Consider the following 57,671-nt stretch of genomic DNA (forward strand, 5'->3'; position numbering starts at 1 on the left):
ATGCCGGTTGCCAGGAAGTCCAGACCGGTTGCCATAGTGGCACTTGTGGCTGCTGCCATATCATGCGTGTTGTATTACGTTCCGATATTCAAGTTTATATCAACTGGAATTGCCATAATCATAAGCACGGTGGCAGCCTCTGTGATAGGGGCTATATTCTTCCCAGTGGGAACTGCTGAGAAAAAGGAGGTGCAGTGATGAATATATACATATATATAATAACCATGGCGGTCGTCACCTACCTCATAAGAATGGTGCCGCTGGTGGCGTTCCGCAAGAAGATAGAGAACAGATTTGTCAATTCATTTCTATATTATGTGCCGTATTCATGTCTCACGGCGCTGACACTTCCGTCCATTTTATACAGTACGGAGAGTATCATAAGCGCTGTGTGTGGATTTGTGGTAGCACTCATACTTGGAATCAAGCAGAAGGGGCTTATAGTTGTGGCTGCTGCGGCGTGTGTGACGGTGTTCGTGGTTGAGTGGATATTAAAACTGATGTAGAAATCTATGATGTCTGGGGATTTGGACCGGATGGCTGAATATGATAAAACGATAAGAAGGAGGTAAGCAGGAAATACCTGTGTATGATATATGAGATTTCCGAAATTTATAAAAAAGGGCGATGCGATAGGTTTCGTTGCGCCATCATTTGGCTGTGATACAGAGCCGTATAAGACTGCATTTGGCAGAGCGCAGGAGAACTTCAGGAATATGGGTTTTGGTATACAGATCGGACCAAATTGTTATACCGGTGAGGGCATAGGAATCAGCAACAAGCCGGAGCTGTGCGGTCAGGAGATAAATGACTATTACACATCGGAGAAGAACGATGCACTCATATCCTGCGGCGGCGGAGAGCTCATGTGCGAGATACTTAACTATGTTGATTTTGACAGACTGAGGGCAGCAGATCCGAAGTGGTTTATGGGATATTCGGACAACACAAATCTCACATTCCTGCTCACGACATTGTGCGATACGGCGTCCATATATGGTCCGTGTGCGGCGGCATTTGGACAAGAGCCGTGGCACCGATCAGTTGCGGATGCTATGGCGGTCCTTCAGGGACAGAAACTGTCATTTGCCGGATATGACGGATGGGAGAAGGAATCCCTCAGGGATGAGGAACATCCATTCTTGCCATACAACATCACAGAGCCAAGAGTGATAAAGGGCTATCCTGAGAAGTTCCAGGTGAGCGGGCGAATGATAGGCGGCTGCATGGACTGTCTGGTGAACCTTATAGGAACAAAGTTTGACCATGTTGGCGAATTCCTTGAGAGATATAAGGATGATGGATTTATCTGGTTCCTCGAGTCCTGTGATCTGAACGTCATGTCCATAAGACGAGCCATGTGGCAGATGGACAACGGCGGATGGTTCAGATACTGTAAGGGCTTTATGATCGGCAGACCGCTGCAGTTCGGACAGGAGATGATGGGCCTTGACCAGTATCAGGCTGTGCTGGGGATCATAGGAAAATACAATGTGCCTGTCGTGATGGATGTGGATCTCGGACATCTGTCACCGATGATGCCTGTGGTATGCGGCAGCATGGGAACTCTTATGGTGGACGGCCAGGATATGAGTCTTTCCATGGAAATGAGGTAGAGAGAAGTCTGTTGGCTGTTTGATTGGCTGAAAAAGGCTGAAAATGGTTGAAAAAATAAAGGCAAAAAAATAAAAAATACTATTGTGAAAAAAAATATATCGTGCTACACTAGGTGGCAGATAAGACAAAGGCATAGACGGAAAGAGTAGTGTGGTGGATGCATCCAGAGAGAGCTGCATATGTGAATCGGACTCAGATATGAATCAGACGTGAGCCAGAACATATGGTGGGAGCAGCTTATGATATATCACATGAAGACCACTCCCGAGCCGTGCGCGATATAAGCGTCACCGCGTAGCTGCGTTAAAGGCATAATTGAGTTAAAAGTTAAGGTGGAAACGTGCATACGCACCCTTAGATAGATTATATCTAAGGGTGCTTTTTTAGTTGTTACATGCAATTTATTTTCACTTTATAAGAAGTAAGAAGGAGAACTGACATGGTTAATTTCAAAGAAGACGAACAGCTTAAGACACTGAATCATTCCTGTGCACATCTTATGGCACAGGCTATCAAGCATCTGTACCCACAGGCAAAGTTCTGGGTAGGACCGGTAGTTGCAGAAGGATTCTACTACGATGTAGATCTCGGCGATGACGTTATCAGAGGCGAGGAAGATCTCGCAGCCATCGAGAAAGAGATGAAGAAGGTTGCCAAGAGCGGCAAGAAGATCATCCGCAAGGAGATATCCAAGGAAGAAGCTCTTGAGATGTTCAAGGATGACGAGTACAAGCTCGATCTTATAAATGGACTTGAGGATGGAACAATCACATGCTATGAGCAGGGTGATTTCACAGACCTCTGCCGTGGACCTCACGTAGACAATGTAAAGCTTTGCCGTAACTTTAAGCTCATCAGACATTCAGGAGCTTACTGGAAGGGCGACAGCAAGAACAAGGTTCTTCAGAGAATATATGGTGTGTGCTTCCCTACAAAGGAGGAGCTTGAGGAGCATCTTCAGTTACTTGAGGAGGCAAAGGAGAGAGACCACAGAAAGATCGGCAAGGACATGCAGCTCTTCATGGTCGATGACCTTGTAGGACGTGGACTTCCAATGTTCCTTCCAAAGGGATATACAGTATGGCAGGAGCTTGAGAACTACATCAAGCGCAAGGAGAGAAAGCTTGGCTACCTCCACGTTATGACACCTTGTGTAGGTACAGTAAACCTCTACAAGACATCAGGTCACTGGGATCACTACAAGGACAACATGTTCCCGGCAATGGAGATGGAGGGAGAGTCATTTGTACTTCGTCCAATGAACTGCCCGCACCACATGATGATATATGCAAACAAGATGCACTCATATAAGGATCTTCCTATCAGGATCGCTGAGATCGCACACGACTTCAGATTTGAGGCAAGTGGTACACTCAAGGGTATTGAGAGAGGAAGACACTTCTGTCAGAACGATTCACATATATTTGTGACACCAGACCAGATCGAGGAAGAGTTTGCAGGAGTTGTTAAGCTCATATTTGACACATACAAGGATTTCGGAATCACAGATTACAGATGCGTACTGTCACTCCGTGACCCAGAGGACAAGGTAAAGTATCACGATGACGATGAGATGTGGAACAAAGCAGAGAATGCACTTAGAAAAGTTCTTGATGATATAGGAATCGATTACACAGAGGAGATCGGTGAGGCTGCATTCTACGGACCAAAGCTTGATGTAAATGTTAAGCCGGCCGTAGGAAATGAGTATACACTCTCGACATGTCAGCTCGACTTCTGTCTGCCAGCTAAGTTCGATCTGAAGTATATCGACAAGGACGGCGAGAAGAAGACACCTGTAGTTCTCCACAGAGCTATCCTTGGATCTCTCGACAGATTCATGGCTTACATCCTTGAGGAGACAAAGGGCAATCTTCCAACATGGCTTGCACCTGTACAGGTAAGAGTTATGCCTGTAAAGACAGACAACGAGGATCTTATGGCTTATGCTCACAAGGTTGTTGATGCCCTTGATGCCATCGACGTTCGTGTAGAGCTTGATGACAGAGCAGAGAAGCTTGGTTATCGTATGCGTGAGGGTCAGGTTCAGAAGGTTCCATACCTTCTCGTAATCGGATTCAACGAGGCTGAGAACGGAACAGTATCATACAGACTCCACGGTGAGGCTGACACAACAGTTCTTCCACTTGACGAGTTCGTACAGAAGATCGACACAGAGATCAAGACAATGGCTCACAAGTAAGAGCGAAAATTTTACACCACAGGTTCACTTACCCTGTCCGCAAGGACAGGGTATTATTTTTGTAAATAAATGCATAATTTGAGGGAGGTATATGATCTCTGTGAAAAATATGGTGAATAAATAGATAACAGGTATTATATGTACCGTGAGGAACACGGATTTGAGATGCCGGAAGATGTGTTCCCTGGGGATGGTGTAAGGCTGTATGTTGAGAAAGTTGTACGGATTTTGAAGTCAAAATATAAAAATATAACAAAAGCATGTATATATGAATCCCAACTGCCCTGCTGGAAATCATATATACATGCTTTTATGCTTTGATATGGTAAATGTGCTTTAAATGCAATAGTTATCTGCCGCCTCAGGTCTTTCTGCCACAAGGTCAGCGATGGTGGTGGTGTCTACCACGTCCCGGATCGCTTTGTCCAGTCTGCGCCAGAGACCTATGGTGGAGCATCTTGCCTCGCGTTCGCACTGGAATTCATCTGCATCAAGGCACGCAACAGGAGATATGCCGCCCTCAGTGAGCCTTAAAACCATTCCAACAGTTATGTCCTCCGGTGCTTTCCTTAGAAGATAGCCTCCCTGCGGTCCTCTGGTGCTCTTCACCAGCCCGCCGGAGTTCAGCACAGAAGTGATCTGCTCAAGGTATTTCTCGGATATTTCCTCCTGTGCGGCAACATCCTTGATGCTCACTGGCTTGCCGTCTGTCCTCGATGCTATATTTATAAGAAAACGCAGAGCGTAACGCCCTTTTGTGGATACTTTCATAATATAAACCTCCCAAATGCCTGTATTTACTGATGATTTCACATCATTTACACGTCTATTATAACATCTGAAAAAAAACAATCAAGATAATTCATAAAAAACCTATTGACAAAGTGGGAATTAGGCTGTAATATACAGCTATGCTTAATTCATAGTTTCCGAGTAGGAATTATGTGAAAAGTAAAAATAATCACAGAAATGATACGATCAAGTCAAATTCCAAAGACGAAAATCGAGAAAGAGGTGTTGATATGCTGGGAAGTACATTTAAACCACAGTACCTTAACGAAGACAGACGAATGTGTTTCATAGAAGTCATGTGTTGCTGCTGTTAAAGCGAACACAGAACAAATAATCATGACACAGATATAAATAACAGATCATACATAATAGACAGAGAATAATAAAGAAGAGTATAATGCCACATGAGCTCATATACATGACAAGATGAATGGGCAGGTGCGCATGACAGATAAAATATTTGAATTTAAGGAGAATAAGATCATGGCAAAGAAGACAAGAGCAGAGAGAAATTTAAAGTTTGAGACATTACAGTTACACGTAGGACAGGAGACAGCAGACCCGGTTACAGATGCAAGAGCGGTACCAATCTACCAGACATCATCATTCGTATTCCACAACTCACAGCATGCAGCTGACAGATTTGCACTCAAGGATGCCGGCAACATCTACGGAAGACTTACAAATCCAACAGAGGATGTATTTGAGAGAAGAATCGCAGCCCTCGAGGGTGGCGTTGCAGCATTGGCAGTTGGTTCAGGTGCAGCGGCAGTTACATATACAATTCAGAACCTTGCACTTGCAGGAGATCACATCGTAGCAGCAAAGAATATCTACGGCGGAACATACAATCTCCTTGCACATACACTCAAGGATTACAATGTAGATACAACATTTGTTGATCCACTTGATCCACAGGCATTTGAGGATGCTATCCAGGAGAACACAAAGGCTCTCTACATCGAGGTCCTTGGAAATCCTAACTCAGAGGTTTCAGATATCGAGACAATAGCAAATATCGCTCACGCACACAAGATTCCACTTGTGATCGACAGCACATTTGCAACACCATATCTCGTAAGACCTATCGAGTACGGCGCTGACATCGTAGTTCACTCAGCAACAAAGTTTATCGGTGGACACGGAACAACTATCGGTGGCGTCATCATCGACAGCGGTAACTTCGACTGGAAGGCATCAGGCAAGTTCCCACAGCTCACTGAGCCAAATGAGAGCTACCACGGTGTAAGCTTTGTAGACGCAGCAGGTCCTGCAGCATTTGTCACAAGGATCAGAGCTATCCTCCTCCGTGACACAGGTGCTACGATCTCACCAATACACTCATGGATATTCCTTCAGGGACTTGAGACACTGTCACTCCGTGTTGAGAGACATGTATCAAATGCACTCAAGGTAGTTGAGTACCTGAACAACCATCCGCTTGTTGAGAAGGTAAATCACCCTTCAGTATCCACAGATCCTGAGCAGCAGAGACTGTACAAGAAGTACTTCCCTAACGGCGGTGGTTCGATATTCACATTTGAGATCAAGGGTGACGCAGAGACAGCCAAGAAGTTCATCGACAACCTGGAGATATTCTCACTTCTTGCAAATGTCGCTGATGTTAAGTCGCTGGCTATCCACCCGGCATCAACAACTCACTCAGAGCTGAACGAGGCTGAGCTTATCGATCAGGGAATCAAGCAGAACACGATCAGACTTTCAATAGGTACTGAGAACATAGACGATATCATCGAGGATCTTGACGAGGCATTCAAGGCAATTCAGGAGTAATATATTTGCGGTGCGGCTTGCGACAGATATACTTGGTTTTCGCACCGCAAATCATATATTAAAATTTTGCAGTTAGAAAGAGAGGTTTTATACAATGAGCAATATTTATAAGAGCGCAGCAGAGCTTATAGGTAAGACTCCACTTCTGGAGCTTTCAAACATAGAGAAGAAGAATAATCTCAAGGCAAATATCCTTGCGAAGCTGGAGTACTTTAACCCAGCAGGAAGTGTTAAGGACAGGATCGCATTCCAGATGATCGAGGATGCGGAGAAGGACGGCACACTTAAGCCGGGCGCAACCATCATCGAACCTACATCAGGCAACACAGGTATCGGTCTTGCATCCATAGCAACAGCAAAGGGTTACAAGGCGATCATCGTTATGCCTGAGACCATGAGCGTTGAGAGACGTAACATTATCAAGGCGTACGGTGCTGAGATAGTTCTCACAGACGGAACAAAGGGAATGAAGGGAGCCATCGCAAAGGCTGATGAGCTTTCAAAGGAGATCCCTGGCAGCTTTGTAGCTGGACAGTTCGTAAATCCATCCAATCCAAAGGCACACAGACTTACAACTGGTCCTGAGATCTGGGAGGACACAGACGGCAAGGTAGATGTATTTGTAGCCGGTATCGGAACAGGTGGAACTATCACAGGCGTTGGCGAGTACCTGAAGGAGAAGAATCCAGATGTAAAGGTCATCGCTGTTGAGCCTGCCACATCACCAGTCCTCTCAAAGGGCGTTTCAGGAGCACACAAGATACAGGGAATCGGTGCAGGATTTGTTCCTGACACTCTGAATACAAAGGTATATGACGAGATCATCGCCGTTGAGAATGATGACGCATTTGTAGCAGCAAAGGAGATCGCATCAGCAGAGGGAATCCTCGTAGGAATCTCATCAGGTGCAGCTTACTTTGCAGCAAAGCAGATCGCAGAGCGCCCTGAGTATGCAGGCAAGAACATCGTAGTTCTTCTTCCAGACAGTGGAGACAGATATTACTCAACTCCGTTATTCGGCTAAATGGATAGATAGTAATTGCTGTGATATAGAATTTATATGAAAAAGCCACCACATCGTGTTTTGATGTGATGGCTTTTTTGAAAGTACCCTTAATTAGCTGCATAAATAGTATACAATTGGATAACCTTAAAACTGATAGAACTTTGAGGGGAAATGCCCTTAATCGGGTTGACTTTCCCTTAAAATGTGCTAATATTTAAGGGAAAAGGAGTAAATTAAGGGAATGAGAACTTTTAATTACAGTAAAATAAAAGAAGAAAAATGGGATTCTGAAGTGCTTGGACTCATAGCTGCAATATATAGATATGCAGGTAAACAGGAACTGTATTTAAGACAGCGTCCAGATGAACTGGATAAGCTTGTGGAGATAGCAAAGATCCAGAGCACGGAGGCGTCCAATGCTATAGAGGGTATAGTCACAACAAATACAAGAATAAAGCAGTTGGTTGAGGAGAAGACCACACCGAAGAACAGAGCCGAGGAAGAGATAGCAGGTTACAGGGATGTGCTGGGGGTTATACATGAAAGCTTTGATGCAATACCTATAACTCAGAATTATATACTTCAGCTGCATAAGATGTTGTACAGTCATATGAATAACCCATTTGCAGGAAGAACAAAGACGGTGCAGAATTATATCAGCGCAACTTATCCTGATGGGCAAACGGAAGTCCTGTTCACGCCGATGGCTCCATTTGAGACACCGGAAGCGCTGGACAGGATATGTGGGGAATACAACAGGGTGATCGGTAATTTCGAGGTGGAGCCGCTGATCGTCATTCCTGTTTTCATACATGATTTTCTGTGCATACACCCGTTTAATGATGGCAATGGCAGAATGAGCAGACTGCTCACAACGCTTCTGCTATATAGAAGTGGATTCTATGTTGGAAAGTATATTTCTCTTGAGGCAAAGATAGCGGGGAATAAGGAGTTATATTATGAGTCGCTTGGGAAAGCCCAGGCAGGCTGGCACGAGGGCACAGAGGACGTGATCCCGTTTATAAAATATCTCCTTGGGACAATACTGGCTGCTTATAAGGATTTTGATGAGCGCTTTGAAATCGTAGAGGAAAAGTTGCCGGCGATTGAGATGGTGCGAAAAGCAATACTGCTGAAAATAGGAAAGTTTACAAAGCAGGATATAATGGAACTTTGTCCGTCTCTCAGCATCAGTTCGGTAGAGGGAGCACTCAGAAAACTCGTAAAAGAGGGCGATATAGGCAGAGGCGGTACAGGCAAGTCTACCTATTATGTCAGAATGAAATAACAAATGCTTGTTTTTTTCACCTTAGCTTGTTAATCTATTGTACGAAACATGAGATCAGCCGCTAATTGCCGGTGCATTTGAGATGGTGGGCAGATTGGGATAAGACTGATCTGAATGAATTGATATTAGGGGAAAAGGGATATAAGACTATGAAAAAACTATCAGATAGACAGAAAACACTTATAAAATGGTTGTGTGTGCTGGTGCTGGTCGGACTTATCATATATGTGTTCCGTGACATGGCAGGCCCTATAATGTCGCAACTTGTAAAGACAAGTCCTGTGGTCGTGGCAGCTATTCTAGGAGCGACACTTTTATACGGAGTGATAGAGAGCTGCATAACGTTTATCCTCATGCGACAGGTGGAGAATAATATGACATTTTTCGATGCAAATATTATGACGTATTTTGTGTCATTTTACAGGGTGTCAACGCTTGGGAGCGGTACCATAGTGGCATCCACATTGTTCATGAAACACTGCAGAATACAGCCGTCGAAAGCGCTTGGTCTGTACTCTATTGATTATGCGATACACAAGATGACCATATGTGTTATGGCGGTGGCATTGTTTCTTGCGAACAGAGAATATATGCTTGGAGTATTTGGCAAATACAGTTCATATGTTGTCCTCGGCGTTATAGCGACCATACTCATAACGATGGCGATAGTGCTCTTTGCGTGCTGGCCGCCGTTTCACAGATTCCTCAGATGGCTTCTTGAAAAAGCTGATGCTTTGTTTAAAGGACGATTTGCAAAGCAGATTGACAGTTTAAGTGGGCAGACAGCTATGATGGAGGATGCCACCAGGGTTGTACTTAAGAAACCGTGGCTTATAGTGGTAGTCATGCTGCTTGATATATGCAAGTTCGCGTGCTGGTTTGCCATACCTTATATAGTGTGTCACAACTTGTGTGATATGAATATTGTCACGTCAATAGGTATAACAGCCATGAGTGTCATGCTGGCGGCAGTCATTCCTATGCCGGGAGGAATCGGATCAAGTGAGCTTGTTATGACAGCGATCTATTCGGGACTTGTTGGTTCTGCTGCAGCCGGAGCCATGGCACTTCTCTACAGATTTGCCACATTCATGTTCCCTTTTATCATAGGTGCATTTACAGCCATATTCTTCAAGAGGTTCAAGCGATATAAGGCGGCGCAGAATGAAAAACAGGGAATCTAGTATGGCGATAGTATGGCGGATACAGACTCATAGCTGAACCGTTAAATGAGTTTATAAAGAACCGATATATATCAATGGTTAGCAAGATGCGTGGCAGGTGATATATATCGGCAGGTGAAGGGAAAAGATACATATGAAGAACATAGTCGCGGGCATATTGGCCCACGTTGATTCAGGCAAGACCACACTCTCCGAGGCGATGCTATACCAGACTGGACGTATTAGAAAGCTTGGACGTGTGGATCATCAGGATACATACCTTGATACAGACAGTCAGGAAAAGGACAGGGGAATCACGATATTTTCCAAGCAGGCGGAGCTTAACTTTGGTGATATGCATATAGCACTGCTTGACACTCCAGGACATGTGGATTTCGGAACGGAGATGGAGAGGACTCTTCAGGTCCTCGATTATGCAGTTCTGGTCATCAATGGCATGGACGGTGTTCAGAGCCACACGGAGACTCTGTGGAAACTGCTTGAGAGATATGAGATTCCTGTATTTATATTTGTAAATAAGATGGACATGACGGGGTATGACAGGGAGTATCTCATGGACAATATCAGACACAGACTGAGTGATGGCTGTGTCGATTTTTTATGTGAAGATGCTGGTGAACACATAGCCATGTGCGATGAGAACATGCTGGAAAGATTCCTCGAGACCGGGGAAAACCGGGAAGATGACATAGCTAAGGCTGTGGCATACAGAAAGCTCTTTCCTTGTTATTTTGGTTCGGCACTTAAAAATGATGGTGTGGCTGAGCTGCTGGATGGAATGAACAGATATGTGACAGAGCCTCGGCGAAGGGATGAATTTGGCGCGAGGGTATTTAAGATCGGCCGTGATGACAAAGGAGAGAGGCTGACCTATATGAAGATCACAGGGGGAATCCTGAGACTAAAGGATGTACTCACGCTTACAAGCAGACAAGGCGAGGAAACACTTGAAAAGGTAAATCAGATAAGGGTATACTCCGGTGCAAAGTATGACATGGTGGATCATGTCACTGCGGGCTGTGTATGTGCTGTTCCGGGACTGGTGAATACCTACGGCAGACAGGGAATCGGTGCCTGCCCGGATGGAGAGCTTCCAAGTCTGGAGCCGGTTCTCAGCTATAAGGTCATGTACCCGACTGATGTGGATGCGGTCACGATGGTGTCAAAGCTCAGACAGCTTGAGGAAGAGGATCCATTGCTGCAGGTGCAGTGGAATGAGGCAGCCGGTGAGATATACATCAAGGTCATGGGCCAGGTGCAGCTGGAGGTCGTGGCGCAGATGGTCAGAGACAGATTTGGCATAGCCATCACGTACGGTCAGGGCAGGATATCATATAAGGAGACGATTGCAGCTCCGGTCATGGGAGTGGGACACTTTGAACCGCTCAGACATTACGCTGAAGTACATCTGCTGCTTGAACCTATGGAAAATGGCAGCGGTATGTGCTTTGACAGCATTTGCAGCGAGGATGTACTGGATAAGAACTGGCAGAGACTGATACTCACCCATCTTCAGGAGCGTGAGTTCAGGGGAGTGCTTACGGGATCGCCAATCACGGATATGAAGATAAGCATCACTGCGGGGCGCGCACATCAGAAGCACACTGAGGGTGGAGATTTCAGACAGGCGACATACAGGGCGGTGAGACAGGGCCTTATGATGGCGGAAAGTGTCTTGCTGGAACCTGTGTATGCATTTAAAATAGAGGTACCACAGGAGTATGCCGGAAGGGTTCTTGCAGACATAGTGAAGATGAGCGGAACTATGGACGGTCAGGAGATATCCGGTGAGACGACAGTCATCATGGGACATGCCCCGGTATATACCATGAGAGAGTATTACAGTGAACTCACAGCATTTTCCAGAGGTACAGGCAGGCTTCAGGTGGATATAGACGGATATCAGCCGTGCCACAACACCGAAGAGGTTCTGGCTGAGAGACATTATGATCCTGAGCTTGACAGGTTTAATCCATCATCATCGGTATTCTGTGCCCATGGTGCAGGTTATCTGGTTGATTGGTACGATGTGTATGAGAACATGCATGTGAAGGAGGATCCGGGATTTGAGATCTCAGGTCAGCAGGGATATACAAAGGATGGTGATGTTACGGATATTCCGGTGAACAGACCGGGAAAGAGCGTGTCGGATATGTCCATCACGGACGAGGAACTCAGCGAGATATTTGCAAGGACATTTGGCGGAGATTACAAGGATAAGGATGTGGCACTGAACGGAAGATTCAGGAGAACTACATCTGAGTATAAGGTAAACGGAACTTCCGGCAGAGGAAGTGATGGCATAGCCGGAAACGGTATGTCTGCTGGTGCCGCAGGGACCTCGGTCCAGTCTGAATATCGAGGCGGTGCACGGTACAATAGAAGTCAGTCGAGAGACAGGCAGCCCGGAAATGGACCGTTTGTGGGCAGCAGACCCGCTGATAGAGGTATAGCCACGCCTGGAGCATTCAAGCGCAAAAAGAGTGGCGAGGACTATGTCATAGTGGATGGCTACAACGTCATATTTGCGTGGGATACACTTCGGGAACTGTCGGAGCACAACATAGACTCCGCCAGAGGTAAGCTCATGGACATACTGTCAAACTATCAGGGATATATGAACTGTAAGTTAATAGTGGTATTTGACGGCTACAAGGTGAAGGACAACAAGGGCGAGAGATTCCCTTATGATGATATAGAGGTGGTGTACACCAAGGAGGGTGAGACCGCGGATGCGCATATAGAAAAGCTCACACATGAGCTTGCGAGAAAGCACAAGGTCACTGTGGTCACATCGGACGGACTGGAGCAGATAGTCACCATGGGCCAGGGTGCAATCCGCATGTCCTCAAGAGACTTCAAACTAGAGGTCGAGAGAGTGAACGAACATTTGAGAGAGAATTATTTGAAAAACGATTGAGAAAATTTGATCAAAACAATTAAGCTGAACTATTTGATTCTGGCTTATTTGATAGATACTTAAAAGGAAGAAGGAAAAAAGGTTTGGCAGATTATATAATGGCGCTGGATCAGGGAACGACCAGCTCAAGGGCGATAATATTTGATAAGGAAGGCAGGATATGCTCAGTGAAACAGAAGGAGTTCACCCAGCATTTCCCGAATAACGGATGGGTGGAGCATGACCCTATGGAGATATGGGCAACCCAGATGTCGGTGATGATGGAGGCGAGGGAGACCATGGGAATCCGCACCGAGGACATAGCCGCAATAGGAATTACCAACCAGAGAGAGACAACCATAGTGTGGGATCGAAAGACCGGCAATCCGGTGTACCATGCCATAGTGTGGCAGTGCAGGAGAACTGCGGACAGGATAGAGCAGCTTAAGGCTGAAGAATATGACAAGGTGATAAGAGAGAAAACGGGACTGATAGTTGATCCGTATTTCTCTGCAACGAAGATAGAGTGGATACTTGATAATGTGCCGGGAGCCAGGGAACGCGCAGAGGCAGGGGAGCTGATGTTCGGAACTGTTGACACATGGCTTATATACAAGCTCACAGGCGGAAGAGTCCATGCAACGGACTACACAAACGCATCGCGTACCATGCTATTCAACATTCATACACTGGAGTGGGACAGGGAATTGCTTGCAAAGTTCAACATACCGGAGAGCATGCTTCCGGCAGTGAGAAATTCCAGTGAGATATACGGATACACGGACAGAGAGATATTTGGCGGTGAGGTGCCTATAGCGGGAGTTGCCGGAGATCAGCAGGCCGCGCTGTTCGGACAGTGCTGCTTTGAGGCCGGTGATGTGAAGAACACCTACGGAACAGGTTGTTTCCTCCTCATGAATACGGGGGATAAGGCAGTTGACTCGCAGCAGGGACTTCTCACCACCATAGCCATAGGACTTGACGGAAAAGTCAGCTATGCGCTTGAGGGAAGTGTGTTTGTGGCTGGAGCAGCCATCAAGTGGCTCAGGGATGAGATGAAGCTCATAGACAGTGCGGCGGATACTGAGCGCATTGCTCTGTCGGTGCCGGACAGTAATGGTGTATATGTGGTACCTGCGTTTACTGGCCTTGGCGCTCCTTACTGGGATGCGTACGCCAGAGGGGCAGTGTTCGGCCTCACAAGGGGAACAAATAAGGCGCACTTTGTCAGGGCGACAGTTGAATCACTGGCATATGAGACATCGGATGTTCTTGCGGCTATGGAGATGGATGCAGGACTTTCAATCACAAGCCTTCGAGTGGACGGTGGTGCAAGTGCCAACAACTTCCTGATGCAGTTCCAGGCAGATATAGAGAATGCCGAGATAGTGCGGCCTGTGATCACGGAGACAACAGCTCTGGGAGCTGCATATCTGGCTGGACTTGCGGTTGGCTACTATGACAGTCTGGATGAGATCAAGGGCTACTGGAAGGCCGACAGAAGATTTAAGCCGGGGATAACTGAGGATAAGAGGGAGAAGCTCCTTGCAGGCTGGAAGGATGCTGTGGAGAGAACGAGAGTGACAAGGTGAATATAAAAATATATATAGAAAGAAAAAAACAATGGGTAATGAGAAAAGTAGGAGGGACTTATGTATTTAGTATTTGATGTAGGGGCAACATTTATAAAGTATGCGTTAATGGACGATGAGGGCAATATATCGGGAAAGGGTAAGACTCCAACCGACAGATATGCCGAGGCTGGAACTCCGGCATTTGTGGCGCAGATCAAGAAGGTGTATGACGAGAAAGTACTGGACTGTGACATAACAGGAATTGCCATGGGGCTTCCTGGACAGATAGATGTCGAACGCGGCATAGTGTACGGCGGTGGCGGGATCAAGTATCTTGATGGTGCACATCTTGGTGATCTCATATCAGAGGCATGCGGCGGTGTGCCTGTAGCCCTTGAGAACGATGGCAAATGTGCGGCCCTCGCAGAGTTGTGGCTGGGCAATGCCAGCACGGCTACAAATGCAGCAGTCGTTGTCGTGGGTACAGGAATCGGCGGTGGAATAATCATTGACAGAAAGATCCACAGAGGCAAGAGACTTCTGGCAGGTGAATTGTCATATGCCCTCATGAACATGACAAGGGAAGAAGCTGATAATGTCAGATGCTGTGAAGAGCTGACTGTTGAGGAGACATTTGAATATAACCCGTTCATGGTAACCTCAACATGTACTGCAAGCTCCATTACATACAAGGCATCCAAGATAATGCATATGAAGCCAGAAGAGGTGACCGGTGAGATGGTATATCAATGGATAGATGAGGGCAATCAGGAGATCATAGATATGGTTGAGGACTCATACTTCTCCATAGCAAAGCTCTGCTGTAACCTGTACATGACGATAGATCCGGATGTCATACTTATCGGAGGTGGAATGAGTGCCAATCCGAACTTTGTTCCGGGGGTTAAGAAGTATGTGGACAAGATAAGAAAGATTACAAAGACCTACGATGGCATGGTTATCGACACATGCAAGTTCCGCAATGATTCGAATCTTCTTGGCGCGTTGTACAATTATAAGCAGAAGTATGAGGGCGTGAAATAAAATCGCAATAAAACAAACGTAAGATGGAGATGAACTGGAACAGATGGTTCATCTCTTTTATAAATACTATTGAAAATGTAAATCCATGGAGGGAAAATTATGATAATCACAAAGAAACATGGACTCCCGGAGAATTTTCTCTGGGGAGCATCGACAAGCGCATATCAGGTTGAGGGTGCCAATCTGTCACACGGCAAGGGTCCAAGTGTGCAGGATATCAAGACAGTTCCAGCGGGAACAAGTGAGCTGGATGTGTGTGCTGATTTTTATCACAGATATGCAGAGGACATAGCCCTCATGGCTGAGATGGGATTCAAGACATTCAGATTCTCCATCGCGTGGAGCAGAGTCCTCCCAGAGGGAACCGGCAGAGTCAACCAGGAGGGAATTGACTTCTACAACAATGTGATAAATGAGTGCCTCAGGTACGGAATCGAGCCGCTTGTCACAATGTTCCATTTTGATCTTCCTGCGGCTCTTGAGAAAAAAGGTGGCTGGTCGAGAAGAGAGAGTGTTGACGAGTTTGTTGAATTTGCAAAGCTTCTCTACACAAATTATGGCGACAGAGTAAAGTACTGGCTGACTATCAATGAGCAGAACATGCTCACACTTGTGGGTGACGTGATCGGAACCTGCAACATGGAGGGCGTGACAAATAAATACAAGAAGCTTTATCAGGAGAATCACCACATGCTCCTTGCTCAGGCAAAGGCCATGAAACTTCTCCACGAGATGTGCCCTGGAGCAAAGATTGGTCCTGCCCCGAACATCTCTCTGGTATATCCTGCCACATGTAAGCCGAAGGATGTCCTGGCAGCACAGAACTTCAACGCGATAAGAAACTGGCTTTACCTTGATATGGCAGTGTATGGAAGATACAACGACCTGGTGTGGAAGTTCCTTGAAGAGCATGACGCTATCCCTGTTATTGAGGCTGGAGATATGGATATCATGGCGCAGGCAAAGCCTGATTTTATAGGTTTCAATTATTATAACACTGCAACGGTTGAGTGGGATGACAGCCCGGTTGCTGTGACGGACTCAGAAAAAAGGGATCAGCAATCAGCCGGTATTGAGCCGGGGGTATACAAGGCGTATCCAAATCCAAATCTTCTCCGCACAGAGTTTGGCTGGGAGATAGACCCTGACGGCTTCAGGGCAACTATAAGAGAGATGTACAGCAGATATCACCTTCCTATGATTGTGACAGAAAATGGTCTTGGCGCATATGACAAGCTTACAGAGGACGGCAAGGTACACGACGACTATCGTATAGAGTACTTAAGAAAGCATATAGAGCAGATTAAGCTGGCAGCAGACGAGGGCGCAGAGATGATGGGTTACTGCCCATGGTCAGCGATCGACCTCGTGTCAACTCACGAAGGAATCACCAAGAGATACGGATTTATATATGTCAACAGAGATGAATTCGACATGAAGGATCTTGCGAGATACAGAAAGGATTCCTTCTACTGGTACAAGAAGGTCATCGAGACCAACGGCGAGGATCTGAGCTAAAAATTATCCAGAAATCAACAATTTAGGCCTAAAAGATACAAAGTTCCAGAAAATTGTATCTTTTAGGCTGTTTTATAATTTTTTGCGAGAAAATTATTTTGGGATCTTGATTTTCATTGTATTTTTTGAATAAAGTCCTTGCATTAATTTTTTTATGTGCTATACTGAACAAAGTCACCAACATACACCAACGCGTTAAAGTGACGCAAGTTTAAATTGAGAAAACATCGGCCGTTATCAAAAATCCCATTGAAAGGTTGATGTAAAAAAGAAGAAGGAGGACACTATTATGATAGGCGGAGATTTGATCACCTACAGACCTGACATTCAGGTACTTGACGCAACAATAAGAGATGGAGGACTTGTCAATGACTTCTATTTTACTGACGAGTTTATAAGAGCCCTCTATGAAGCGAACATCAAGGCAGGGGTTGATTATATGGAATTCGGCTATAAGGCCTCCAAGGAAATGTTTGATGTGAACAAATTCGGCAAATGGAAGTTCTGCAACGAGGAGGATATAAGAGCCATCGTTGGAGAGAACAATACAGATCTGAAAATTTCAGTTATGGCTGATGTCGGAAGATGCGACTACAAGAAGGATATCATCGACAGAGCCGACAGTGTTATCGATCTGGTGAGGGTGGCGACATACATCAACACCATGCCTGCAGCCATCGAGATGATTGAGGATGCACATGCAAAGGGATACGAGACCACATGCAATATCATGGCAGTTTCAAAGGATCAGGAGTCGGATATCGATCTTGCCCTTGAGTTGCTTGGTAAGAGCAATGTAGATGGAATATACATTGTTGACAGCTACGGCTCACTGTACCCTGAGCAGATCAAGAAACTCGCGGAGAAATATGTCGCAGTTGGAGAGAAGTATGGCAAGAAGATAGGAATACATGCACACGACAACTTAAAGCTTGCCTATGCCAACACTGTTGAGGCAATGAGGAGTGGTGCGAGCATGCTCGATGGAACTGTAAGCTGTATGGGCAGGGGCGCAGGAAATTGTGCGCTTGAGCTTCTTCTTGGATTCCTCAGAAATCCAAAGTACAACCTGTACCACATCTTGAAGTTTATAGAGCAGTACATGGTTCCGCTCAAGGCAAAGGGAGATGCAGTATGGGGCTATGATGTGCCATACATGCTGACCGGAATGCTGAATCAGCATCCAAGGGAAGCCATCGATTTCATCAAGAATGAGAGACATGATTATGCAGATATGTACAGCTACCTTATGTACAGAGAGTAACATGCGGATTGTGGAACAACATATTTTACACTGTAGAATATGTGTAGCCGATAGAGATGCATAGAACAACATATATAGTGGGTTGGGTGCTTATTATGGTGCTCAAGATAAAGGGGAGGACTCCTGGTGTCAGTTATCGCTGGCATCAGGAGTTTTTCTTCTATTTTCCCGTCTGTGTGTTATAATCTGATATGTAGTGTCAAAATATGTCGAAAACAAAAAGAGATGTACTTTTGAAGATATATATGCAGTGTCAGCGCTGGAAAACAGATAGAAAAAACAGGAGGATGACAGCATATGAACATAGGAATATTAGGCGCAGGCAAGATTGCCGGCGTTATGGCGGACACGATAAACAGGATGACTGATGTGAAGCTGTATGCTGTAGGTTCGAGAAGATGGGAAAAGGCAAATGCATTTGCCAACGAGTTTGCAATAGATAAAGCTTACGGAAGTTATGAGGAACTGGTCAGTGACGATGCGATAGATCTGGTATACATTGCAACGCCGCATTCGCATCACTATGAGCAAATGAAGCTCTGCATAGAACATGGAAGAAATGTGCTATGCGAGAAGGCATTTACCTACAATGCTGCACAGGCTGAGGAGATCGCAGATCTGGCAGCAAAGAAGAATGTGTACGTGGCAGAGGCAATATGGACGCGGTATATGCCGTCCAGACAGATGATAAATGAAATTCTGGAATTTGGCGTAATAGGTGATGTCAGGACTATGACATGTAATCTGTCCTACCCGATATCAAATATAGAGCGGCTTACCAACCCGGAGTTGGCAGGCGGAGCACTTCTGGATGTGGGAGTTTACGGATTGAACTTCATTGTCATGCATATGGGAAAGGATATCTCGGATATTGAGTCCTCTGTTATGATGCACGAGACTGGAGTAGACGGACAGGAGAGTATAACCGTCAAATACAGAGACGGCAGGATGGCAGTGACAACCCACAGCATGTACGGAAGATCAGACAGAAAAGGCATCTTTTACGGTGAGAAGGGATACATGATAGTCCAGAATATAAATAATCCACAGTGGATAGATGTATTTGACTGCGAGGACAGGCTTATCAGACACGTGGATGTGCCGGAACAGATAAGTGGTTATGAGTATGAGATCATGGAAAGCCTTGATATGATCAGACAGGGACAGTTCCAGAGTAAATCGATGCCTTTGTCAGAGTCTATATATATGATGAAGCTTATGGATGATATTAGAAAAGGGTGGAATAAAAAGTGATAATTATATATATACTTGGCGGAATCATAGCCATATTTCTGATGTACATACTTTTTCTCTTCGTGTGCAGTCTGTTCGTGAGAACTGACAGGCAGTATACGGAGGACAGCAGGTTCTACAGGCATCTGCTGTATGGTGTCACCGGATTTGCCATGTGGTTTCTAAGAGTGAAAATGCATGTGACTGGCATGGAGAAGATTCCAGTGGATGTCAAACCACTCTTTGTGGGAAATCATCTGTCAAATTATGATCCGCTGATAGAATGGCAGGTATTTAAGAAGTGGGATGTGGCATTTATATCCAAGCCGGAGAATTTTAAGATACCGATATTCGGCAGGATCATCAGAAGATGCTGCTTTATGCCGATAGACAGATCAGATCCGGGTAAGGCATTGTCTACGATCAAGATGGCTACCGAGATTCTCCAGAAGGGAGATATGGCAGTTGGAGTATACCCGGAGGGAACGAGAAACAGACAGGGCGGACTTCTGCCATTTCACACGGGTGTTTTCAGAATAGCCCAGAAAGCGCATGCGCCGATAGTCGTCATGGCGATACATGGAACGGAGAACATCTACAGGAATGTGCTGAGGCGCAGATCTGACGTCTATATAGATGCGGCGGATGTGATACCTGCCGATGAGGTAAAAGCAATGAAGAAGAATGAGATCAGCGACAGGGTGAGACTTGTTCTTGAGAAAGATGAAAAGGGTAAAAACTATGGGAAGGAAGTACATTTTATATAATTCACTGGCGGGCAACGGCAAATGTATGTATGACGTGCAGGCACTTGCAGATACATATCCTGATGCGATACTCAAGAAGATGACAGAGATCGCTTCATATGCGGAGTTCATGGGATCGCTTGCAGAGGATGACGAGGTTATCCTGTGCGGCGGTGACGGAACGCTGAACATATTTGTGAATGACATAAATGACATGGATGTGAAGAATACCATCTACTATTATGCCTCCGGAAGCGGCAATGACTTTGCAAAGGACATAGGACATAACAGTCATGACACTCCGGATTACCAGATAAATCAGTACATACAGCATCTCCCGGAGGTGACGATCAACGGCAAAAAGTGGCTGTTCATCAACAATGTTGGATTCGGAATAGACGGTTACTGCTGTGAGGAGGGCGACCGCCAGAGGACAAAGAATGAGAAAACTCATAAGAACAAGCCTGTGAACTATACGGCTATAGCTATCAAAGGCCTGCTCTACGCATTCAAACCGAGAAATGCTGTGGTGAAAGTGGATGGAGTCCGTCATGAATATAAAAATGCCTGGCTCGTGCCAACCATGAATGGCAGATATTATGGCGGCGGAATGATGGCTGCCCCCGGGCAGGACAGACTGAATCCGGAGCATACAGTTTCGGTTATGGTGTTCCGCGGCAAGGGCAAGCTTGGAACCCTTATGATCTTTCCTTCTATATTCAAGGGAGAGCATGTCAAGTACGAAAAGTATGTTGATATATTCAACGCAAAAGAGGTTGAGGTTGAATTTGATCGTCCGACACCACTTCAGATAGACGGCGAGACGATACTTGGAGTTACATCATATAAAGTTAAAGCGTGGAGCCTGGATCAGAAATAAAAAAGTTTTGAAAATCCGAATAATATAAAGTTCAAAAAACTTGCAAATATGCTGACGTCATTTATACTATTTTAATAGATTGTACGCTGAAAAAGGAGGTATTGTATGCGGGAGATGCGGAGAAGTGACAGGATGATAACAGATCGTGAAGAGATAGTGGATGTACTTGATTCGTGTAAGGTGTTCCGGATGGCGGTTCACGATGAAGAGGGAATGTACATAGTTCCGCTGAATTTCGGTTATACCTACGAGGAGGATGTTCTGAAGCTTTATTTCCACTCTGCCGGTGAGGGCAGGAAGGTGGATGCTCTGGCAGCGGATCCGAAGGTGGCCATAGAGATGGATACAGATCACTATCTGGTTGAGGGACCAAATGCCTGCAGCTTTGGTTATCTCTACAGCAGTATCATGGGAAATGGCACAGCCAGAAAGCTGACAGATCCTGAGGAAAAGTGCGAGGCACTCAACTGCCTTATGAATCATCAGCTTGCGAGAAATACCGAGAATATGAGATCGTTTGACAAGGTAGAAAAGAAGAAGTATAACTACTCAGACCAGATGCTGGCAGCGGTAAATGTGTATGAGATAGTTGTGGAAAATTTTACGTGTAAGTCAAGGCGATAAGTATATGGAATCTATGCAATTGCCATTGTGGTTTAAGGAATTGACGTAAAACATAATACAAATTATAATCAGACAGGATATAATGAAGCGATCATCAAGCAGACTCTTGATGATAAGTGATATAGCAGAAAGGTGAAAACAGGAGATGGATTACAACAAATTAGCGGATTTGATATTTGCAGATATAACAGATACAGTGGATGACCTTGAGAAGAGATTTCCGGAGAGAGAGCTTCCAGAGGGGGCAAGGGTAACAAGATTTGCGCCAAGCCCTACAGGATACATGCACATCGGTGGACTGTATGCAGCCATGATCTCAAGAAAGCTTGCAAAGCAGAGTGGCGGCGTGTTCTACCTCAGAATAGAGGACACTGACAGAAAGAGAGAGCTTGAGGATGGTGTAAATGAGATCATCAATTCGCTGAAGAAGTTTGACCTTGGATTTGACGAGGGACCATTTGAGGGTGGCGAGACTATATATGGCCCATATAAGCAGAGCGAGAGAAAAGAGATATATCAGACCTGTGTCAAGAAGCTTATGCAGGAGGGATATGCATATCCTGACTTTACAACAGCCGAGGAGCTTGATGAGATCAGGGCAAAGCAGGAGGCTGCAAAGGTTGACATAGGATATTACGGCGAGTATGCAGTAGGAAGAAATCTGACATACGAGCAGATAGAGGAGAAGCTTGCAGCGGGCGAGCCATATGTTGTTAGACTCAAGAGTCCGGGCGAGGCAGGAAAGACTGTTATCTACAGCGATCCTATCAGGGGCAAGATCGAGATGCCTGAGAATATCATGGATGTGGTACTTCTGAAGTCAGACGGAATACCTACATACCATTTTGCACATGCAGTTGACGATCATTTCATGAGGACAAATCTTGTCATCAGAGGTGACGAGTGGCTTGCATCATATCCACTTCACAAGCAGCTCTTTGATCTGTGTGGATTTGCGCTTCCAAAGTATGCGCACATCGCACCTATCATGAAGCTTGAGGTTACAGTGGACGAGGAGGGCGAGCACCAGAGAAAGAGAAAGCTCAGCAAGAGAAAGGACCCGGAGGCTGCGGTTGGCTTCTATGCAGAGCAGGGATTCCCATCAGTCAGCGTGCTTGAGTACCTTATGACAATAGCAAACTCCAACTACGAAGAGTGGCATGCAGCACATGCAGACAAGACAATAGACGACTTTACATTATCACTCAAGAAGATGCCTGTCAGCGGCGCACTTTTTGACATGGTGAAGCTCAATGATGTCAGCAAGGAGATGATCTCAAAGCTCACAGCCGAGGAGTGTTACGACCTCATCATGGAGTGGGCAAAGGAGCATGACGAGAACATATACACATTTGGCACACAGGATAAGGACGGCTTCATGAAGACCATCAATCTGTGGAAGATGTCAGGCAAGAAGGTCCGCAAGGATGTCGGCAAATGGTCAGATCTGCGCGCTATGTTCGGCTATCTGTACACACCAGAAGATGAGCTGGATCTCCAGTATGAGATAGACGAGAAGTACACACCGGAGATGATCACAGAGGTCATCGAGGAGTACAAGAATGATCTCTTCCTTGACTCAGAGGACTGGTTCTCAAGCATGAAGGTCATGGGCGAGAAGATCGGCTACTGTCCAAATGTCAAGGAGTACAAGCAGAATCCTGACGGATACAAGGGCAGCATCACAGATGTATGTACCATAGTAAGAGTTGCCATAACAGGCAAGCAGAACTCACCTGACCTGTTCACGATCATGAACGTGATAGGAAAAGACAAGACCGTGGGCAGACTGGACAAGTTCCTTGCGTGGGTGAATAGATAGGATGTATCAATTGGCTGCGAACATTAAGTTGGCATCCAATTGATGAAGATTGGTTAAAATACATTTTAGAAGGGATTGGATTACTATGAACAAGAAGATATATGACGGTTATACATATGTAGGCGGTGGCGTGTGCGCGGCCAAGGGTTTCACGGCAAATGGACTTAACTGTGGACTGAACCCTGACAAGAACAAGAATGATCTTGGAATGGTATTTTCAGAGGTGCCATGTGTGGCAGCAGGCGTGTATACACAGAACAAGGTGAAGGGCGCACCGGTCACAGTTACCAAGGAACACCTGAAGAAATCTGGCAACAAGGCACAGGCAGTCATTGTGAACTCCAAGAATGCCAACACATGCAACGCAGATGGAATAGAGAAGGCTGAGAAGATATCCCAGCTTGCAGCGGATGCCCTGGGTATAGATGTGAACCTTGTCATCAATGCTTCAACAGGCGTCATCGGACAGATCATCCCTATCGAGCCATTTGAGGAGCATATGAAAGAACTTGCAGACGGTCTCTCGGCAGACGGCAACGACAAGGCGGCAAATGCTATCATGACCACAGACACAGTTGATAAGCAGGTTGCTGTCCAGTTTGACATAGACGGAGTGACATGCACCCTCGGAGGTATGGCAAAGGGAAGCGGAATGATCCATCCAAACATGGCGACAACGCTTAACTTCATCACATCAGATATAGCGATCACATCAGAGCTGATCCAGAAGGCTCTTTCAGAGATCGTAAAGGTGACATATAACTGCCTCTCCGTAGACGGAGATCAGTCCACAAATGACACCCTTACAGTCATGGCAAATGGCCTTGCAGGCAACAAGCTCATCGACACAGAGAATGATGCATATGAGAAGTTCAAGAAGGCCCTCTATATAGTTATGGAGTGTATGACTATGATGCTCGCATCAGACGGTGAGGGAGCAACCAAGATGATCGAGTGTACAGTTGCAGGGGCACCTGACCTTGACACAGCCATCATCGTGGCAAAGAGCGTAATCCGTTCCCCACTTACAAAGTGTGCTATGTTCGGCGAGGATGCCAACTGGGGACGTATCCTCTGTGCTATCGGATATGCGGAGGCAGACTTTGATATAGATAAGGTTGCAGTAGATCTTGAGTCAGAATTTGGCGTAGTTCCTGTATGCCGCAACGGCGCAGGCGTACCATTCTCAGAGGAGAAGGCAGCCAAGGTATTGAGCTCAGATGAGATACACATCAACATAGATCTTGGAATCGGTGACGTGACAGCCAAGGCATGGGGCTGTGACCTGACATATGATTACGTGAAGATCAATGGGGATTATCGTTCATAGGTTTTACTCGTAAATAAAAATAAGACACTGATCAAAATGATGTTGGTCAGTGTCTTATTTTTTTATGGGAAATGGCTGTTTGCAGCCGGAAACACCAGTTATGTAATTCATATCAACATTGTAATACCTGGCAAGTTCGATAAGACATTCAATCGGCATGCGAACTTTGCCTTTCTCGTAGTCAGAATATGTTGTCTGTGCAACATGTATTATATTTGCAACCTGAGTCTGGTTAAGGTCATTGTCTTCGCGAAGAGATTTGATTATTTCATAATAATGCATTAGGTACTCCTGAGTCACTGAAAAAATATACTTTTATAAAATATATTACAAATGTTCATTGAAATTGACTTTTAACGGGCATTCCGTTAAAATGAAAAGCAATAGGATATTAGCAAAAGAAAAATGGAGGGATGCACTTGGCAAATAATGAAGATTGTGTTTTTCTTGAGTAGTTTGTAGGAAGAGGAGGAAAATTTATGAGTATGAATGAAAAGTGGAATAAAGGTATTTCGCTACGGAAAAAAAGATGGATTAGCCTGATAATGGCAGCCGTGATGATTGTTACGTTAGTACCATTTATGCCAGGAAAGAAAGCTGATAAAGTAGAGGCTGCTGGATATAACGCTGAAGCAGCGTTACAATATGCAGCAAGTCATTGGAATGATGGTGTAGGATTATGCGCTGAATTTGTTTCTCGGTGTGTACAGGCTGGTGGTATATCAATAAATACTGAGACAATAACGACAAATTGTTATAATGCAGTATCAAATGCAACTGGAGTACAAGGACAGATTTTAAAGCTTGATTCATCTGGACAGGCGACAAAAAGTCTGGATGGAGATATTCTTGCGGCTGGAGATATTGTAATAGAGTGGTGTAATACGCATACATACAGACCACATATAATGATTTGTGGAGGATATAATAGTAGTGGTTATGCAACCTATTACGCACATAACGGAGCTAGAAATAATACTCCTAGAGCGTTTGGAAAATGGTGTGATCCACACACATGGAGTAATGGGTGTGATGTTGGTGCAAGAGTATTACACATAAGTGCTTTGAGTGGGGCTTCAGGAGAAATGACAACTCCAACGATTACAACAAACAGAGAGTGTTACATAGTTGGAGATAAAATAAATATTACGTGGAATAAAACGAGCAGTCAGAGTGATTTCTTACATTATTGGTTAATCATCACCAATACTGATACTGGGGAAGAGTGCTTCGGTGGAGCAACAGGTTCAAACGGAGATGTAAATGCAAATAGTTATCAATTTACAATTCCGGAAGAAGGACATTATAGAATTGATATATATGCAATACCTTATAATGATAAAGAGCATCGTCAGAAGGAAGCAGTGAAGACAGTAAGTACATATGGATATGATAGTTCGATAGTTAACTTAGGAGATGACTTTTACGCAAATATAATCAATACAGGAAATGGTAAGTATTTGACAGCCGATAGCGATGACAATGTGACAATAAGAACCGCCTCGGGACAGAAAAATCAGCTTTGGCATTTTAGAAAGAGAGAAAGCGGATCATATGAAATAATAAACAATGCTTCTGATAAAGCTCTTGATGATACTAATTGGGGACAGGAAAATGAAACGAATGTAGGAGTATATACAAGAAATAATACGACTGCGCAAAAGTGGTTTGTGAGAGGAGCAGAAGGTGCTTATTTTATAAACGCATCATGTGGAGATGCGGTACTTGATATAGATAGTAATGGCTCGGCAGATGGTACAAATGTGTGGTTGTATGAAAAAAATGAGAGTTCAGCTCAGAAATTCACAATAAAGAAGGTGGCAACAAGCCTTGATACATGTAATGCTCTCGGTCTGACAACAATACAGGGCGGTTTCCGGTTATCATGGGATACCGTGTCAGGTGCAACAAAATACGAAGTGTATCGTAAGAAGGCAACGGACAGTGACTATTCTAGAATAGCAGTTGTTTCAGGAGAAGACATAGATACATACGAAGATAAAAATTGTATATCAGGAATAACATATGAGTACAGGGTTAATGCAGCAAATGATTATTGTTTAGGTGCATCAGGTGCCGAATGTCATGGCTTGTATCTTGATTCTACAAATGCATCACTTGTAAAGTATTCTGCTGATAGTGTAAACATATCATGGGATTCAGTAAGAGGAGCAGATGGATATAATATTTATTTGTATAATCAGAATGATGATACATATTCAAAGGTGAAGGATATAGCAAATGGTTCAACAACCTCTTGTGTTATATCTGGTTTAAAACAGAATACTACATATACTTATTTGGTAGAAGCATATGGTATATGTACATATGAAAATAAGAACGAAATTTATACTGGATGTAGAAGTAATATCTTGACCATTGCGACAAAAAGAATATTAAGTAATCTTGCAGTTAAAATGTCTGATTGGGATTTGAGCGGAACGGCATCACAGCCAGTATTACTTGGAAATGATGGTAATGGTGCGGTAACATATACATATGCACCAGAGGGAAGCGATGTTTTCACAGCAGAATTTCCGACAAAAGCAGGAACATATACTGTAAAGGCAGAGGTAGCAGAGACTGATAGATATTGCGCTAGAGTGGCAACATGTACGTTCACAATAACGGATAACAATAGTAAGCCAGCTCCGGTAGTCAAAAAATCATTGGATAACTTAGTATTAATACTTGACGATTGGGATATAAGCGAAAATGCATCAACACCAATTTTGACAGGCAATTTGGGCAATGGCGCAGTAACATATAGCTATGCGGCAGTTGGAAGTACAGAGTACACAAGTGCTATACCAACAAAGGCGGGAACATATATAATAAAAGCTGTTGTTGCAGAGACTGATGAATATTATGGTGGGGTGGCAACATGTAAGTTCTCAATTACAGATAAATATAAGCCGACACCAATAGTTAAAAAAACATTAGATAATTTAGTGTTAATACTTGATGGTTGGGATATAAGTGAAGGAGCGCCAACACCTATTTTATTAGGCAATTTAGGTAATGGCGCAGCAACATACAGCTATGCAGCAGTTGGAAGTACAGAGTATACAAATACAATGCCAACAAAGGCGGGAACATATATAGCAAAGGTTGTTGTTGCAGAGACGAATGAATATTATGGTGGAGTTGCAACCTGTAAGTTTACAATTACAGATAAATATAGTAGTTCACAGCCTGTAACGAAAAAGTCACTCAATAATCTTGTTTTGATGATGGCGGGCTGGCATGTTGGTGATCGCCCATCTTCTCCAGTTCTTACAGGAAATGATGGAAAGGGTAAAGTTACATATACATATTCTAAAGTAGGAAGTAACAAGTATTCAAATACTGTGCCATCTAATGAAGGAAAGTATATAATTAAGGCATATGTTGCAGAGACAGAGGATTATTATGCAGGTACAGCAACATGTGTTTTTGAGATAACCAAAAAGCCTGTAGTTAAAAAGACACAGACAATAACAACTACTGCTGCAAATTATACTTTGGTATATGGCGGAAAGCCTGGTACCATAAAGGCAAAGACAAATGGAAATGGAAAAATATCATACAAGTCTTCCAACAATAATATAGTTTCGATTGATAAGACTGGAAAAATGATTGTTAAAAATACAGGTAAGGTTACTGTTTTCATTTATGCAGCAGAGACAACCACATATAAAGCCGCAACAAAGAAGATAACAGTGGTTGTAAAACCTAAAATACAGGTAATTAAGGGAATCAAATCACAGAAAAAATCAAGCATATATGTTAAGTATGTTAAAGATACAAAGGCAAGTGGTTATGAGATGCAAACAGCTCTTGATAGTAAATTTAAGAAGTCTGTAAATACATATACAATAAAGAAAAACTCTAAGTATAGTGTGACATTAACTAAGAAACGGACTGGAAAAATCTGTTATGTAAGGGTGAGAAGTTATAAGATTGTAGGATCACAGAAAATATATGGAAGTTATAGTGGTATAAAGAAGATAAAAGTTAAATAAATTTTATGCCATATAAAAAATAGGGGAAAGTCTAGAAAATTTAGTCTCAGACTGTAGACAAACTACTCTGCAAAGCAATGTTTTGTAGAGTAGTTTTTTTATTTGTTGGTTCTTGGCGTCACATGTGTTGAATCTGCAAATTTCTGCGAAGGAATCCGGTGGTATGTGTATATAAATCTCATTGAAAATTCCACAATAAATTGGTAAGATAGTAAGCAAGATAATAAGCAAGATGGAGGTGAGCTGATGAGCGGTTATGTACCACCATATACGGTATCGAATAAAATGCTTGAACTTGTTTCAGAGATATCTGAAAAAGTTGGAAGTATTACCAGTCATAAAGAGCTGGAGTCAAAACCACATTTGCGTAGAAACAACAGAATAAGATCAATTCATTCTTCGCTAAAGATAGAGGCAAATTCACTGTCATTAAGTGATGTCAGAGATGTAATAAATGGACATCTTGTTCTTGGAGATCAAACAGAAATACAGGAAGTGAAAAATGCTTACGCAGCATATGAGGAGATCCCTGAAATAGACCCTACAAGTATATCAGACCTGAAAAGGATTCATGGAATATTGACGTACAGGACCGTCCACGAGTCCGGTGTATTCAGAAAAGGCAATGAGGGAGTTTTTTCAGGCAGCGAGTGTATATTTGTAGCTCCTCCACCACATATGATAAATGAACTTATGCGGGATCTTATGCAGTGGGTTAAAGAAAATGAGGGAGTTATTCCCCCACTTATCTTATCTGCAATATTTCATTATGAGTTTGTGTTTATTCATCCATTTGCAGATGGAAATGGAAGAATGGCAAGATTGTGGCATACGGTTCTTCTGTATAGGTGGAGAAGCGTATTTGAATATATACCACTGGAGAGCCAGATTGAACGGTTTCAGAATGAATATTATGATGCGATAGCGGTATGCCATACAAAAGGTAACTCGGACATATTTATAGAATTCATGCTCGATATGATAAATCAGATTCTGGATGAAGTTGTATTGCAGGTAAACAGATCAAATTCTGAGGTTTCAGAGTATGTGAAGCGGATGCTGGCGGTCATGGAATATGATGTGCCGTATACGTCAAATTTCATAATGGAGGCGTTGGGGCTTAAGTCCAAAGAGACCCTTAGAAAAAATTATATAAATCCGGCGATGGAGCTTGGACTGATAAAGATGACATTGCCTGATAAACCTAACAGCAGAAATCAGAGATATGTAAAGCAGTAGAAAAGTTATGTTATCAGGTAATGCAATAAAACAACTTTTCCATATCAAATAAACGAAACTGACTGTAAAATATAAATTGCAAGAAACACACAAAAAGTTTGAAATACCCAACGGAGGTTAAATACATGGAAGATAGAGTACTTGACTGGGAGGTCTATGAGAAGACAGCCCGTGAGATGGCTGCAGAGGGCCTGGTTCTGTTAAAGAACGACAACAAAGCTCTGCCACTTAAGCAGGGAGAGACGGTTTCTGTATTTGGACGTATGCAGAACCATTATTATAAGAGTGGAACCGGTTCAGGCGGCATGGTGAATGTTGCCAGAGTGGTGGGAATCCTTGATGCACTTAATGAGTGCAAGGATGTAAATGTCAATCAGAAACTGGCAGAGACTTATGCCGCATGGGATGAGGAACATCCTGTGGAGCTGGGACTTGGCTGGGGACAGGAGCCGTGGTCACAGGCAGAGATGCCGGTTACAGAGGAGCTCGTGCAGGAGGCTGCCGGCGAGTCGGATTCGGCCATAGTGATAATCGCTAGGACGGCAGGCGAGGACAAGGACAATACACTTGAAAAAGGAGCATTTATGCTCACTGATATAGAGACTGATATGCTTAGACTTGTCAGAGAGAATTTCCAGAAGATGGTCGTTCTCTTGAATGTCGGCGGTCTTATAGATATGTCATTTCTTGACACGATTTCCCCGGATGCCTGTATGTATGTATGGCAGGGTGGAATGGTCGGAGGATATGGAGTGGCTGATGTCCTCGTAGGAGATGTCAGCCCTTCAGGAAAACTCACAGACACGATAGCCTACGATATCAAGGATTATCCTGCGTATGACAATTTCGGCGGCGAAGAGAGAAACTTCTACGCTGAGGATATCTATGTGGGATACCGTTACTTTGAGACATTTGCAAAGGATAAGGTCAGATATCCGTTTGGATACGGATTGTCATACACAGACTTCAAGATCGGCGTAAAGCATGCAAGCCTGGATTTTGAAAAAGGCGTGGCGAATATCTGTGTCAAAGTCACAAATACAGGAAAGAGACTTGGCAAGGAGGTTGTCCAGGTGTACGGTGAGATGCCACAGGGCAGGCTTGGCAAGCCATCCAGAGTGCTCATTGATTTTGCGAAGACAAAGGAGCTTGTTCCGGGACTCAGCGATGAGCTGAAGTTTGAGATACCACTTGACCGCATGGCATCATTTGACGATTCAGGGGCGACAGGCCATAGAAACTGTTATGTGCTTGAAGCTGGAGACTACACTATCCATGTAGGAAACAGCATAAGAAATACAACAGAGTGTCTGTTCTTTGAGCTCGCTGAGACAGTGGAGCTTCAGAAACTTCAGGAGGCACTTGCACCATATGAGAAGTTTGACCGCATGAAACCATTCTGTGATGAGAACGGCAGGATGCTTATAGAGTATGAGGAGACACCTCTAGTCACTGTTGATATGTATGACAGGAGAGAGCAGGAACTGCCGGAGGAGATACCGGTTACTGGTGACAAGGGAATTACGCTTCTTGATGTAAGGGAAGGCAAGGCTTCCATGGATGAGTTCATAGCGCAGTTTGATGATGAGGATCTGGCATGCTTTGTTCGCGGCGAGGGAATGGGAAGTTCTCTTGTGACGGCGGGAACAGCGTCAGCATTTGCTGGGGTATCGCCAAATTTGATCGCACATAAGATTCCGTCGGTGTGCTGTGATGACGGACCATCGGGAATGAGACTCGACTCAGGTATGAAGGCATTCTCACTTCCAAATGGCACTCTGTGCGGATGTTCATTTAACAAAGAATTGAACACCAGACTGTATGCACTTCTCGGACTTGAGATGACAGCAAATAAGGTTGAGGTTCTTCTCGGACCGGGAATGAATATCCACCGTCACCCGCTTAATGGACGAAACTTTGAGTATTTCTCCGAGGATCCATACCTTACGGGTTCCATTGCAACTGCACAGTTAGAGGGACTTAAGTCCAGCGGCGTGTCCGGAACGATCAAGCATTTCTGCGGAAATAATCAGGAGTATCACCGCCATACGACGGACTCGGTCATCTCCCAGAGGGCACTCAGGGAGATATACCTGAAGGGATTTGAGATAGCTGCCAAGTCGGGATATGCCGACTCTGTTATGACAACATATGGTCTGGTAAATGGTCTCTACACCGCAGGAAGTTATGATCTGAATACCACGATACTCAGAAATGAGTGGGGATTTACAGGCGTGGTCATGACAGATTGGTGGGCATCCATCAACCGCAGGGGTATGGAGCCGGATGCAAATGACTTTGCGACTATGATACAGGCACAGAATGACATGTATATGTGCTGCCCGGACGGCTCGAAGAACATGGGCGGAGATAATGTCATAGAGGCACTTCAGGACGGACGTATATTGAGAGCTGAGCTTCAGAGAATTGCAAAGAATGTGTGTAACTTTGCCATGAATACGAATGCATTTAAGCGTCTTGTGGGAGAGCCTGTAGAGGTAGAGATAATAAACCGTCCAAAGCAGGCGGACGATTTTTCAATTGATGATGTGGAATACATCAATGTCGACAGAGACATACTTATAGATCTGACAGAGAAGGCCAGCACCGCCGACACGAATTATGTCATAGCCCTTGATGTTGAACATCCGGGAGAGTATGAGGTGAGCCTGAGGGGAAGCTCGACACTCGAAAAGCTTGCCCAGCTGCCGTGTACCCTGTTTTTCAACGGATTCCCTGTGAGCAACTTCACATTTAACGGAACTGACGGCAAGGATGTTGTGATCAGGAAAGAGGTCAAATTTTACGGCAGATTCAATGTGCTCCGACTGTATGTGAAATCGAATGGACTTGATCTCAAGGATATTAAGTTCAGTTTTGAAAAAGAGTTTTGATCTGAAAATAAATATTGACATAGACTGCCATAGATGGTAACCTAAGTTAACTCTTTGCACTGCATATAAATCTACAGTACAAACTGAGCAGACCATTGGCGAAAGCCAAGGAGTCGGGCCATCATGGCAGTGGAATCTTTACATCCACGGGACAGTAGTTACTAATACTGAGTCGTGGGTGTTTTTTTATACTCTTTTAGACATTCTATAAAATCTCCCACATATATTTAGTGATAAGAGCTTTCTGAAATTTATTGATCGCACAGCATCGGTCTTTTGATTAAGGTGATTATCAATAGACTGGTGTTCATTTAAGAAAGGATGGCTGATTATATGGAAAGCGCAAACAAAATAAACACGATGGCGGCATCTGCCGTATCAGAGGATGAGTTTAAAAAGGTTGCAAATAAAGTATCGTTTATAACGATAGTACAGAACGTACTGTTGTCAGTATTCAAATTATTTGCGGGAATATTTGCACATTCAAATGCAATGATAAGTGATGCGGTACATTCAGCATCAGACGTGTTCAGCACCATAATAGTCATAATCGGGGTGAAGCTGGCGTCGAAGGAATCCGACAAGGAACATCCTTACGGCCATGAGAGGCTTGAGTGTGTGGCAGCGATTGTGTTGTCTATAGTGCTGTTGTATACCGGTATCAAGATCGGCTCGCAGGCGGTTAAGGACATAATCGGTGGCAATTACCAAAGCCTGCAGAAACCGGGGATGCTGGCACTGGTGGCGGCTGTTGTATCCATTGTCACAAAGGAGATAATGTACTGGTACACAAGACACTATGCGAAGAAGATAGATTCAAGCGCACTTATGGCAGATGCATGGCATCACCGATCAGATGCGCTGTCATCGGTCGGCGCGCTTGTCGGTATCGGTGGTGCGATGATGGGATTCCCGGTTATGGATTCCATTGCAAGTATTGTTATCTTTGTATTCATAGCTAAGGCGGCATACGATATCTTCAAGGATGCCATGGACAAGATGGTGGATCACTCCTGCGATGATGAGACAGAGAAAGAGATGAGGGATTTTGTGCTCGCCCAGAAAGAAGTTCTCAGTGTTGATCTTCTCCACACAAGGATATTTGGCAACAAAATATATGTAGATGTGGAGATAGGTGTAAACGGTTCATATACATTAAGACATGCGCACGAGATAGCGGAAGAGGTCCATGAGGGAATAGAGAAGAATTTTCCAAAGGTAAAGCATGTGATGGTGCATGTCAATCCTGCGGATGTGGCAGAATAATCATAGATTGATAACGCAGAGTAAGGCACGGATCAGATTTGGTCGGTGTCTTATTTTGTGTGCTGGAAGCTGCAAAACGAGTACTAAACCTGCAAATAGTCAAAAACAATCAAAATAATTCAAAAATCTTCAAAAATATGCAGAATAATGATTGACAATCTTCATTTGCGATGATATTATGCATATAGATTGATTGAAAGTGACTGAAATCAAGTGAAAACCACCTTGAAACAATCACAAATAATTGAAAACAGTCAAAAAATATGTTATCCTAAAGAAAAGTTAAAAGCACCGGATGCAGATATATGCATTCTGAAAAGCCACGAAAAAAGAAAATACACAAACACGAAAAACACGAAAAACACATATACAGGAGACATACTTAAAAGGCAGGAGGCAATTATTATGATGACCGAGGATAGATACACAACGATTTTAGATGCACTGAAAGAGAAAAAGTCTATGACAGTTGCAGAGTTCACGGAGATCACGGGAGCGTCAGAATCTACTATAAGAAGAGATTTGATAGCTCTGGACGATATGGGTAAGATCAAGAGATTTCATGGTGGTGCCAAGGCGATCGAGCATGAATATATCACCAATGAGGCACCGGTTTCAGCCAAGGCACAGCTCAACGTCGAAGAGAAAAGTGCCATTGCAAAATATGCGGCAACGATGATCAATGATGAAGATTTCATATTTATAGATGCAGGAACCAGCACGGAGCTCATGATCGACTATATCGGCGAAACAAATGCTACATTTGTCACCAATGGAATAGCACATGCCAAGCGGCTTCTCAAGAAGAACCTCAGGACATACATGATAGGCGGACTTGTTAAGCCGATCACAGAGGCGATCATCGGAGCCGAGGCAGTCAATTCCATGAAAAAGTTCAATTTCACAAAGTGCTTTCTTGGAACGAATGGAATCCATATGGATTACGGATTCACAACGGTTGATGTGGAAGAGGCTATGGTGAAGATGGAAGCGGTGAACAGATCTTATGCGAGCATAGTCCTTGCTGACAGCAGCAAGTTCGACAAGGTGACAGCGGTGACATTTGCGGCAATCGAAAAAGCCTGTATTATCACTGACAGACTTGTAAATGATAAGTACATAGACGCCACAGTTGTAAAGGAGGTACTCAGATAATGATTTATACGGTGACATTCAATCCGGCGCTCGATTATGTTGTCAAGATGGACAGCCTTGAGCTCGGAATGGTGAACAGGAGTAAGTCAGAAGCCATATTCTATGGCGGCAAAGGTATCAATGTCTCCACCGTACTTAATAACATAGGAGTTGATTCTGTAGCTCTCGGTTTTGTTGCTGGATTTACCGGTAAGGAGATTGAGGACGGAGTCAAGGCCATGGGAGTTAAGACAGATTTTATCCAGCTAAAGAATGGCCTCAGCAGGATAAATGTCAAGATCAAGGCGGAGCAGGAGACCGAGATCAACGGACAGGGTCCCGATATTGAGGCGGATGAACTGCAGCAGATGTTTGATAAGCTGGACAAGCTTCAGTCCGGAGATTGCCTGGTACTTGCAGGAACCATACCAGCATCACTTCCAGCTGACATATATGAGCAGATCATGGAGAGGCTTATGAACAGGAACATCGATATCGTGGTGGATGCGACAAAGGATCTTCTGCTCAATGTATTGAAGTTCCATCCATTCCTCATCAAGCCTAATAACCATGAGCTTGGCGAGATGTTCGGAGTAGTCTTAAAGAGCGATGACGAGATCGTTGAGTATGCGAAGAAGCTTCAGGTCATGGGTGCAAGAAATGTACTCATATCCATGGCAGGGGACGGAGCAATACTCATCACAGAGACAGGAGAGGTTCACAAGATCGGAGTTCCAAAGGGAACAGTTGTGAACTCAGTAGGGGCAGGTGATTCTATGGTGGCAGGATTCACAGCAAGCTACCTGAAGGATCACGATTACATGGAAGCATTGAAGAGAGGAACAGCAACCGGAAGTGCCACAGCATTTTCAGAAGGCCTCGCCACAGCGGACAAAGTAGAAGAACTCTATAAGCAGTTATAGTAAATTGTACGTGTTCCGTCATGAGAGGGAATACTTAGGAGATTCAGATATCGCACAGTAGCATATGTGGATGCGGCTGATTATTTAAGAGGAGGTTACGCTTATGAGAATTACAGAGCTTTTATCAAAGGAAAGCATTGCTCTGGGTGTAAAGGTAGATTCAAAGGATGCAGCGATCGACTACCTTGTAAACCTGCATGATGCAGCAGGCAACATCTCAGACAAGAAAACATACAAAGAAGGAATACTTAAGAGAGAGGAAGAGGGCTCAACAGCTATAGGAGAAGGAATAGCAATCCCTCACTCCAAGAACAAGGCAGTCAAGAGACCTGGACTTGCAGCTATGACAGTTCCAGATGGAGTTGATTACGACTCACTTGACGGACAGCCATCAAACCTGTTCTTCATGATCGCAGCACCGGAGAGCGGATCAGATGTACATCTTGAGGTGCTTTCAAGACTGTCTATGCTCCTCATGGATGAGGACTTCAGAGCAGAGCTTCTGAAGGCAGCAGACAAGGATGCATTCCTTGCAGTCGTTGACAAATATGAGAACGCAAAGTTCCCAGAGGAGACAGCAGAGAAGCCTGAGGAAAAGGCAGTTGAGAAGGCTCCTGAGAAGAAAGGCTTTAGAGTGCTTGCCGTTACAGCGTGTCCTACAGGAATAGCTCACACATATATGGCAGCCGAGGCACTTGAGAAGGCCGGCGCCAAGATGGGATATGCCTTAAAGGCTGAGACAAATGGTTCAGGCGGAGCAAAAAATATACTTACTGATGAAGAGATCGCAAACTGTGATGGTATCATAGTTGCAGCTGACAAGAATGTTGAAACAGCAAGATTTGATGGAAAGCCAGTTCTTTTCACAAGAGTAGCAGATGGAATACACAAGCCTGAGGAACTCATACAGAAGATCGTGGATGGTCAGGTTCCTGTTCACCACGAGGAGGGCGGCAGAAAAGAGTCAAGCAGTGCAAATGGCAGTGTGGGAAGTAGGATCTACAAGCATCTTATGAACGGAGTATCACACATGCTCCCATTCGTAATCGGCGGTGGTATCCTCACAGCTCTTGCATTCCTTATAGATACACTTTGTGGATTCGGTGCAACAGGTGGATCCAACTTCGGTTCCATGACACCGCTCTCAGCATTCTTCAAGTATGCCGGTGGCCTGGCGATGGGCGTGATGGTTCCGGTACTTGCAGGATTTATAGCAGAGTCCATAGCGGACAGACCTGGACTTGCAGTCGGATTCCTCGGTGGTATCCTGGCATCTTCCGGAAATGCAGCCTTGTCTGGTTATGTATGGGCAGGAGATAACCTTGGCGGATTCCAGTCATTTATATCAAAGTTTGGATTTGTAGCAGAGGGCGGCGGAAATACAGTATCAGGTTTCCTCGGCGGTATCGCAGCAGGTTTCCTTGCAGGATATGTAGTTCTTCTTCTTAGAAAGATCTGCTCCAAATTCCCTAAGTCACTGGAGGGAATTAAGCCAACACTTATATATCCACTTGTTGGTATGTTTATAGTTGCAGTACTTATGATATTTATACTCAATCCAATTATTGGATTGATCAATACAGGACTTTCAGATATGCTGACAGCCCTTGCAAATAAAAATCTTCTCATCCCACTTGGAATTATCCTCGGCGGTATGATGGCGATAGACATGGGCGGCCCTATAAACAAGGCAGCTTATGTATACGGAACAATGGTTCTCGCAACAGCGTCAGAGCTTGTCGCAGGCGGCGCACAGCTCTCAGATCCAGCAGTTCAGGCATGCTATATCTCAATGGCATCAGTTATGGTGGGTGGTATGGTACCTCCACTTGGAATTGCTCTTGCATGTATCTTCTTCCCTAAGAAGTTCACAAAGGCAGAGAGAAACTCAACAGTATCAAATATTGTAATGTCATGTGGATTCATCACAGAGGGTGCAATACCATTTGCAGCAGCAGATCCACTCCACGTAATACCATGTACGCTCGTAGGCGCAGCAGTTGCAGGTGGAATGTCAGCAGCATTCAAATGTACACTGATGGCACCTCACGGCGGAATCTTTGTATTCGCAACAGTAGGCAACTGGTTACCATACATCATCTCATGGCTTGTAGGATCAGTGATCACATGTATCATGCTCGGTCTTATCAAGAGAAACGTGCAGGAGTAAAAAATGCACAAAAGTAATGCACAAAAAACGACAGAATGTTATAATTTATACAATTGGGGTTTGTGAAAATCTGTCGGATATATGGAATAACGAAAAAGGTGTGGGGAACATCTGGCTGTGATACCATATAACAGAAAAATGCAGATCAAATGTTTTTACAAAATTCTGCTAAATCCGAGGGTTGATAAGAAACAGAACCATAAAGCAGATAATTACAAGTCACAATATATTATTAAACAAAACAAGGGCCGCTTATGATAGAGGATTTCTGCAAGTGATTGTTTATATCATTTGAAGGGAATTTGAGGCCGCCGGTACTCAGATAATCGTCAATGGAAAACATATTGACGATTATCGGCAACAACTGGAAAACCACCAGTTGTTGCATACGCTGTAGGCCGAAATAAGCGGGAGCGACCCGAAAATGATATAAACAATCACTTGCAGTGGCATAACTGGAATTGCGGCCCGTATTTTAAAGAAGGAGAAGAAATTATGGTAGCACAGACAGTAAAAGTAGTAAATGAACAGGGACTTCATATGAGACCAGCAGGAGTATTTGCAAAGGAGATGACAAAGTTCTCATGCGCAGTAACTCTCGACGTAGCAGGCAAGAAGATCAATGCCAAGAGCGTAATGCTCATCATCGCAGCATGCATCAAGTGTGGTGCTGAGGTTACAGTAGAGTGTGACGGTGCAGACGAGAAGGAGGCTCTTGCAAAGGCAGTTGAGCTCATCGAGTCAGGATTCGGCGAGTAGGACATGTAGATGTTCTGACGTCGCAGCAGGGAAATGATAAGTGAAATCTGATATCAGACTTCAGTAAATGTTACGGACAAATGGTACTCAGATTGAGTACCATTTGTTGTATAGAGAATAATTGGAGGTTTTCTTATGAATAAAGGAATCGCGGGTTCAGCCGGCTACGGCGTTGGAAAGGTTGTGATCATATCTGACGCAAAGCCGGAATATGAGAAAAGAACAATCACAGATACAGATGCAGAGATTAAGAGATATGACGATGCAGTTGCAGCGTTTACAGAGAAGACACATGCCATGGCAGAGGCCATGAAGGAGAGTGTCGGAGAGCACAATGCGGAGATCCTTGAGGGACACATACTGCTCCTCACAGATCCGGGGATGGATGAGATCACAAAGGGCGCGATTATGAGCGGAACCTGTGCAGAGGCTGCATTTGAGAGTACATGTGATATGTTTGCCGGAATGTTCCAGATGGCAGATGATGAGCTCACAAGACAGAGAGCAACTGATATTGGCGACATCAAGGTGAGAATGCTCAAGATACTCACAGGTACACCTGATGTGAACATATCAGAGGTTCCAGCTGGAACTATCCTTGTGGCTGAGGATCTCACCCCATCCATGACAGCAGGAATCGTCAAGGAGAATGTGGCAGGAATCATCACTGCGGTTGGCGGCAAGACATCCCACTCAGCTATTCTTGCGAGAGCACTTGAGATACCGGCGGTACTCAGCGTGGATGGAATAGTTGACATGGTTTCAGATGGAATGACAGCAGTAGTTGACGGATGCGATGGAATCTGCATACTTGATCCGTCCCAGGAAGAGATAGAAGAATATCGGGCAAAGAGAGAGAAGTACTTAAGTGATAAGGCTCTTCTTGAGGTATATAGAGGCAAAGACACAGTCACAGCTGATGGCGCAAAGGTACATTTGTATGGCAATATCGGTAATCCGGAGGATGCAAAGCAGGTTGCTGCATGTGATGGAGAGGGCGTTGGCCTTTTCAGAACAGAGTTCCTGTTCATGGGCGCATCGGAGCTCCCATCTGAGGAAGAGCAGTTCCAGGCGTACAAGGCGGCTGCCGAGACCATGGAGGGCAGAGAAGTCATCATCAGAACACTTGATGTGGGTGGTGACAAGGATATCCCATACCTTGGACTTGAGAAAGAGGACAATCCGTTCTTAGGTTTCAGAGCAGTGAGATATTGTCTGCAGAATAAAGATTCATACAGAGTACAGCTCAAATCACTTCTCCGTGCGAGTGCATTTGGCGATATCAAGATCATGGTACCGCTTGTCACATGTGTTGATGAGATCAGAAGCGTGAAGGCTCTTGTTAAGGAGCTCATGGCTGAGCTTGATGTAGAGAATATAGCATACAATAAGGATATCCAGGTCGGTGCAATGATAGAAACTCCTGCGGCAAGTCTTATAGCAGACCTGCTCGCAAAGGAGGCAGACTTCTTCAGTATAGGCACAAATGACCTGACACAGTACACCATGGCGGTCGACAGAGGCAATGCAAAGGTTGCGTATCTGTATTCGTCCTACAATCCTGCAGTTCTCCGCTCCATGAAGAATATCATCGAGGCGGCAAATGCAGCGGGCATCATGGTAGGCATGTGCGGTGAGGCGGCAGCAGATCCGTTGCTCATACCTCTCCTCATATCATTTGGACTGGGAGAGTTTTCAGTCAGTGCCACTTCAGTCCTTGCGACAAGAGGAACGATAGCCAAGTGGTCGAAGGCTGAAGCAGATGAGTTGGCAGCAAAGGCACTCTCACTTGCAACAGAGGCGGAGGTTGCGGAACTTCTCAAAGCAAATGCAAGATAGATTAAAAGTGCACAATATGGCTTGGTAAAAATATGAGTACATTTTTGTATGGTTCATGTGTTTGAGAAATCAATAATGAACAAAAACCATGACTCGCAGTGACTATTTTCACGAAAATAAAAAAGTCGGCATTTTTAACTGGAAAAAGTGCCGATTTTTTTGTTACAGTATAATTAGTAGCAGGAAGAACACATAGTGAACAGAGTCAGCCTTGCAGATCGAAACAGACAGGTGCATCATATCGTAATTTTAGTGAGTTTGTTTTAACAGTATTGTAGATGGAAATAATATGGATAGGAGGATGTAATAATGTTTGAGAATGAAAAAGTAAACCATGTGAAGTTTGGTGAAGGCAGTGTGATGGAATGTGATGGAAGCCATATAAGAATTGTATTTTCTTATAATAATGTAGAAAAGACATTTGCCTATCCGGGAGCATTTGACAAGTTTGTCAGCTTCCAGAGTGAAGAGGCACAGCAGATGGCTGAGAGTGAGCTTGAGCAGATAAGGCTGAACCAGAAAAAGCTGGAGGGAATGAAGAAGCTTATAATTCAGGAGAACGAGAGAAGGAAAGAGGAAGCACTCAAGGCCAAGGCGAAGAGGAAGAGACAGTAATATAAAGTAAGATATAATAGTCCCTGCCAGAGAGAAAAATTTCTCTTTTGGCAGGATTTTTTGTACCTGAGGATCATTTTTAGAACAGTGATATTTTTACATATACCTTGATTTTGTTGATATTTTTTGCTAAATTAAGTACGTACGTGTATAAATAGGGGCGTTTGCACCCATTTACAGAATAAAATGATCATAACAGTCAGAATTTGGCTGTCGGAAAGGACGGAGCACAGAGTGTATAAGATTACTAAGGTTGAACAGTTGACAGAGACCATATACCTCATGGACGTGGTTGCACCACGAGTTGCAAATAAATGTCTTCCGGGACAGTTTGTAATTGTCAGAGGTTCAGAGGATGGAGAGAGAATCCCGCTCACTATCTGCGATTACTCAAGAGAGGACGGAACCATCACTATAGTATTCCAGGTAGTTGGAGCTGCTACAGAGATGATGAAGAATAAGAAGGCAGGAGATTCATTTGCGGATTTCGTTGGACCACTTGGATGTCCATCGGAGTTCTGCAAGGAGGATATAGAAGAACTCAAGAAAAAGAAGATTCTCTTCGTTGCAGGCGGTGTTGGAACAGCGCCTGTATACCCACAGGTAAAGTGGCTCCACGAGCAGGGCATCGAAGCTGATGTCATCGTCGGAGGAAGAAACAAGTCACTCATCATTCTTGAGGATAAGATGAAGAAGGTAGCCGGCAACCTGTATATCACAACAGATGACGGTTCATATGGAAGCAAGGGTGTCGTTACAAATGAGATCCAGAAGCTTGTAGATGCTGGCAACAAGTATGATGTGTGTGTTGCCATCGGACCTATGATCATGATGAAGTTTGTATGTAAGCTCACAAAGGAGCTTGAGATTCCTACAGTTGTCAGCCTTAACCCTATCATGGTAGACGGAACAGGTATGTGTGGTGCCTGCCGTGTGACAGTAGGAGGAGAGGTTAAGTTTGCGTGTGTAGATGGACCAGAGTTCGACGGTCACAAGGTGAACTTTGAGGAGGCTATGCAGCGTCAGCAGCTCTACAAGACTGTAGAGGGCAGAGCATTCCTTGCAGCAAAAGAGGGCGATACACATCATGGCGGATGTGGAAACTGTGGAGGTGACAAGTAATGGCTATAGAAGTAGATGTTTGGAAGAGAGTGCCGGTTCGCGAGCAGGAGCCACAGGTACGTGCAAAGAATTTTGAAGAGGTTTGTTACGGATATAATGAAGAGGAGGCTATGGCTGAGGCTTCAAGATGTATAGGATGTAAGAACGCCCCATGTATGAATGGCTGTCCTGTATCTATTAATATCCCTGGATTTATAGCTCGGGTCAAGGAAGGTAACTTCGCTGAGGCATTCAAGATCATCAGCGAGTCATCAGCACTTCCTGCTGTATGTGGCCGTGTATGTCCACAGGAGACACAGTGTGAGCAGAAGTGTATCAGAGGAATCAAGGGCGAGGCGATATCCATCGGTAAGCTTGAGAGATTTGTTGCTGACTGGGCCCGTGAGAACGGAATCAAGCCAGAGCCTGCAAAGGAGATGAATGGTCACAAGGTGGCAGTCATCGGATCAGGCCCTTCAGGTGTGACAGCAGCCGGAGATCTTGCAAAGATGGGTTACGATGTAACTATATTCGAGGCACTTCACCAGCCGGGCGGAGTTCTCGTATACGGAATTCCAGAGTTCCGTCTTCCAAAGGAGAAGGTAGTTGCCAAGGAGATCGAGAACATCAAGTCACTTGGTGTTAAGATAGAGACAAATGTAGTAGTAGGAAAGTCAGTCACCATCGACTCACTCCTTGAGGATGAGGGATTTGACGCAGTGTTCATCGGATCAGGTGCAGGACTTCCTAAGTTCATGGGTATCCCAGGCGAGAATGCCAACGGCGTATTCTCAGCAAATGAGTACCTCACAAGAAGCAACCTCATGAAGGCATTTGACGAGAATTCAAATACACCTATCATGAGAGGTAAGAAGGTTGCCGTTGTCGGTGGTGGAAATGTTGCTATGGATGCAGCAAGAACAGCACTCAGACTTGGCGCTGAGACACATATCGTATACAGACGTTCAGAGGAGGAGCTCCCAGCCAGAGTTGAGGAGGTTCATCACGCTAAGGAAGAGGGAATCATATTTGATCTACTCACAAACCCAACAGAGATCCTTGAGGATGAGAACGGCTGGGTATGCGGTATGAAGTGTGTGAAGATGGAGCTCGGTGAGCCAGACGCATCAGGCAGAAGAAGACCTGTTGTGATTCCAGATTCAGAGTTCACAATGGACGTTGACACAGTAATAATGTCACTTGGAACTTCACCAAACCCACTTATCTCATCTACAACAGAGGGACTTGAGACAAACAAGTGGAAGTGTATCGTTGCAGAAGAGGCAAACGGACAGACAACCAAGGAAGGCGTATATGCCGGTGGCGATGCCGTAACAGGTGCTGCAACAGTTATCCTTGCAATGGAAGCTGGTAGAGCTGGTGCCAAGGGAATTGATGAGTACATCAAGAACAACAAGTAATAATTATATAGAGTCATAAAAACAGGGCTGATGTGTATAGGGAATACTTTACATCAGCCTTTGTTTTATATACGGGGGATTAGTTATGTATGATGAATTTGCAAAATGGTTAGACAGAATTTTAGATGAGAATATGCCGCTGCCGGGGGTGGCGATCAACTTCAATATATATGAAGAGGTGGACTTGCATTGGTCGATCCAGTTGATAAGTTCAACTTATTTTGACGAGGAGGATGAGGACTGGAACTGCTACGAAGAGTTCTCCACAGGGGAAGATCTGTATGAGTGGCAGCATGATACCGGTTGGGAGAAGATACTTGATATTTCCTGTGAGATGATCAGAAAGTATCTCACAGAAGGAAAATATGCTGAGAAACTTAAGAAGTACGAGGCTGTTGCCGCTGGATTTGTGGACGGCGATGTGGAAATCCTGTACAGAAGATAGAGTGTTATGGAAACTAGTATGTAGTAGAAAATTGAAAATCTAGTGGGTAGTAGGAAATCGAGTGAATTGTGGGAAAACGAAAGCATTATAAGAAATAATGCACGTTGTATGAAAATGTGTGAGTTGTAGAAATATAGTATGTATTGCAGAAAAATTGTGATAGGTGGGTGACAACATGAAAACTTTATATGTATCAGATCTGGACGGTACGCTTCTTCGCAGCGATGAGACCACATCCGAGTATACAAACAGTGTAATCAATAATCTGACAGATAGAGGAATGATATTCTCTTATGCCACGGCGCGTTCACTTGTTACAGCGAAGAAGGTGACAAAAGGACTGCGGGCAGAAATTCCGTTGATCGTGTACAATGGTGCGTTTATAGTGGACAATCTTACCGGTGAAGTCCTTGCTGCGAATTACTTTGATGAATCGGTAGGATCAGTGCTTGACGATCTATTCGGTAATCAGATATTTCCGATAGTGTATGCGCGGATAGATGGCAAGGAGAAGTTTTCATATGTCCCGGAGCTGTGCACAGATGGTATGAAGAAGTTCCTGCTCAGCAGGCAGGGGGATATCAGGACAAATGTCGTAAAGTCTGCGGAGAACTTGAAAGTGGGAGATATTTTCTACATAACCTGCATTGACAGTCCGGAAAAATTAAAGCCAATGTACAATAAATATAAAGAAACATTTCACTGTGTATATCAGAAAGACATTTATACAGATGAACAATGGCTGGAGATCATGCCGTTTGCAGCATCTAAGGCAAATGCAATAAAACAGTTGCAGGAACTTCTGGAATGCGACAGGGTGGTTGCCTTTGGAGATGGCAGGAATGATATAGATATGTTTGAACTTGCTGACGAAAGCTACGCAGTGCAAAATGCTGATGAACAGCTAAAAAGGTATGCCACATCGGTTATATCATCAAATGATGAGGATGGGGTGGCGCACTGGCTTGAGGATAACTGTATCGTACGATCATCAAATGATAAGGAGTAAAAAGCTGGCGGTATAGGACGACAAATATACATAAAAATCAGGTTGTAATTTGCGCAGAGCAGGGTATATAATGACACTACACATTTATAATCTTAAGTAAATATGCTAATATGATTGTGAAACACAAGTTGCACCACGAGATAAGGTGCTTGAATAGGAAAAAGGACAATTGCTGTTATGTAGGATAATATTGTAATTGCCTTAGAAAGTGAGAAGGAGAACATATCTTATGGAAAAGAAAGAACTGATATACTACAGACTGGATGAGGTGGATGAGAAGATACTTGCCATGCTTCAGGACAATGCACGTGTATCACTTAAGGATATAGGCGCTGAGGTGTCCATGTCACCTACAGCAGTTGGAACAAGAATAGACAGGATGCTTGCCGAGGGCGTGCTTGAGGGATTTACGACCAAGCTCAACCCGGAGGCCATGGGTCACTATATCAAGGCATTTATCAATCTGGAGGTTTCACCGGAGCAGAAAGCTGAGTTCTATCCTTATATAGACAGTGTGTTAAACGTTGTGGAGTGCAACTGCGTTACAGGAGATTACTCAATGCTCATCGAGGTACGTTTCAAGACAACAGCGGATCTCGATCATTTTGTCGGAGAGCTTCAGAGATTTGGCAAGACAAAGACTCAGATCGTATTCTCCACAAATGTAAAGCACAGATGCAGATACTGGAAGAATGATCTTCACCACGATGAGGAGAAGAAGTAGAATAGTCAAAAATATGAGAAGTGTGACAGAATATGGCGGGACAATAATAAGATTTGTCCTGCTATATTTTTATGTTGAAAGATGTGTGTGATTTCTGTATCGCATTACTGATCATTTGCTGCAGGGGCATCTGAAATATTTTGCAAAAGACAGAAAACTGCATACAAAATCCGAACGCACAGGGTACTGAATGTTTACAAACAGTATGTGTAATTCGTAAAAACAGGATAAAATAAAGTAAAAACAAAAAAACACTTAGATTTCGCAAGTTTTTGCTTTACATTCTTAACTTACTATACTATAATAGGGAACGTGGTCAGGAAAGAATAAGAGATCACATTTAAAATGTATATATCCGCTGTTGCGGAAGATGTTTAGAAAAAATTTTTAGGAGGATTTTCACTATGTCATACGTTGATGAAGTACTCGAGATAGTACAGAAGAAGAATGCAGATCAGCCTGAGTTCTTACAGGCAGTAACAGAGGTTCTTGATTCACTCAGACCTTGCATCGAGGCAAATGAGGAGCTTTACAGAAAGAACGCTATCCTTGAGAGAATCACAGAGCCAGACAGACAGATCATGTTCAGAGTACCATGGGTAGATGACAACGGACAGGTACAGGTAAACAGAGGTTTCCGTGTACAGTTTAACAATGCCATTGGACCATACAAGGGAGGTCTCAGACTTCATCCATCAGTAAACCTTGGTATCATTAAGTTCCTTGGTTTCGAGCAGATCTTCAAGAACTCACTTACAACACTTCCTATCGGTGGTGGTAAGGGTGGCTCAGACTTCGACCCTAAGGGCAAGTCAGACAGAGAGATCATGGCATTCTGCCAGAGCTTTATGACAGAGCTTAGCAAATATATCGGCGCTGACGTTGATGTTCCAGCTGGTGATATCGGAACAGGCGCCAGAGAGATCGGTTTCATGTTCGGTCAGTACAAGAGAATCCGCGGATCATTCGAGGGAGTTCTCACAGGTAAGGGACTTACATATGGCGGATCACTTGCCCGTACACAGGCTACAGGTTACGGATTACTTTACCTCACAAACGCATTATTAAAGGATCACAACATTGACATCGCTGGCAAGGTATGTGCTGTATCTGGTGCTGGTAACGTTGCAATCTACGCAATCGAGAAGGCTCAGCAGTTAGGTGCTAAGTGTGTAACATGTTCAGATTCTACAGGCTGGATCTACGATCCAGAAGGAATTGATGTTGCACTTCTTAAGGAAGTTAAGGAAGTTAAGAGAGCACGTCTTGATGCTTATGCTGCTGCCAGACCATCAGCTGAGTACCATGTAAAGAAGGATGCAAATGATCACGGCGTATGGTCGATCAAGTGTGATCTTGCTCTCCCATGTGCTACACAGAACGAGCTTAACCTTGACGACGCTAAGATGCTTGTTGCAAACGGCGTTATCTCAGTAACAGAGGGTGCTAACATGCCTACAACTCTTGAGGCTACTAAGTATCTTCAGGAGAACGGTGTTCTCTTCGTTGGTGGTAAGGCTGCAAATGCAGGTGGTGTTGCTACATCAGCTCTTGAGATGAGCCAGAACAGTGAGAGACTTTCATGGACATTCGAGGAAGTTGACGGCAAGCTCAAGGGAATCATGGAGACAATCTATGCGAACATCTCAGATGCAGCAAAGAGATACGACATGACAGTTGGCGGAAATGCAGACTATGTTGCAGGTGCTAACATCGCTGGTTTCGAGAAGGTTGTTGACGCTATGCTTGCTCAGGGCGTTTGCTAATCCTAGGTAATAGGCGAGAGCCATATCTTCAAATCAACTAGACATAAGATTATAATATAAGACTATAGACGTCCATCTGTGGAGTGATCCGCAGATGGGCGTTTTTGCGTTGTAGCAGTATCCTGCGCTTACTTTTGGGGTGATCTCTATGTTGTATATCCAATCATATTTGTCTACCCTCACTTTGACTTAGCTTCTATCATGCACGCCGCGCCAAGCACGATAAGGACGCATGGCTCTCTGCGGCGGCACAGAAGCGTCAAAGCTCGGTCGCCGGCACTACCGATTGGAGATACAACATAGAGAACATACCCCAAAAGTAAGCGCAGGATACTTTTATATATTTAAACTTCGTTTAAGTTTGGCAGGTTATTATAGCCTCATCAAGAGGAGATAAGACAAGAAAGGATGATGCTTATGGCAGACAACACGTTTAAAAGATATGAACTTAAATACATGCTGACTCGATACCAGTACAAGCAGATAAAGAGCGAAATGATAAGGTATATGCAGCCGGACAGGTTTGCGCATAGCCAGATCATTAACATATATTTTGACACTCCTTCCCACAGGCTCATCAGAGACTCCATAGAAAAGCCGGTTTACAAAGAGAAGCTCAGGCTCAGAAGCTATGGAGTCCCGGATGACGATTCAGAGGTTTTTATCGAGCTCAAGAAGAAATACAAATCTGTTGTGTACAAAAGGAGGCTGGAGGTGTCTGAACAGGAGGCCATGGATTATCTGGTGGGCGGTCAGCCGCTGCACGAGGATTGTCAGATAGGAAGGGAGATAGATTACTTCATGCAGGTGTACAAGGATCTGGAGCCTGCGGTGGTTCTCTCGTATGAGAGAGATTCCTACAAAGGAATAGATGATCCGGAGCTCAGGATCACGTTTGATTACAATATACTGTGGCAGAATGACGATCTGACACTTCAGAAAGAACCATATGGGCACAAGGTCATACCAGAATATAAGGTGCTCATGGAGATTAAGATGGCAGGCGGATTCCCGCTGTGGCTGTCACATCTGCTCACAAAGTATGGAGCATACAAGATATCATTTTCAAAGTATGGAGAGGCGTATAAACAGATGGTAGGCTGACATAAGTGGATCATATACATTTAAAGCCAGAAACTAAAAAAGACGAATTATGTAAATGATAAAGTGGCAAACATAGACAGGAGGAGATAGAAGATGACAGGATTATTTGACAGTATATTTGGAACGGCGACAACGATATCAGTGCAGGAGTTTCTGATCTGCATAGCGGTATCCCTTATAATAGGAGTATTCCTTGCGTTGGTTTACGCATTCAGAAGTAAATACACCCAGAGTTTTCTGGTGACATTGGCACTTATACCTGCGGTTGTGTGCGTGGTGATCATGATGGTAAATGGCAATGTTGGCGCGGGTGTTGCTGTGGCAGGTGCATTCAGCTTTGTAAGGTTCAGATCGGTTCCAGGTTCGGCAAAGGAGATATGCGCCATATTCCTTGCGATGGGAGCTGGACTTGTGACCGGAATGGGATTTATAGGATATGCAGTATTATTTGCCACCATACTAGGCGGAGCGATGTTCATTTGCAGCCTTACTGGATTTGGCGGCGGAAGGGATGAAGAGAGAGCCCTGAAGATCACCGTGCCTGAAAATCTCGACTATACAGAGGCATTTGATGAGATACTTGCCGACTGTACAGACAGTTACAGACTGACAAATGTGAAGACGACCAACATGGGAAGTCTGTTCAAGCTTACATATGTGGTGAAGCTTAAGAATGACACAAATCAGAAGGATATGATAGATAAGCTCAGAGTGAGAAATGGCAACCTTGAGATCGTGCTGGCACAGGTGGATTCGGGGGACATGACATTGTAGAAGTCAGTTGATAAGGCAGATACTTAGTAAGGAGATGATCGTATGAGGAAGAATAAATATATGAGACATATAGCGGGAATCCGCAAATGTCTGGCTATAGGGTTGACAGCGGCCATGTGCATGGCAATGCTTGCCGGATGTTCAACCAGCCAGAGCACAAGCTCGACTTCAGATACTGAGGTGACAAGTGATGTGAGCACAGAGACTGACGCTGATAAAGTAAGCCCAAATGGCAGTGCGGATGCAGAGAATACCAGTGTAAAGACAGAGATGACTGTGGAGGAAATGCAGGCGGCTATAGATGAAGCCATGAGCGATGCGGCTATAGATATAACAGATATGTTCACGAAGCGGGATCTGGCGGGAACCTATGATGAGAGCGAGACTGTAAAGATAACATTATCGGGAAAGACAGCCGCATGTAATAGTTTAAATGTTCAAATCGAGGATGGAGTGGTGACTATCAAAGCGGCCGGTGTATACGTTCTGTCAGGGACATTCACAGACGGCACCATCGTGGTGGATGCGGGCGATGATGATAAGGTTCAACTTGTACTTGACGGAGTATCGATCACGGCTGCGGACTATGCGGCTATATATGCAAAGAACGCTGACAAGGTATTTGCTACGTTGGCGGAAGGGGCAGGGAACAGTCTTACGGTGTCCGGGGACTACGTTCAGACGGATGACAACAATGTGGATGCCGTGATATTTGCCAAATGCGACCTTACACTGGGCGGCACCGGAAGCCTGACGGTCAAAGACACTACGGGACATGGAATCGTGTCCAAGGATGACCTGGTGGTTACAGGTGGCACTTATACCATAGACAGTCAGGATCACTGCCTAAACGGCAAGGATAGCGTGAGAATTGCGGACGGAACATTTAACCTGAGTTGTGATGAGGATGGTATACATGCGGGAAATGACGACCAGCAGGATGGATATATATATATAGAAGGCGGAGACATCAACATATCGGTTGGGGATGACGCGATCCATGCGGAGGGACTTCTGATAATAACCGGTGGAGATATAGATGTATCTAAGAGTTATGAGGGGGTAGAGGGGTATAAGATCCTTGTGGCTGGCGGTAATATAGATGTGATATCCAGTGATGACGGCTTTAATGCAGCTGGAGACGGCGCAGGTTCGGGAGACAACCATGATGGTTTTGGAGGCGGCCCAGGCATGGGCGGGGTGGACATGGATGCCGACAGTGATGCATATATTCTTATAACAGGAGGAACGATAAATATAAATGCCAACGGTGATGGAATAGATTCCAATGGCTACATTGGAATCACAGGAGGCAGCGTATATGTACTCGGCCCTTCGGATAATGGCAATGGTGCGATGGACTACGGAATCTGTGCGGCGATAACAGGCGGCGAGATCGTAGCTGTGGGTGGTTCCGGTATGGCTCAGGGATTTGGAGATGAGTCCACACAGTGCTCGGCTATTGTTAACTTTGATGAGTGGGTTGACTCCGGCGAGACGACCACACTCACCGATTCAGATGGCAAGGAGGTGCTCAGCTATAAGGTGGATAAGAAATTTAACTCGGTTGTCATCAGTACATCAGATATGAAACAGGGTGAGACCTACACTCTGACTGTTGGAGACCAGAGCAGTACATTTACACTGGATGATATTACATACAGCGAGGGCTCAGGCGGAATGCAGAGACCGGGCGGCAATTTAGATAATGGCGGAATGCAGAGACCGGACAGCACAGGTGACGATTCGGATAACGATGGTATGCAGAAACTAGATAGCACAGGCGGCGGTTCAGATGCTGGGGATGGACAGAACTCAGATAATGGACAGAATGGAGGACAGGATAGCGGCTCCCAGACAACAGAAACGATTAAAAATACAGAAAGTATAAGCATATAGAAGATAATTCCAGACGCTTTAATAGCCGAAAACAGTTGATTAATTTGCAAAAATGCTTAATATTATAAAGACATGAGATTTTTGTAGTTAATACACAGTTGGTAAAAAGAGCAGATACCCAATATGACTGGAAGGAGAACCCATATGAAGTTATATGTTGCAAGACACGGAGAGACGGAATGGAACAGACTTAATAAGGTCTGTGGCAGGACAGATTCCCATCTTACAGATAAAGGACTTCAGCAGGCACAGCTCCTTGCAGAGAGATTGGATAGCTGCTCTATTGACGTGATAATAGCATCGCCGCTCTCCAGGGCACAGGAGACGGCCGGGGCGGTGGCGGAGAGAAAGCATTTGCCTGTCATCACGGATGAGAGGCTTATAGAACAGGATTACGGTGTGTATGAGGGTGTTCAGAGGGACGACAGGGATTTCCTGAACAACAAAAGGATGTTCGCATACAGATATCCCGGAGGAGAATCCATGATGGATATCGCCAGGAGAACGTACGATCTGATAATTGAAACCCGCGAGACATATCCGGATTCGTCGGTGTTGTTTGTCTGCCATAACGGAATATGCAGGGTGATATGCAGCTATTTCATGGATATGACCAACGAGGAGTATTTTGGATTCAGTCAGGACAATTGTGGGTACAATATCTACGAGTGCTGATCTGAGAAGGAGTGTTTTATAATATGAAGGAATTGCTTATAGATTCATTTAAGGATGCACTGTTTGATACGGTGAAGCTCATCCCGTTTCTGCTCATCACCTATGTGGTCATGGAGTGGCTTGAGAGAAAAACTGCAGGCCGACAGGCACATGTGCTTGGAAAGGCAGAGAAGCTTGGGCCATTGATTGGCGGAGTGCTGGGAATAGTGCCACAGTGCGGATTTTCACTTATGGCATCCAACCTGTACAGCGGAGGCGTGATAGGGGCGGGCGTGCTCATAGCCGTGTTCATGTCAACCTCGGACGAGATGCTGCCGATCATGCTGTCAAATGACGCGATAAGCGTGGGGACAATAGTGAAGATCCTTGCGACAAAGGCGGTCATAGCCGTAATAACAGGCTATATGGTAGGATTTGTGCTGGACAGAATGAGAAAGCCGGTCCAGGTAAAGAAGATAGATCCGGTTCACAGACATGGTGGACATGATGAGCACGAACACCATAGCGGACATGCGCACAGTGACTCTGCAAAAGCGGCAGAAAGCTCTCTGCACACACAGAATATAGTGTATAAGGATGCTGCTGAGAAGAAAGGAAAGGGACATGTGCATGACTATGTCCATGAGCACAGTCACGACCACGGACATTTGGGAGAGAAGAATATCCATGAGGTGTGCGAACAGGAACACTGCGACTGCGAGGGGGGAATATTCAGATCTGCTCTGGTGCACACTGCAAAGATTGCGATATTTATATTTATATTCTCACTTGTGATAAATGTGATCATAGAGGCTATAGGAGAGGAATCCATAGCCCGTATATTCAATGATGTGCCTGTGCTTGGAGAGGCGGCAGCAGCGTTGGTGGGCCTTATTCCTAACTGTGCGGCATCAGTCATAATAACCGAGCTGTATCTTCAGGGAATACTCAGCGCGGGTGCTATGATGTCAGGACTTCTGGTGAGTGCAGGAGTAGGCCTTGTGGTGCTCTTTAGGATGAACAGGCATAGACCTGCGGAGAATATAAGGATAGCAGTGGTGCTGTATGCTGCAGGACTTGCGTGGGGACTCATAATAAATGCTCTTGGAATCACATTTTAGCAGAGTGTAGAGAAAATAAATGTAAGCGATGCGCAGTGACCGCATTGCAATAAAGTAAAAAAGGGCTGCGAAAAAACTCAATCGAGTTTTTTCACAGCCCCTTGTGTGTGTGTTGTTACTTTGTGCGTTTCTTACCGCAGACAGGACAGATATCCTGATCCGTAGGCTGTCCGCATCCCCAGCAGATCCAAGTGTCCCCTTCACTGGATGGTTGCTCCTCCAGCTTTTGTGTCGGCTTCATCTTGAAGTTTTTGGAAACAATCTCCACATTGCCGTCCTCGTCAAGAGTAGTCTTGATATCTGCTGCGGCGGGAGATGTGTCCGATGAAATATTTTTCTTCTTTTTCCCAAATCCAAATCCCATTTTATAACCCCGATTCTATAACATATAATATATTCTAATGCAATATATACAATTAAGCAATAGAAATTTGGACAAAATCGCCTATGCTGTTGTAAAATTTGATGAAAAGTACCTATTGCCATGCGCCATCAAATGTGATCACCTGACCATTCAGGTATTCTCCACACTCGGCAATGTGCACAATGAAATCTGCCGCTTCATAAGGTGTGGCCATTCTTCCTGCAGGTATTTCATCCTCCAGCATCTGGCGTTCCTCCGGTGACAGATGACCGTTCATGGAGGTGTCAATTGCGCCAAATGCTATGGCGTTGACGGTTATACCGCTTGGAGCAAGCTCTTTTCCAAGAGCCTTTGAGAAGGAATTTACAGCACCTTTGGAGGCTGAATATGCGGCCTCACACGACGCACCGACATTTCCCCACACGGATGAGATATTGATTATGTGTCCTTTGTGGAGCTGGATCATGTGAGGAACCACGAGTCGGCAGCTATTGAAAACCGAGTATACATTTGACTTCATGGTTCTGTCAAAATCCTGGGCTGTCATATCGTTTATAAGCCCCACATAAGATATGCCGGCATTGTTGATGAGGAGATCGATGTCGCTGCCGAGATGATCTATGGTATTTTGTATAAACTTCTCCATAAATTCCATATCCCCGGCGTCTCCGGTCTCACAGTAACAGATGCAGCCTTTTGCCATAAGTTCGTCTCTCAGAGAGAGAAGCTCTTCTTTGTGTTTGAATGAAGTGATAGATATGCTGTTATATTTGTCTGAAAGCGCCAGTGCTGTCGCCCTTCCGATGCCTGTCGAGGCGCCAATTATTATCGCTGTTTTCAAATCTGTACCTCCGCTATTTGTGAACAAAAATTTAATTCTAGTATATCATGCGAATTAAATGTTGAAAATAAAAAAGCACTTTGGTATACTCTAGTTGTTTTTGTTAACAAATGAGAATATACATTTATATTGAGATGGAGGCTATATAATGGGTAAGAAAGTAATGAAATTATTCTTAGATACAATGCTCAGAGCAGCGGTTATCATACTTGCAGTGGCTATAGTTGTCATGCTCGTACTGCTTGCACGAACCGTCAGCAAGAGCAAGAAATCAGACGCATCGGACACGGGCAATAAGACAAGCATCGTGACTGAGGAGTCAGATCCGTCAGATCCTACATTTGGAGGTTCAGGCGATGCTGCAGACAGTTCAGACACATCAGCGGATGACAGCTCACAGGATGCTTCAACAGAGGATGCAGGAGCGGGAAATGCCAAGAGTGCAAATGTAGTAGTGCTCAACGCATCAGGCGTGTCAGGTGTGGCAGCTACATGGCAGACAACACTCACAGCGGATGGATACACATCAGTAGATATAGGAACATATGACAACGGAGATCAGTCAACAACAGTTATCTATACATCAGATTCATATGATGTGAGCGGACTAGTAAGCCTTTTGGGCGGTGCAGCAACGGCAGACAGATCAGATATTGACTCATCTGTTGCATCAGATGTCGACATTTCAGGTGCAGACATTGTCGTAGTAATAGGTGTGGACAACGCAGCCAACAACTAGATATAGAAGAATATGTAGAAAATATATAGAAAACTCTGCTGATATCGTAATAGAAAACACCGATATCAGCAGAGTTTTTTTACTGTAGTACAAAATGTTACAGATTTTGCCGGCTGTTCTACATTTTTCTGGTTTGTCAAGTATATATATGAGTAAAAACAATAGGCAAAAGTAATAAAATATACCGAAAACGTGACGAAAAACCCTATTGACATAAATGGGTATGGTGAAGGTTTCACAAAAAAGGAAGTTTAAACCAAGGAAAAACGGTTCGAAAACCGTCAAAATGTTGCAAAATTTGTGCATGTATACAATTTAGACAAAAGTTCAAAAATTTTTTTGAGCAATAATCACATAGAATGAAAAATGCCAATGATGTAGAATAACAATAGTTTTTAGGGTGAACAAAAACAAGATTATATACACTACGGAGGTAATTTCAAATGGCAAGTTTATCACTTAAGAACATTTACAAGGTATATCCTAACGGATTCAACGCAGTTAAGGACTTCAACCTTGAGATCGAAGACAAGGAGTTCATCATCTTTGTTGGACCATCAGGATGTGGAAAGTCAACAACTCTTAGAATGATAGCAGGACTTGAGGATATCAGCTCAGGTGAGTTATGGATCGGCGACAAGCTCGTAAACGATGTAGAGCCAAAAGACAGAGATATTGCGATGGTATTCCAGAACTACGCTCTGTACCCACATATGTCAGTATATGATAACATGGCATTTGGACTTAAGTTAAGAAAGGTTCCAAAGGAGAAGATCGACAAGGCTGTACATGAGGCAGCTAAGATTCTTGATATCGAGCATCTTCTTGACAGAAAGCCAAAGGCTTTATCAGGTGGACAGAGACAGCGAGTTGCTATGGGACGTGCAATTGTCCGTGAGCCAAAGGTATTCCTTATGGACGAGCCTCTTTCAAACCTTGATGCTAAGCTTCGTGTACAGATGCGTGTTGAGATCTCAAAGCTTCATCAGAGACTCCAGACAACTATCATCTACGTAACACATGACCAGACAGAGGCTATGACACTTGGTACAAGAATCGTAGTTATGAAGGATGGTATCATCCAGCAGGTAGATACACCTCAGAACCTCTACGACAAGCCATGTAACCTGTTCGTTGCCGGATTCATGGGTATGCCACCTATGAACTTCATCGATTGTAAGGTTGTTAAGTCAGGTGCTGACGTTCTCCTTATGTTCGGTTCACATTCAATCAAGGTTCCAGACAGCAAGGCTGAGAGACTTATCGCACTTGATGCTATCGATAAGGAAGTTGTTCTTGGTATCCGTCCAGAGGATATTCATGATGAGCAGCTCTTCATCGAGTCATCACCAGAGAGCGTAATCGATGCAAGAATCAACATCTACGAGATGCTTGGTGCCGAGGTTTACTTATACTTCACAATCGACCAGTTCGATATCACAGCAAGAGTAAATGCTCGTACAACAGCTAGACCTGGCGACACAGTTCAGTTCGCATTTGACTTAAGCAAGATCCATATCTTCGATAAGGAGACAGAGGAGATCCTTGTTAACTAGTCTTAGATAACACATAGAACTTACAATTACACTCCAGATAACTGGAAACAGTAGTTTAATTCTTGGAAAATTGAGAAAATGCAGAAAATACATATAAAAAATCTGCATTTTCTCTTTTTTTTTCTACAATTTTGCTTTAAAATAAGAGTAATGGATTACGGGATAAAACGTATAATGAGTATAAGGAGTGAAAAGAATGATATCAAACCAGATTCTTCAGGATACAATAGACGGATTAAAAGGTATAACAAGAACTGACCTGTGCGTGTTGGACACAGAGGGAAAAGTGCTTGCGTCAACACTTAAGGATATAGATGACTGCGAGGATTCAGTTCGTGCATTTGTTGATTCACCGGCAGAGAGCCAGGTTGTAAGAGGTTATCAGTTCTTCAAGGTGTTTGACGATAACCAGTTAGAGCATATTCTCATGGCAAAGGGCGAGACCGATGATACATATATGGTCGGCAAGATTGCAGCATTTCAGATTCAGAA

Annotated in this window: 47 protein-coding genes and 1 riboswitch (2 of these 48 cut by a window edge); of the genes, 43 read left to right on the top strand and 4 right to left on the bottom strand. The window is 44.3% G+C overall.

Annotation, left to right across the window (positions count from 1 at the left end; translation table 11 throughout):
• The 4 genes from DWX57_RS09695 to thrS all read left to right on the top strand — a co-directional run.
• On the top strand, positions 1 to 198 hold the 3' end of the coding sequence (locus tag DWX57_RS09695; RefSeq protein ID WP_004851386.1) for an AzlC family ABC transporter permease. It extends 510 nt beyond the left edge of the window; 198 of the gene's 708 nt are visible here — the last part of the coding sequence; its start codon lies beyond the left edge, outside the window; its stop codon occupies positions 196 to 198.
• On the top strand, positions 198 to 506 hold the full coding sequence (locus DWX57_RS09700) for an AzlD domain-containing protein (RefSeq protein WP_055147111.1): 309 nt from the start codon (positions 198 to 200) through the stop codon (positions 504 to 506). Before DWX57_RS09695 ends, DWX57_RS09700 begins: the two co-directional genes overlap by 1 nt.
• 90 nt (positions 507 to 596) lie before the next feature.
• Positions 597 to 1,616 (top strand): S66 family peptidase, encoded by a 1,020-nt coding sequence (locus DWX57_RS09705; RefSeq protein WP_119998726.1) that lies wholly within the window; start codon positions 597 to 599, stop codon positions 1,614 to 1,616.
• Between the two features lie 440 nt (positions 1,617 to 2,056).
• Complete coding sequence (thrS, locus tag DWX57_RS09710; protein WP_022216928.1) at positions 2,057 to 3,820, top strand: threonine--tRNA ligase; 1,764 nt, start codon at positions 2,057 to 2,059, stop codon at positions 3,818 to 3,820.
• A 336-nt stretch (positions 3,821 to 4,156) separates the two neighbouring features.
• Here thrS and DWX57_RS09720 read toward each other — a convergent pair whose 3' ends face one another.
• Positions 4,157 to 4,591, bottom strand: coding sequence for an RrF2 family transcriptional regulator (locus tag DWX57_RS09720; RefSeq protein ID WP_015534027.1), 435 nt, complete (start codon positions 4,589 to 4,591; stop codon positions 4,157 to 4,159).
• A gap of 504 nt (positions 4,592 to 5,095) precedes the next feature.
• On the opposite strand from DWX57_RS09720, the gene DWX57_RS09725 reads away from it, so the two are divergent.
• From DWX57_RS09725 to argJ, 15 genes are all read left to right on the top strand, one after another.
• Positions 5,096 to 6,406, top strand: a complete 1,311-nt coding sequence (locus tag DWX57_RS09725; RefSeq protein ID WP_015534026.1) for an O-acetylhomoserine aminocarboxypropyltransferase/cysteine synthase family protein — start codon at positions 5,096 to 5,098, stop codon at positions 6,404 to 6,406.
• 94 nt (positions 6,407 to 6,500) lie between these two features.
• Entirely contained in the window at positions 6,501 to 7,430 is a 930-nt protein-coding gene (gene cysK / locus DWX57_RS09730; protein ID WP_119998723.1) for a cysteine synthase A, read from the top strand.
• 223 nt (positions 7,431 to 7,653) lie between these two features.
• Positions 7,654 to 8,700 (top strand): Fic family protein, encoded by a 1,047-nt coding sequence (locus DWX57_RS09735; protein WP_120123922.1) that lies wholly within the window; start codon positions 7,654 to 7,656, stop codon positions 8,698 to 8,700.
• Between the two features lie 149 nt (positions 8,701 to 8,849).
• Entirely contained in the window at positions 8,850 to 9,884 is a 1,035-nt protein-coding gene (locus DWX57_RS09740) for a lysylphosphatidylglycerol synthase transmembrane domain-containing protein (protein WP_117874825.1), read from the top strand.
• A 133-nt stretch (positions 9,885 to 10,017) separates the two neighbouring features.
• Complete coding sequence (locus tag DWX57_RS09745) at positions 10,018 to 12,804, top strand: translation factor GTPase family protein (protein ID WP_120123925.1); 2,787 nt, start codon at positions 10,018 to 10,020, stop codon at positions 12,802 to 12,804.
• An 83-nt stretch (positions 12,805 to 12,887) separates the two neighbouring features.
• Positions 12,888 to 14,375 (top strand): glycerol kinase GlpK, encoded by a 1,488-nt coding sequence (gene glpK, locus DWX57_RS09750; RefSeq protein WP_120123927.1) that lies wholly within the window; start codon positions 12,888 to 12,890, stop codon positions 14,373 to 14,375.
• 60 nt (positions 14,376 to 14,435) lie between these two features.
• The gene (locus tag DWX57_RS09755; RefSeq protein ID WP_120123930.1) at positions 14,436 to 15,401 is read left to right on the top strand and encodes an ROK family protein; all 966 of its coding nucleotides are present in this window, start codon (positions 14,436 to 14,438) and stop codon (positions 15,399 to 15,401) included.
• A gap of 99 nt (positions 15,402 to 15,500) precedes the next feature.
• Entirely contained in the window at positions 15,501 to 16,919 is a 1,419-nt protein-coding gene (locus DWX57_RS09760; RefSeq protein WP_120123932.1) for a glycoside hydrolase family 1 protein, read from the top strand.
• Positions 16,920 to 17,208: 289 nt separating this feature from the next.
• Complete coding sequence (locus DWX57_RS09765) at positions 17,209 to 18,183, top strand: aldolase catalytic domain-containing protein (RefSeq protein ID WP_015534020.1); 975 nt, start codon at positions 17,209 to 17,211, stop codon at positions 18,181 to 18,183.
• Positions 18,184 to 18,480: 297 nt separating this feature from the next.
• Positions 18,481 to 19,437 carry a Gfo/Idh/MocA family protein gene (locus DWX57_RS09770; protein WP_120123935.1) on the top strand — a complete coding sequence of 319 codons (957 nt, stop codon included), beginning with the start codon at positions 18,481 to 18,483 and terminating at the stop codon, positions 19,435 to 19,437.
• Positions 19,434 to 20,183 carry a lysophospholipid acyltransferase family protein gene (locus tag DWX57_RS09775; protein WP_120123937.1) on the top strand — a complete coding sequence of 250 codons (750 nt, stop codon included), beginning with the start codon at positions 19,434 to 19,436 and terminating at the stop codon, positions 20,181 to 20,183. The genes DWX57_RS09770 and DWX57_RS09775 overlap by 4 nt, the downstream gene beginning before the upstream one ends.
• Positions 20,158 to 21,042 (top strand): diacylglycerol/lipid kinase family protein, encoded by an 885-nt coding sequence (locus DWX57_RS09780; protein ID WP_120123939.1) that lies wholly within the window; start codon positions 20,158 to 20,160, stop codon positions 21,040 to 21,042. The genes DWX57_RS09775 and DWX57_RS09780 overlap by 26 nt, the downstream gene beginning before the upstream one ends.
• Before the next feature lie 105 nt (positions 21,043 to 21,147).
• The gene (locus DWX57_RS09785) at positions 21,148 to 21,666 is read left to right on the top strand and encodes a pyridoxamine 5'-phosphate oxidase family protein (RefSeq protein WP_015534017.1); all 519 of its coding nucleotides are present in this window, start codon (positions 21,148 to 21,150) and stop codon (positions 21,664 to 21,666) included.
• A gap of 145 nt (positions 21,667 to 21,811) precedes the next feature.
• On the top strand, positions 21,812 to 23,488 hold the full coding sequence (gene gltX / locus DWX57_RS09790; RefSeq protein ID WP_118758174.1) for a glutamate--tRNA ligase: 1,677 nt from the start codon (positions 21,812 to 21,814) through the stop codon (positions 23,486 to 23,488).
• An 85-nt stretch (positions 23,489 to 23,573) separates the two neighbouring features.
• On the top strand, positions 23,574 to 24,818 hold the full coding sequence (gene argJ, locus DWX57_RS09795) for a bifunctional glutamate N-acetyltransferase/amino-acid acetyltransferase ArgJ (RefSeq protein WP_119998705.1): 1,245 nt from the start codon (positions 23,574 to 23,576) through the stop codon (positions 24,816 to 24,818).
• 54 nt (positions 24,819 to 24,872) lie between these two features.
• On the opposite strand, the gene DWX57_RS09800 is transcribed toward argJ, so the two are convergent.
• Positions 24,873 to 25,100 (bottom strand): helix-turn-helix domain-containing protein, encoded by a 228-nt coding sequence (locus tag DWX57_RS09800; RefSeq protein WP_117551189.1) that lies wholly within the window; start codon positions 25,098 to 25,100, stop codon positions 24,873 to 24,875.
• Between the two features lie 197 nt (positions 25,101 to 25,297).
• Here DWX57_RS09800 and DWX57_RS09805 point away from each other — a divergent pair, with 197 nt between their 5' ends.
• The 21 genes from DWX57_RS09805 to DWX57_RS09905 all read left to right on the top strand — a co-directional run bounded on the left by DWX57_RS09805 (position 25,298) and on the right by DWX57_RS09905 (position 53,679).
• A complete protein-coding gene (locus tag DWX57_RS09805; RefSeq protein ID WP_120123942.1) occupies positions 25,298 to 28,822 on the top strand; it encodes an RICIN domain-containing protein in 3,525 nt (1,174 codons plus the stop codon).
• Positions 28,823 to 29,068: 246 nt separating this feature from the next.
• Positions 29,069 to 30,061 (top strand): Fic family protein, encoded by a 993-nt coding sequence (locus DWX57_RS09810; RefSeq protein ID WP_120123944.1) that lies wholly within the window; start codon positions 29,069 to 29,071, stop codon positions 30,059 to 30,061.
• Positions 30,062 to 30,186: 125 nt separating this feature from the next.
• Positions 30,187 to 32,955: a glycoside hydrolase family 3 protein gene (locus DWX57_RS09815; RefSeq protein WP_120123947.1), complete on the top strand. Its 2,769-nt coding sequence runs from the start codon at positions 30,187 to 30,189 to the stop codon at positions 32,953 to 32,955.
• A gap of 73 nt (positions 32,956 to 33,028) precedes the next feature.
• Positions 33,029 to 33,112, top strand: a riboswitch (NiCo riboswitch).
• A 176-nt stretch (positions 33,113 to 33,288) separates the two neighbouring features.
• The gene (locus DWX57_RS09820) at positions 33,289 to 34,221 is read left to right on the top strand and encodes a cation diffusion facilitator family transporter (protein ID WP_118758178.1); all 933 of its coding nucleotides are present in this window, start codon (positions 33,289 to 33,291) and stop codon (positions 34,219 to 34,221) included.
• A 405-nt stretch (positions 34,222 to 34,626) separates the two neighbouring features.
• Complete coding sequence (locus tag DWX57_RS09825) at positions 34,627 to 35,376, top strand: DeoR/GlpR family DNA-binding transcription regulator (RefSeq protein ID WP_118017780.1); 750 nt, start codon at positions 34,627 to 34,629, stop codon at positions 35,374 to 35,376.
• Entirely contained in the window at positions 35,376 to 36,278 is a 903-nt protein-coding gene (gene pfkB, locus DWX57_RS09830) for a 1-phosphofructokinase (RefSeq protein ID WP_120123949.1), read from the top strand. The genes DWX57_RS09825 and pfkB overlap by 1 nt, the downstream gene beginning before the upstream one ends.
• Positions 36,279 to 36,381: 103 nt before the next feature.
• A complete protein-coding gene (locus DWX57_RS09835) occupies positions 36,382 to 38,448 on the top strand; it encodes a PTS fructose transporter subunit IIABC (protein WP_120123951.1) in 2,067 nt (688 codons plus the stop codon).
• Between the two features lie 495 nt (positions 38,449 to 38,943).
• The gene (locus DWX57_RS09840) at positions 38,944 to 39,207 is read left to right on the top strand and encodes an HPr family phosphocarrier protein (RefSeq protein WP_022216909.1); all 264 of its coding nucleotides are present in this window, start codon (positions 38,944 to 38,946) and stop codon (positions 39,205 to 39,207) included.
• A 135-nt stretch (positions 39,208 to 39,342) separates the two neighbouring features.
• On the top strand, positions 39,343 to 41,046 hold the full coding sequence (gene ptsP / locus DWX57_RS09845) for a phosphoenolpyruvate--protein phosphotransferase (RefSeq protein WP_120123953.1): 1,704 nt from the start codon (positions 39,343 to 39,345) through the stop codon (positions 41,044 to 41,046).
• A gap of 309 nt (positions 41,047 to 41,355) precedes the next feature.
• Complete coding sequence (locus DWX57_RS09850) at positions 41,356 to 41,661, top strand: hypothetical protein (protein WP_118017771.1); 306 nt, start codon at positions 41,356 to 41,358, stop codon at positions 41,659 to 41,661.
• A 234-nt stretch (positions 41,662 to 41,895) separates the two neighbouring features.
• Complete coding sequence (locus DWX57_RS09855) at positions 41,896 to 42,783, top strand: sulfide/dihydroorotate dehydrogenase-like FAD/NAD-binding protein (RefSeq protein ID WP_055273918.1); 888 nt, start codon at positions 41,896 to 41,898, stop codon at positions 42,781 to 42,783.
• A complete protein-coding gene (gene gltA, locus DWX57_RS09860) occupies positions 42,783 to 44,183 on the top strand; it encodes an NADPH-dependent glutamate synthase (protein ID WP_120123956.1) in 1,401 nt (466 codons plus the stop codon). The genes DWX57_RS09855 and gltA overlap by 1 nt, the downstream gene beginning before the upstream one ends.
• Before the next feature lie 85 nt (positions 44,184 to 44,268).
• Positions 44,269 to 44,628 carry a hypothetical protein gene (locus DWX57_RS09865; RefSeq protein WP_120123958.1) on the top strand — a complete coding sequence of 120 codons (360 nt, stop codon included), beginning with the start codon at positions 44,269 to 44,271 and terminating at the stop codon, positions 44,626 to 44,628.
• Between the two features lie 175 nt (positions 44,629 to 44,803).
• Positions 44,804 to 45,637, top strand: a complete 834-nt coding sequence (locus DWX57_RS09870) for an HAD family hydrolase (protein WP_120123960.1) — start codon at positions 44,804 to 44,806, stop codon at positions 45,635 to 45,637.
• A gap of 229 nt (positions 45,638 to 45,866) precedes the next feature.
• Positions 45,867 to 46,361, top strand: a complete 495-nt coding sequence (locus DWX57_RS09875) for an Lrp/AsnC family transcriptional regulator (protein WP_015534003.1) — start codon at positions 45,867 to 45,869, stop codon at positions 46,359 to 46,361.
• A 404-nt stretch (positions 46,362 to 46,765) separates the two neighbouring features.
• Positions 46,766 to 48,127, top strand: a complete 1,362-nt coding sequence (gdhA, locus tag DWX57_RS09880; protein ID WP_120123962.1) for an NADP-specific glutamate dehydrogenase — start codon at positions 46,766 to 46,768, stop codon at positions 48,125 to 48,127.
• A 417-nt stretch (positions 48,128 to 48,544) separates the two neighbouring features.
• Complete coding sequence (locus DWX57_RS09885) at positions 48,545 to 49,231, top strand: polyphosphate polymerase domain-containing protein (RefSeq protein ID WP_120124061.1); 687 nt, start codon at positions 48,545 to 48,547, stop codon at positions 49,229 to 49,231.
• A gap of 93 nt (positions 49,232 to 49,324) precedes the next feature.
• Positions 49,325 to 50,005, top strand: a complete 681-nt coding sequence (locus DWX57_RS09890) for a DUF4956 domain-containing protein (protein WP_120123964.1) — start codon at positions 49,325 to 49,327, stop codon at positions 50,003 to 50,005.
• 42 nt (positions 50,006 to 50,047) lie between these two features.
• On the top strand, positions 50,048 to 51,904 hold the full coding sequence (locus DWX57_RS09895; protein WP_120123967.1) for a carbohydrate-binding domain-containing protein: 1,857 nt from the start codon (positions 50,048 to 50,050) through the stop codon (positions 51,902 to 51,904).
• 144 nt (positions 51,905 to 52,048) lie between these two features.
• A complete protein-coding gene (locus DWX57_RS09900) occupies positions 52,049 to 52,579 on the top strand; it encodes a histidine phosphatase family protein (RefSeq protein WP_120123969.1) in 531 nt (176 codons plus the stop codon).
• A 23-nt stretch (positions 52,580 to 52,602) separates the two neighbouring features.
• Entirely contained in the window at positions 52,603 to 53,679 is a 1,077-nt protein-coding gene (locus tag DWX57_RS09905) for a putative manganese transporter (RefSeq protein ID WP_119998687.1), read from the top strand.
• A 115-nt stretch (positions 53,680 to 53,794) separates the two neighbouring features.
• Here the strand turns inward: DWX57_RS09905 and DWX57_RS09910 are convergent, their stop codons facing one another.
• Together DWX57_RS09910 and DWX57_RS09915 are read right to left on the bottom strand one after the other, a co-directional pair.
• Complete coding sequence (locus DWX57_RS09910) at positions 53,795 to 54,043, bottom strand: hypothetical protein (protein WP_120123971.1); 249 nt, start codon at positions 54,041 to 54,043, stop codon at positions 53,795 to 53,797.
• Between the two features lie 112 nt (positions 54,044 to 54,155).
• The gene (locus DWX57_RS09915; protein ID WP_120123973.1) at positions 54,156 to 54,884 is read right to left on the bottom strand and encodes an SDR family NAD(P)-dependent oxidoreductase; all 729 of its coding nucleotides are present in this window, start codon (positions 54,882 to 54,884) and stop codon (positions 54,156 to 54,158) included.
• Positions 54,885 to 55,032: 148 nt separating this feature from the next.
• Here DWX57_RS09915 and DWX57_RS09920 point away from each other — a divergent pair, with 148 nt between their 5' ends.
• From DWX57_RS09920 to DWX57_RS09930, 3 genes are all read left to right on the top strand, one after another.
• The gene (locus DWX57_RS09920) at positions 55,033 to 55,623 is read left to right on the top strand and encodes a LytR C-terminal domain-containing protein (protein ID WP_120123975.1); all 591 of its coding nucleotides are present in this window, start codon (positions 55,033 to 55,035) and stop codon (positions 55,621 to 55,623) included.
• Positions 55,624 to 56,066: 443 nt separating this feature from the next.
• A complete protein-coding gene (locus DWX57_RS09925) occupies positions 56,067 to 57,179 on the top strand; it encodes an ABC transporter ATP-binding protein (RefSeq protein ID WP_004851294.1) in 1,113 nt (370 codons plus the stop codon).
• Positions 57,180 to 57,375: 196 nt separating this feature from the next.
• On the top strand, positions 57,376 to 57,671 hold the start of the coding sequence (locus DWX57_RS09930; protein ID WP_055224350.1) for a PucR family transcriptional regulator. The gene runs 793 nt beyond the window's last position; 296 of the gene's 1,089 nt are visible here — the first part of the coding sequence; the start codon lies at positions 57,376 to 57,378; the stop codon falls past the right edge of the window.

It is taken from the genome of Coprococcus sp. AF19-8AC (assembly GCF_003603115.1).
Classification (GTDB): domain Bacteria; phylum Bacillota; class Clostridia; order Lachnospirales; family Lachnospiraceae; genus Coprococcus; species Coprococcus aceti.

What these genes read in the sequence shown, in the direction of transcription:
- DWX57_RS09700 (WP_055147111.1), top strand. Translation starts at nt 198, where the DNA reads ATGAATATATACATATATATAATAACCATGGCGGTCGTCACCTACCTC.
- DWX57_RS09705 (WP_119998726.1), top strand. Translation starts at nt 597, where the DNA reads ATGAGATTTCCGAAATTTATAAAAAAGGGCGATGCGATAGGTTTCGTT.
- thrS (WP_022216928.1), top strand. Translation starts at nt 2,057, where the DNA reads ATGGTTAATTTCAAAGAAGACGAACAGCTTAAGACACTGAATCATTCC.
- DWX57_RS09720 (WP_015534027.1), bottom strand. Translation starts at nt 4,591, where the DNA reads ATGAAAGTATCCACAAAAGGGCGTTACGCTCTGCGTTTTCTTATAAAT.
- DWX57_RS09725 (WP_015534026.1), top strand. Translation starts at nt 5,096, where the DNA reads ATGGCAAAGAAGACAAGAGCAGAGAGAAATTTAAAGTTTGAGACATTA.
- cysK (WP_119998723.1), top strand. Translation starts at nt 6,501, where the DNA reads ATGAGCAATATTTATAAGAGCGCAGCAGAGCTTATAGGTAAGACTCCA.
- DWX57_RS09735 (WP_120123922.1), top strand. Translation starts at nt 7,654, where the DNA reads ATGAGAACTTTTAATTACAGTAAAATAAAAGAAGAAAAATGGGATTCT.
- DWX57_RS09740 (WP_117874825.1), top strand. Translation starts at nt 8,850, where the DNA reads ATGAAAAAACTATCAGATAGACAGAAAACACTTATAAAATGGTTGTGT.
- DWX57_RS09745 (WP_120123925.1), top strand. Translation starts at nt 10,018, where the DNA reads ATGAAGAACATAGTCGCGGGCATATTGGCCCACGTTGATTCAGGCAAG.
- DWX57_RS09755 (WP_120123930.1), top strand. Translation starts at nt 14,436, where the DNA reads ATGTATTTAGTATTTGATGTAGGGGCAACATTTATAAAGTATGCGTTA.
- DWX57_RS09760 (WP_120123932.1), top strand. Translation starts at nt 15,501, where the DNA reads ATGATAATCACAAAGAAACATGGACTCCCGGAGAATTTTCTCTGGGGA.
- DWX57_RS09765 (WP_015534020.1), top strand. Translation starts at nt 17,209, where the DNA reads ATGATAGGCGGAGATTTGATCACCTACAGACCTGACATTCAGGTACTT.
- DWX57_RS09770 (WP_120123935.1), top strand. Translation starts at nt 18,481, where the DNA reads ATGAACATAGGAATATTAGGCGCAGGCAAGATTGCCGGCGTTATGGCG.
- DWX57_RS09780 (WP_120123939.1), top strand. Translation starts at nt 20,158, where the DNA reads ATGGGAAGGAAGTACATTTTATATAATTCACTGGCGGGCAACGGCAAA.
- DWX57_RS09785 (WP_015534017.1), top strand. Translation starts at nt 21,148, where the DNA reads ATGCGGGAGATGCGGAGAAGTGACAGGATGATAACAGATCGTGAAGAG.
- gltX (WP_118758174.1), top strand. Translation starts at nt 21,812, where the DNA reads ATGGATTACAACAAATTAGCGGATTTGATATTTGCAGATATAACAGAT.
- argJ (WP_119998705.1), top strand. Translation starts at nt 23,574, where the DNA reads ATGAACAAGAAGATATATGACGGTTATACATATGTAGGCGGTGGCGTG.
- DWX57_RS09800 (WP_117551189.1), bottom strand. Translation starts at nt 25,100, where the DNA reads ATGCATTATTATGAAATAATCAAATCTCTTCGCGAAGACAATGACCTT.
- DWX57_RS09805 (WP_120123942.1), top strand. Translation starts at nt 25,298, where the DNA reads ATGAGTATGAATGAAAAGTGGAATAAAGGTATTTCGCTACGGAAAAAA.
- DWX57_RS09810 (WP_120123944.1), top strand. Translation starts at nt 29,069, where the DNA reads ATGAGCGGTTATGTACCACCATATACGGTATCGAATAAAATGCTTGAA.
- DWX57_RS09815 (WP_120123947.1), top strand. Translation starts at nt 30,187, where the DNA reads ATGGAAGATAGAGTACTTGACTGGGAGGTCTATGAGAAGACAGCCCGT.
- DWX57_RS09820 (WP_118758178.1), top strand. Translation starts at nt 33,289, where the DNA reads ATGGAAAGCGCAAACAAAATAAACACGATGGCGGCATCTGCCGTATCA.
- DWX57_RS09825 (WP_118017780.1), top strand. Translation starts at nt 34,627, where the DNA reads ATGATGACCGAGGATAGATACACAACGATTTTAGATGCACTGAAAGAG.
- pfkB (WP_120123949.1), top strand. Translation starts at nt 35,376, where the DNA reads ATGATTTATACGGTGACATTCAATCCGGCGCTCGATTATGTTGTCAAG.
- DWX57_RS09835 (WP_120123951.1), top strand. Translation starts at nt 36,382, where the DNA reads ATGAGAATTACAGAGCTTTTATCAAAGGAAAGCATTGCTCTGGGTGTA.
- DWX57_RS09840 (WP_022216909.1), top strand. Translation starts at nt 38,944, where the DNA reads ATGGTAGCACAGACAGTAAAAGTAGTAAATGAACAGGGACTTCATATG.
- ptsP (WP_120123953.1), top strand. Translation starts at nt 39,343, where the DNA reads ATGAATAAAGGAATCGCGGGTTCAGCCGGCTACGGCGTTGGAAAGGTT.
- DWX57_RS09850 (WP_118017771.1), top strand. Translation starts at nt 41,356, where the DNA reads ATGTTTGAGAATGAAAAAGTAAACCATGTGAAGTTTGGTGAAGGCAGT.
- gltA (WP_120123956.1), top strand. Translation starts at nt 42,783, where the DNA reads ATGGCTATAGAAGTAGATGTTTGGAAGAGAGTGCCGGTTCGCGAGCAG.
- DWX57_RS09865 (WP_120123958.1), top strand. Translation starts at nt 44,269, where the DNA reads ATGTATGATGAATTTGCAAAATGGTTAGACAGAATTTTAGATGAGAAT.
- DWX57_RS09870 (WP_120123960.1), top strand. Translation starts at nt 44,804, where the DNA reads ATGAAAACTTTATATGTATCAGATCTGGACGGTACGCTTCTTCGCAGC.
- DWX57_RS09875 (WP_015534003.1), top strand. Translation starts at nt 45,867, where the DNA reads ATGGAAAAGAAAGAACTGATATACTACAGACTGGATGAGGTGGATGAG.
- gdhA (WP_120123962.1), top strand. Translation starts at nt 46,766, where the DNA reads ATGTCATACGTTGATGAAGTACTCGAGATAGTACAGAAGAAGAATGCA.
- DWX57_RS09885 (WP_120124061.1), top strand. Translation starts at nt 48,545, where the DNA reads ATGGCAGACAACACGTTTAAAAGATATGAACTTAAATACATGCTGACT.
- DWX57_RS09890 (WP_120123964.1), top strand. Translation starts at nt 49,325, where the DNA reads ATGACAGGATTATTTGACAGTATATTTGGAACGGCGACAACGATATCA.
- DWX57_RS09895 (WP_120123967.1), top strand. Translation starts at nt 50,048, where the DNA reads ATGAGGAAGAATAAATATATGAGACATATAGCGGGAATCCGCAAATGT.
- DWX57_RS09900 (WP_120123969.1), top strand. Translation starts at nt 52,049, where the DNA reads ATGAAGTTATATGTTGCAAGACACGGAGAGACGGAATGGAACAGACTT.
- DWX57_RS09905 (WP_119998687.1), top strand. Translation starts at nt 52,603, where the DNA reads ATGAAGGAATTGCTTATAGATTCATTTAAGGATGCACTGTTTGATACG.
- DWX57_RS09910 (WP_120123971.1), bottom strand. Translation starts at nt 54,043, where the DNA reads ATGGGATTTGGATTTGGGAAAAAGAAGAAAAATATTTCATCGGACACA.
- DWX57_RS09920 (WP_120123975.1), top strand. Translation starts at nt 55,033, where the DNA reads ATGGGTAAGAAAGTAATGAAATTATTCTTAGATACAATGCTCAGAGCA.
- DWX57_RS09925 (WP_004851294.1), top strand. Translation starts at nt 56,067, where the DNA reads ATGGCAAGTTTATCACTTAAGAACATTTACAAGGTATATCCTAACGGA.